The sequence below is a fragment of the Enterobacter sp. TCD1-1 genome (assembly GCF_020567405.1).
In the GTDB taxonomy this organism is placed as follows: Bacteria; Pseudomonadota; Gammaproteobacteria; order Enterobacterales; family Enterobacteriaceae; genus Enterobacter; species Enterobacter quasiroggenkampii.
Map to the genome: position 1 here is coordinate 57,537 of NZ_JAJCXF010000002.1, position 57,671 is coordinate 115,207.

Annotated in this window: 51 protein-coding genes and 1 tRNA gene (2 of these 52 cut by a window edge); 32 read left to right on the top strand and 20 right to left on the bottom strand. The window is 55.9% G+C overall.

What is annotated here, in order from left to right:
• From LJA86_RS13115 to LJA86_RS13140, 6 genes are all read left to right on the top strand, one after another.
• Positions 1-499, top strand: partial view of a fimbrial protein gene (locus LJA86_RS13115; protein WP_045909925.1) — the 3' portion only. Its footprint begins 62 nt before the window's first position; the window shows 499 of its 561 coding nt (coding positions 63-561); the start codon falls outside the window, past its left edge; its stop codon occupies positions 497-499.
• A gap of 63 nt (positions 500-562) precedes the next feature.
• Positions 563-1,297, top strand: coding sequence for a molecular chaperone (locus tag LJA86_RS13120; protein WP_229226284.1), 735 nt, complete (start codon positions 563-565; stop codon positions 1,295-1,297).
• Positions 1,298-1,329: 32 nt separating this feature from the next.
• Entirely contained in the window at positions 1,330-3,912 is a 2,583-nt protein-coding gene (locus LJA86_RS13125) for a fimbria/pilus outer membrane usher protein (RefSeq protein ID WP_229226285.1), read from the top strand.
• Positions 3,913-4,017: 105 nt separating this feature from the next.
• Positions 4,018-4,929, top strand: coding sequence for a fimbrial protein (locus LJA86_RS13130; RefSeq protein WP_229226286.1), 912 nt, complete (start codon positions 4,018-4,020; stop codon positions 4,927-4,929).
• A 17-nt stretch (positions 4,930-4,946) separates the two neighbouring features.
• Entirely contained in the window at positions 4,947-6,680 is a 1,734-nt protein-coding gene (locus LJA86_RS13135) for a ShlB/FhaC/HecB family hemolysin secretion/activation protein (protein ID WP_229226287.1), read from the top strand.
• A gap of 14 nt (positions 6,681-6,694) precedes the next feature.
• Positions 6,695-14,932 carry a hemagglutinin repeat-containing protein gene (locus LJA86_RS13140; RefSeq protein ID WP_229226288.1) on the top strand — a complete coding sequence of 2,746 codons (8,238 nt, stop codon included), beginning with the start codon at positions 6,695-6,697 and terminating at the stop codon, positions 14,930-14,932.
• A gap of 53 nt (positions 14,933-14,985) precedes the next feature.
• Here LJA86_RS13140 and speA read toward each other — a convergent pair whose 3' ends face one another.
• The 4 genes from speA to LJA86_RS13155 all read right to left on the bottom strand — a co-directional run bounded on the left by speA (position 14,986) and on the right by LJA86_RS13155 (position 17,627).
• Entirely contained in the window at positions 14,986-16,962 is a 1,977-nt protein-coding gene (speA, locus tag LJA86_RS13145) for a biosynthetic arginine decarboxylase (RefSeq protein WP_008499744.1), read from the bottom strand.
• Between the two features lie 8 nt (positions 16,963-16,970).
• Positions 16,971-17,102 (bottom strand): acid stress response protein YqgB, encoded by a 132-nt coding sequence (gene yqgB / locus LJA86_RS13150; RefSeq protein WP_145974608.1) that lies wholly within the window; start codon positions 17,100-17,102, stop codon positions 16,971-16,973.
• Between the two features lie 94 nt (positions 17,103-17,196).
• Complete coding sequence (locus LJA86_RS22290) at positions 17,197-17,340, bottom strand: hypothetical protein (protein ID WP_418250466.1); 144 nt, start codon at positions 17,338-17,340, stop codon at positions 17,197-17,199.
• Positions 17,341-17,456: 116 nt separating this feature from the next.
• A complete protein-coding gene (locus LJA86_RS13155; protein ID WP_045335271.1) occupies positions 17,457-17,627 on the bottom strand; it encodes a hypothetical protein in 171 nt (56 codons plus the stop codon).
• Between the two features lie 138 nt (positions 17,628-17,765).
• On the opposite strand from LJA86_RS13155, the gene metK reads away from it, so the two are divergent.
• The 8 genes from metK (at position 17,766) to ruvX (ending at position 24,918) form a co-directional block, all read left to right on the top strand.
• The gene (metK, locus tag LJA86_RS13160) at positions 17,766-18,920 is read left to right on the top strand and encodes a methionine adenosyltransferase (protein ID WP_014885184.1); all 1,155 of its coding nucleotides are present in this window, start codon (positions 17,766-17,768) and stop codon (positions 18,918-18,920) included.
• A gap of 427 nt (positions 18,921-19,347) precedes the next feature.
• On the top strand, positions 19,348-20,745 hold the full coding sequence (gene galP / locus LJA86_RS13165; RefSeq protein WP_008499747.1) for a galactose/proton symporter: 1,398 nt from the start codon (positions 19,348-19,350) through the stop codon (positions 20,743-20,745).
• A gap of 58 nt (positions 20,746-20,803) precedes the next feature.
• Positions 20,804-21,301, top strand: a complete 498-nt coding sequence (locus LJA86_RS13170; RefSeq protein WP_229226289.1) for a SprT family zinc-dependent metalloprotease — start codon at positions 20,804-20,806, stop codon at positions 21,299-21,301.
• Positions 21,302-21,395: 94 nt separating this feature from the next.
• Positions 21,396-22,103 carry a deoxyribonuclease I gene (gene endA, locus LJA86_RS13175; RefSeq protein ID WP_045909929.1) on the top strand — a complete coding sequence of 236 codons (708 nt, stop codon included), beginning with the start codon at positions 21,396-21,398 and terminating at the stop codon, positions 22,101-22,103.
• Between the two features lie 52 nt (positions 22,104-22,155).
• Entirely contained in the window at positions 22,156-22,887 is a 732-nt protein-coding gene (rsmE, locus tag LJA86_RS13180; RefSeq protein WP_021242075.1) for a 16S rRNA (uracil(1498)-N(3))-methyltransferase, read from the top strand.
• Between the two features lie 19 nt (positions 22,888-22,906).
• The gene (gene gshB, locus LJA86_RS13185) at positions 22,907-23,854 is read left to right on the top strand and encodes a glutathione synthase (RefSeq protein ID WP_032675473.1); all 948 of its coding nucleotides are present in this window, start codon (positions 22,907-22,909) and stop codon (positions 23,852-23,854) included.
• Between the two features lie 87 nt (positions 23,855-23,941).
• Positions 23,942-24,502 (top strand): YqgE/AlgH family protein, encoded by a 561-nt coding sequence (locus LJA86_RS13190; RefSeq protein WP_008499752.1) that lies wholly within the window; start codon positions 23,942-23,944, stop codon positions 24,500-24,502.
• Positions 24,502-24,918, top strand: a complete 417-nt coding sequence (gene ruvX, locus LJA86_RS13195) for a Holliday junction resolvase RuvX (protein ID WP_021242076.1) — start codon at positions 24,502-24,504, stop codon at positions 24,916-24,918. The genes LJA86_RS13190 and ruvX overlap by 1 nt, the downstream gene beginning before the upstream one ends.
• 10 nt (positions 24,919-24,928) lie before the next feature.
• Here ruvX and LJA86_RS13200 read toward each other — a convergent pair whose 3' ends face one another.
• Complete coding sequence (locus LJA86_RS13200) at positions 24,929-25,909, bottom strand: type IV pilus twitching motility protein PilT (protein ID WP_126534038.1); 981 nt, start codon at positions 25,907-25,909, stop codon at positions 24,929-24,931.
• A gap of 17 nt (positions 25,910-25,926) precedes the next feature.
• Here LJA86_RS13200 and LJA86_RS13205 point away from each other — a divergent pair, with 17 nt between their 5' ends.
• The 6 genes from LJA86_RS13205 to LJA86_RS13230 all read left to right on the top strand — a co-directional run bounded on the left by LJA86_RS13205 (position 25,927) and on the right by LJA86_RS13230 (position 29,667).
• Positions 25,927-26,628 carry a YggS family pyridoxal phosphate-dependent enzyme gene (locus LJA86_RS13205; protein ID WP_045909932.1) on the top strand — a complete coding sequence of 234 codons (702 nt, stop codon included), beginning with the start codon at positions 25,927-25,929 and terminating at the stop codon, positions 26,626-26,628.
• A 21-nt stretch (positions 26,629-26,649) separates the two neighbouring features.
• Positions 26,650-27,216, top strand: coding sequence for a YggT family protein (locus LJA86_RS13210; RefSeq protein ID WP_063622418.1), 567 nt, complete (start codon positions 26,650-26,652; stop codon positions 27,214-27,216).
• Positions 27,213-27,509: a DUF167 family protein YggU gene (gene yggU / locus LJA86_RS13215; protein ID WP_045909934.1), complete on the top strand. Its 297-nt coding sequence runs from the start codon at positions 27,213-27,215 to the stop codon at positions 27,507-27,509. The genes LJA86_RS13210 and yggU overlap by 4 nt, the downstream gene beginning before the upstream one ends.
• A 3-nt stretch (positions 27,510-27,512) precedes the next feature.
• Positions 27,513-28,106, top strand: coding sequence for an XTP/dITP diphosphatase (locus LJA86_RS13220; RefSeq protein ID WP_048224813.1), 594 nt, complete (start codon positions 27,513-27,515; stop codon positions 28,104-28,106).
• Positions 28,099-29,241: a radical SAM family heme chaperone HemW gene (gene hemW / locus LJA86_RS13225; protein ID WP_229226290.1), complete on the top strand. Its 1,143-nt coding sequence runs from the start codon at positions 28,099-28,101 to the stop codon at positions 29,239-29,241. Before LJA86_RS13220 ends, hemW begins: the two co-directional genes overlap by 8 nt.
• A 63-nt stretch (positions 29,242-29,304) precedes the next feature.
• Positions 29,305-29,667 (top strand): endonuclease domain-containing protein, encoded by a 363-nt coding sequence (locus LJA86_RS13230; protein ID WP_048029070.1) that lies wholly within the window; start codon positions 29,305-29,307, stop codon positions 29,665-29,667.
• 74 nt (positions 29,668-29,741) lie between these two features.
• Here LJA86_RS13230 and LJA86_RS13235 read toward each other — a convergent pair whose 3' ends face one another.
• The 3 genes from LJA86_RS13235 to trmB are packed head-to-tail and all read right to left on the bottom strand — an operon-like array spanning position 29,742 to position 31,560.
• Positions 29,742-30,458 (bottom strand): DUF2884 domain-containing protein, encoded by a 717-nt coding sequence (locus LJA86_RS13235; RefSeq protein ID WP_008499762.1) that lies wholly within the window; start codon positions 30,456-30,458, stop codon positions 29,742-29,744.
• 56 nt (positions 30,459-30,514) lie between these two features.
• The gene (locus tag LJA86_RS13240) at positions 30,515-30,841 is read right to left on the bottom strand and encodes a YggL family protein (RefSeq protein ID WP_003862421.1); all 327 of its coding nucleotides are present in this window, start codon (positions 30,839-30,841) and stop codon (positions 30,515-30,517) included.
• Positions 30,841-31,560, bottom strand: coding sequence for a tRNA (guanosine(46)-N7)-methyltransferase TrmB (trmB, locus tag LJA86_RS13245; RefSeq protein WP_048224819.1), 720 nt, complete (start codon positions 31,558-31,560; stop codon positions 30,841-30,843). The genes LJA86_RS13240 and trmB overlap by 1 nt, the downstream gene beginning before the upstream one ends.
• Before the next feature lie 144 nt (positions 31,561-31,704).
• On the opposite strand from trmB, the gene mutY reads away from it, so the two are divergent.
• From mutY to LJA86_RS13265, 4 genes are all read left to right on the top strand, one after another.
• The gene (gene mutY / locus LJA86_RS13250) at positions 31,705-32,757 is read left to right on the top strand and encodes an A/G-specific adenine glycosylase (protein WP_175430174.1); all 1,053 of its coding nucleotides are present in this window, start codon (positions 31,705-31,707) and stop codon (positions 32,755-32,757) included.
• Between the two features lie 25 nt (positions 32,758-32,782).
• Positions 32,783-33,055: an oxidative damage protection protein gene (locus LJA86_RS13255; protein WP_008499765.1), complete on the top strand. Its 273-nt coding sequence runs from the start codon at positions 32,783-32,785 to the stop codon at positions 33,053-33,055.
• 124 nt (positions 33,056-33,179) lie between these two features.
• Positions 33,180-34,256, top strand: coding sequence for a membrane-bound lytic murein transglycosylase MltC (gene mltC / locus LJA86_RS13260; protein WP_014885201.1), 1,077 nt, complete (start codon positions 33,180-33,182; stop codon positions 34,254-34,256).
• A gap of 218 nt (positions 34,257-34,474) precedes the next feature.
• Positions 34,475-35,731 (top strand): nucleoside permease, encoded by a 1,257-nt coding sequence (locus LJA86_RS13265; RefSeq protein WP_229226291.1) that lies wholly within the window; start codon positions 34,475-34,477, stop codon positions 35,729-35,731.
• Positions 35,732-35,811: 80 nt separating this feature from the next.
• On the opposite strand, the gene citG is transcribed toward LJA86_RS13265, so the two are convergent.
• From citG to LJA86_RS13305, 8 genes are read right to left on the bottom strand one after another with little or no spacing between them, the layout of a single operon-like run.
• A complete protein-coding gene (gene citG, locus LJA86_RS13270) occupies positions 35,812-36,615 on the bottom strand; it encodes a triphosphoribosyl-dephospho-CoA synthase CitG (protein WP_229226292.1) in 804 nt (267 codons plus the stop codon).
• Positions 36,593-37,132, bottom strand: a complete 540-nt coding sequence (gene citX / locus LJA86_RS13275; RefSeq protein ID WP_023618643.1) for a citrate lyase holo-[acyl-carrier protein] synthase — start codon at positions 37,130-37,132, stop codon at positions 36,593-36,595. Before citX ends, citG begins: the two co-directional genes overlap by 23 nt.
• Positions 37,129-38,652 (bottom strand): citrate lyase subunit alpha, encoded by a 1,524-nt coding sequence (gene citF, locus LJA86_RS13280; protein WP_048224831.1) that lies wholly within the window; start codon positions 38,650-38,652, stop codon positions 37,129-37,131. The genes citX and citF overlap by 4 nt, the downstream gene beginning before the upstream one ends.
• 10 nt (positions 38,653-38,662) lie before the next feature.
• Entirely contained in the window at positions 38,663-39,538 is an 876-nt protein-coding gene (citE, locus tag LJA86_RS13285) for a citrate (pro-3S)-lyase subunit beta (protein WP_023344877.1), read from the bottom strand.
• Entirely contained in the window at positions 39,535-39,828 is a 294-nt protein-coding gene (gene citD / locus LJA86_RS13290) for a citrate lyase acyl carrier protein (protein ID WP_021242087.1), read from the bottom strand. The genes citE and citD overlap by 4 nt, the downstream gene beginning before the upstream one ends.
• 16 nt (positions 39,829-39,844) lie before the next feature.
• Positions 39,845-40,867, bottom strand: coding sequence for a [citrate (pro-3S)-lyase] ligase (citC, locus tag LJA86_RS13295; RefSeq protein ID WP_069719976.1), 1,023 nt, complete (start codon positions 40,865-40,867; stop codon positions 39,845-39,847).
• Positions 40,868-40,880: 13 nt separating this feature from the next.
• The gene (locus LJA86_RS13300; protein ID WP_229226293.1) at positions 40,881-41,744 is read right to left on the bottom strand and encodes a fumarylacetoacetate hydrolase family protein; all 864 of its coding nucleotides are present in this window, start codon (positions 41,742-41,744) and stop codon (positions 40,881-40,883) included.
• A gap of 17 nt (positions 41,745-41,761) precedes the next feature.
• Positions 41,762-43,123: a 2-hydroxycarboxylate transporter family protein gene (locus tag LJA86_RS13305; RefSeq protein WP_021242090.1), complete on the bottom strand. Its 1,362-nt coding sequence runs from the start codon at positions 43,121-43,123 to the stop codon at positions 41,762-41,764.
• Positions 43,124-43,467: 344 nt separating this feature from the next.
• On the opposite strand from LJA86_RS13305, the gene LJA86_RS13310 reads away from it, so the two are divergent.
• Both LJA86_RS13310 and LJA86_RS13315 read left to right on the top strand, forming a co-directional pair.
• Positions 43,468-45,093, top strand: coding sequence for an ATP-binding protein (locus LJA86_RS13310; RefSeq protein WP_229226294.1), 1,626 nt, complete (start codon positions 43,468-43,470; stop codon positions 45,091-45,093).
• Positions 45,083-45,775 (top strand): response regulator, encoded by a 693-nt coding sequence (locus LJA86_RS13315; protein ID WP_048029052.1) that lies wholly within the window; start codon positions 45,083-45,085, stop codon positions 45,773-45,775. The genes LJA86_RS13310 and LJA86_RS13315 overlap by 11 nt, the downstream gene beginning before the upstream one ends.
• Before the next feature lie 99 nt (positions 45,776-45,874).
• Here the strand turns inward: LJA86_RS13315 and LJA86_RS13320 are convergent, their stop codons facing one another.
• Positions 45,875-48,010, bottom strand: a complete 2,136-nt coding sequence (locus tag LJA86_RS13320) for an ornithine decarboxylase (protein WP_063622427.1) — start codon at positions 48,008-48,010, stop codon at positions 45,875-45,877.
• Between the two features lie 181 nt (positions 48,011-48,191).
• Here LJA86_RS13320 and LJA86_RS13325 point away from each other — a divergent pair, with 181 nt between their 5' ends.
• Positions 48,192-48,905, top strand: a complete 714-nt coding sequence (locus LJA86_RS13325; protein WP_229226295.1) for a DUF554 domain-containing protein — start codon at positions 48,192-48,194, stop codon at positions 48,903-48,905.
• A gap of 95 nt (positions 48,906-49,000) precedes the next feature.
• Positions 49,001-49,076, top strand: a tRNA-Phe gene (locus tag LJA86_RS13330).
• Positions 49,077-49,216: 140 nt separating this feature from the next.
• On the opposite strand, the gene LJA86_RS13335 is transcribed toward LJA86_RS13330, so the two are convergent.
• Both LJA86_RS13335 and LJA86_RS13340 read right to left on the bottom strand, forming a co-directional pair.
• Positions 49,217-49,639 carry a hypothetical protein gene (locus tag LJA86_RS13335; protein WP_229226296.1) on the bottom strand — a complete coding sequence of 141 codons (423 nt, stop codon included), beginning with the start codon at positions 49,637-49,639 and terminating at the stop codon, positions 49,217-49,219.
• A 262-nt stretch (positions 49,640-49,901) separates the two neighbouring features.
• Entirely contained in the window at positions 49,902-50,429 is a 528-nt protein-coding gene (locus LJA86_RS13340; protein WP_045909946.1) for a LuxR C-terminal-related transcriptional regulator, read from the bottom strand.
• 672 nt (positions 50,430-51,101) lie between these two features.
• On the opposite strand from LJA86_RS13340, the gene pgaA reads away from it, so the two are divergent.
• From pgaA to pgaD, 4 genes are read left to right on the top strand one after another with little or no spacing between them, the layout of a single operon-like run.
• Positions 51,102-53,540 (top strand): poly-beta-1,6 N-acetyl-D-glucosamine export porin PgaA, encoded by a 2,439-nt coding sequence (pgaA, locus tag LJA86_RS13345; protein WP_229226297.1) that lies wholly within the window; start codon positions 51,102-51,104, stop codon positions 53,538-53,540.
• 8 nt (positions 53,541-53,548) lie between these two features.
• Positions 53,549-55,486, top strand: a complete 1,938-nt coding sequence (gene pgaB / locus LJA86_RS13350; protein WP_229226298.1) for a poly-beta-1,6-N-acetyl-D-glucosamine N-deacetylase PgaB — start codon at positions 53,549-53,551, stop codon at positions 55,484-55,486.
• Complete coding sequence (gene pgaC / locus LJA86_RS13355) at positions 55,479-56,807, top strand: poly-beta-1,6-N-acetyl-D-glucosamine synthase (RefSeq protein WP_048224868.1); 1,329 nt, start codon at positions 55,479-55,481, stop codon at positions 56,805-56,807. The genes pgaB and pgaC overlap by 8 nt, the downstream gene beginning before the upstream one ends.
• Positions 56,807-57,238, top strand: coding sequence for a poly-beta-1,6-N-acetyl-D-glucosamine biosynthesis protein PgaD (gene pgaD, locus LJA86_RS13360; RefSeq protein WP_048224871.1), 432 nt, complete (start codon positions 56,807-56,809; stop codon positions 57,236-57,238). Before pgaC ends, pgaD begins: the two co-directional genes overlap by 1 nt.
• A 52-nt stretch (positions 57,239-57,290) precedes the next feature.
• Here the strand turns inward: pgaD and gss are convergent, their stop codons facing one another.
• On the bottom strand, positions 57,291-57,671 hold the final stretch of the coding sequence (gss, locus tag LJA86_RS13365) for a bifunctional glutathionylspermidine amidase/synthase (protein ID WP_223539560.1). The gene runs 1,482 nt beyond the window's last position; 381 of the gene's 1,863 nt are visible here — the last part of the coding sequence; its start codon lies off the right edge, out of view; it ends in the stop codon at positions 57,291-57,293.

Here is a 57,671-nt window from a genome sequence, read left to right on the forward strand (position 1 = left end):
GGCAGAAGATGGCACGATTACCTTTGACGGTACTATCAGTGACGCAACCTGTGCTATTACAGGCGGTGATGCACAGGGTGAATCCACCTCTCCTGATTTCACCGTGCATCTGCCAAGCGTCAGCACCACCGCGCTGGCAACAGCTGGTCAACGCGCGGGTGACACGCCATTCTTCATTAAACTGAGCGGTGCAAATTGCACCAACAACAAAGTCGCCAGCGTCTTCTTCGAACTGGCACAGAGCACCAATATCAACGCCACCACCGGTAACCTGAGAAACACCGTCACGACGGGCGGTGCCGATAAAGTTGAAATCGGTCTGTTAGATTCCAGCAAAGCGGTTATGAACCTGAACACCGCAAACAACAGCCCGAAAACAGCGACCATTACAGGTAATACCGCTCGCTTCGACTACTGGGCGCAATACGTTGCCACCGGCGGTGCGGCGACGGCCGGTAAAGTCACCACTGACGTCGTTTATTCCATTAAGTACCAGTAATACCTCTAAGCAGTGGGATTTATCCCACTGCTTTCCCTGCCACATATAGGAACGTTGAGCCTGATGGTCAGTAATATTTTGAAAGTGATGTTAATGGTGACATTGACGTGGTTCCCCTGCGCCAACGCCACTATACAAATTTTAACGACTCGCGTGGCATTCAATGCAAACGAGAGTGAACAAACCGTTCGCGTGAATAACCTCAGCAAAAACCCGGAGCTGGTGCAGGTATGGCTTTCCAGCACCGATAAAACCGATGGAACAGAGAAGGAAAACCTTCCGTTCTTTATCAACCCTCCCGCTGCGCGCGTTAACGGTCAAAAAGGGAAAGTTTTCCGTATCTTCCAGACAGCGGAAGCCGCAGGAAAATATCCGAAAGATCGCGAAACGCTGCTCTGGCTAAACGTGCTGGATATTCCACCAGAACTGCCTGAAGAGGCGGATCAGAACCAGATAAAAATGGCGTTCCGCACAATGATCAAATTTTTCTATCGCCCAGCGGGCCTGAAGGGCAATCCCATGCAGGCGGGCGACGATCTGAAGTGGGAATTGCGTAAAGCGGCAAAAGGCTACGACGTGGTGGGAACCAATAACTCACCTTTCCACGTGAGCATGACCAGCGTCTGGCTGACGAATGCCGAAAATAAAGACATCGAGATCCCGGGTGACATGATTGTCCCTTATGGAACGCTGGTTTATCACTTTCCGCAGGTCAGCGCAGTGAGCGGACGCGGCATATTTAAATACAACTATATCACTGATTTAGGCGCATATATTAAGCGCACTTATAACTTTTAATATTTTATACGTTCTACCTTTGGGAAGGTTAAATGTCCGCACGCCATAATAAATACAGGCTTCTCAAAAAAGCGAAAAGTACCCTTGGCCAGATCATTATTCTGGCATTGTGCGTTTCAGGCCAGGCTAACGCCGAAGCAGAGAAAAAAGCGGTAAACTTTTCTCGCGGCTTTATGAATTTCTATAACAGTGGGTTAGACCTTAGCCAGTTCGACGGGGTAGATAAAATCCAGCCCGGAGATTACAAACTGGAAGTATTTAGTAACCTGCGGAAATTAGGCACCTGGCCCATTTCATTTATTCCGGCAAAAAATAAGCAGGGCGTAAATGCCTGCATGACGCCGGAAATGATTATCCGCTTTGACGTCGACACCCGCAAACTGCCGGAAAACTGGAAGACGGGCGGCTGCCTGATCCTTGAAACGCTTGTGCCCGGCGCAACCGTGACCTACAACCAGGATGATGAGCGTCTGGACGTCACCGTCCCGCAGGCGATGCTGCTTAATACGCCGGAGGGATACATCAGCCCTGAGCTATGGGACGACGGTGAACCTACCCTCATGGCCTCCTATGCGCTGAGTGGTTCAAGCACGCGCAACCGTGAGTTGGGCGAAACCAGCAACTATCTCTTTGGTAACCTGCAAACGGCGATGACCCTCGGGGCGTGGCGTTTTGTGACCTATGACACCCTGAACCTCGGCAACGATATTGACGATGAGGGGGTCGATCATCTGCAGGCATTTGCCAGCCGGGGGATTGCAGCATTGCAGTCTGAAGTGGTGCTGGGCGATCTCAACACCAGCGGGGAGATGTTTGATACAACGGCCATTCGCGGCGCAAGGCTTGCCACCGACGATCGCATGCTGCCGGACTCCGTGCGCTACTACGCGCCTGTTGTACGAGGTTTTGCCAACAGCAACGCCACGGTCACCATCAAGCAGTCCGGCAGCACCCTCTACGAAAAAGTGGTGCCGCCGGGTGAGTTTGCCATCAGCGATCTCTATGCAACAGGCTACAACGGCGATCTGGAGGTCACCGTCAAAGAGACGGATGGCACCATCAATACCTTTACGGTCCCCTACTCCAGCGTTCCGCAGCTGCTGCGCGAAGGTTACTTCCGCTATTCGCTCTCGTCGGGGGAAATGCGTAATACGTATCTTGCCGATGCGCCATGGATGACCGAGGGCACGCTTCAGTACGGTCTGCTGAATAATCTGACGGGGTACGTGGGTGCGCAAACCGCGTTTGATGGCGATTACAACGCCCTGCTGGGTGGTGTGGCCATCAATACCCCGCTCGGGGCATTAGGTCTGGACGTTACCCGCTCTTATACGAACTTTAACACAGGTATGGGGAGCGATGACTGCGGTTCACTGTGTGACATGTCCCTGCGAATCAGTCTTGCTAAAAACCTTTCAGAAACCGGTACAAACTTCAGCCTGGTAGGTTACCGCTACTCCAGTAAAGATTACTACTCGCTGGCGGATGCCGTCAGCGTGAAGCAGGCGCTGGAGCACGGTAACGACCGATATTTACCCGAGCGCTACCGTGAACGCCTGGAAGCAAACATCAACCAGATGCTGCCTGCGGGCTGGGGAAGTTTTTACGTCAGTGGTTTCATCGGCAACGTCTGGAACGATGAACTGGGCCGAACGGAAAAATCCAACTACGCGCTGGGATACAACAACCGGTTTGGCACGTCGACCTGGGGTATTTCACTTGGCCGAACCAATAATGAAGACGGTGGTCATGACGATACGATCTACCTGAGCGTATCCATGCCGCTTGGCCATCGTTATGAGAAACAGGCCCGCCTGGGGGCGAACTTTAGCTACAACAGCGATGAGGCCACCATCCGCACCTCGCTCAGCGGCTCGGCTGGCGAGCGCTCACAGTATGGCTTCAGCGGCTACTTCAGCGAGTCCAGCAGGCCGGAAACCAACTTCGGTACCAACCTTTCTTACGTGGGCGATAGCGCTTCCGGCGGCGTCGCGTTCAGCCAGTCCCTCCACAGCTTCATGGGCGGTCTGAATATGAACGGTGGCGTGGTTGTGCACCGTGGCGGCATCAATTTGACCCCAACGTTAGGCGACACCATTGGCGTAATCGAGGCCAAAGGCGCTGAAGGGGCAAGAGTTTACCCTGATTCAAATGCGGTCATTAAAGATAACGGCTATGGCATTGTCGGCTATCTGACACCTTACCGATACAACGATGTCTTCATTGATCCAAAAGGTACATCAATGAGCGTCGACGTCGAGGATACGCGCAAGAGCATTGTGCCCACCGCGGGTGCCGCCGTGCATATCAAAATGGAAACGCAGCAGAAGCAACAGACCTTTGTGCGCTTCACACATGCCTCCGGGCAGAAGATACCCTTCGGCGCATCCATTTCCGACGGTAGCGACGCCACGCTCGGTATGGTCGGCCAGGGTGGCCTGGCAATGTTGACCTTGCCTGAATCTGGCAAGCCGATCGTTATTAAATGGAAAAGCAATAAGGTAATGAACACGTGCTCAGCAGAGGTCAATCAACTTTCTGATAACAGAAAAAACCGCAATATGAGTAAAGCCATCTCCTTTGATGCAATAGATATTATCTGCAAAGGCCTTTAAGAGAAAATGAATAAATACATTACGACTCTGCTTTATCTCCTTATATTATCACTGTTATGGATATTTAGCCTTGAAGTAAAAGCCTCAGCGTGCAGAATCGACGGTGTGGAAAAGGTGTTAAATATCACAGACAACATTACGCTGAACCCTGCGGATAAAGGCTCCGCAGGAACGGTATTATGGTCTAAAACCTATACCGCACCTAACATCAAATATAGCTGTGATGAATCAACGCAAACGCAGTGGCACACTGCATACAGCCGAAATTATCTCTCTTCCTCGATAGATAAAGTCTATGCAACCGAAATTCCAGGCATTGGTATTCGGATGAAATGGCCAGCCAATACCGGAAACGCCTGGGTACCGGGTAACTCCGGCTCTCCTGTGACCTGTAGTCCGAGCTGTTCAATCGATAACAGCACGGTGCTACTGGAGTTTGTTCAGACCGGCACCATTAATCAGGGTGAAACCGAGATCCCTGCCGGTGAAATGGTTAACGTAAAAGTCAAACCTTTGCTCACGCCAGAGGATGAGCTTCGTATTCTTACTATCAATTTATCAGTACCGATTAAAGTGAATACGCGTTCATGCTCCATTTATCCCTCGTCGACAAACGTCAATTTAGGGACCTACAGTATTGCCTCATTCCAGAACACGCAAAATTACCAGGGCGATAAAAAAGACTTTTCTATTACCATCACTTGCCCGAAACAGGAACAGGTTGGCTTAACTATCTCTTCTATGATCGGGACAAAATTCGCAGAATCGAGCGGTATTCTGGGGGTGGAGACCGGCGAAGGCTACGCCCAAAACTTCGCGATTATGGTTTACGAAAAATCGAGCACATATGTTTCAACGCCCCTTATTCTTGAGAAACTCATTGTTTTCCCGGTTTCATCCCGAGTAACGAAAAACTATCAGGCTCAGATTTACGTTCCTACAGAAGTTAATCGCGCAAATTCATTAAGTGCTGGCAGGGTGGTCGGCGCAATTCAATACACCATGGCTATACAATAATTTTCAAGGAGAGATTCGTGCTTCAGCGTTTTTCAAAATATGCGCTTTTATTAGTGCCGCTCATTCCTGCGGCTCACGCTACGGCGGCACTTCCCGGCCAGCAAAATAAACAGGAACTGGATCGTCTCGAAAGACAAACCAGCCAGGCATTAATAGAAGAAGCCAAGCGGAACGAACGGTTAATCCAGCAACAAAAAAAATTGCATGAAGCCGGAGAAGAAACCCTGACCAGCAGCGACTCGAGCTGGCGATTTCAGATCAATCATATCGTTATTCTTGATGATGTCCTGTTTGACGGTTCGCCACTGCGTCAGGCGATTATCGATCGCTATGAGGGCAAAATGCTCGGCAGAACAGAAATATTTGAACTGGTTAAAGAGCTGACCGATTTTTATATTTCCCGCGGTTATGCCACAACGCTTATTGGTATTGAGCCAGGCAATATAAAAACGGGTACGCTCTCTCTACGGGTGCTGTGGGGGAAAATAAACAATCTTAAGGTTAACGGGCATGAACCGTCTCTCCGTGAACGCACGCGCCTGTTCACTGCCTACCCCTTTGCGAAAGACAAGATTCTGAACATGCAGGATATCGATCAGATGGTCGAAAACCTGCTGCGCGTTTATCCCAAAGACAATATTGATATTCAGCCGTCGATTGTAAACAGCTATTCCGATCTTAATCTGCTGCACAAGCCTGAGTTCCCCCTTTCCGTTGCCGCGGGCCTTAACAACTCTGGCATTAAGGCTGACGGCTGGCAGCAGTATTATGGCAGCGTAACCGCTAAAAACATTGCCGGTATCAATGATATTTTCAACGTATATTATTCATGGAATAACCTGAAAAATAACCAGGATAATCAGGATTCGTGGTCAACGAGTTACAGCATCCCGCTGGGTTACTGGTCATTCGACGCGCTTTATTACAAATCCAGCTACGATAAAACCCTTGCCGGCAATAACGCCAGCTACGCGTCTGACGGAGATTCAGACCGCGCTTCACTGCGTATCAGCCGCATGCTGGGCCGTAACGCCACGGGTAAAACCAGCTGGTGGGCAAAAGTCGAAAGACGTAACAGCGACAACAGCATTGAAAACCACCGTATAGACGTGAGCTCTAAAACCTATACCGCGATTTCGTCAGGCGCAACGTGGGTCGGCGCCCTGATGAACGGCTGGTTCTATGGCGATGTGGGCGTGACGGCGGCGGTTCCCTGGTTCGGTTCTGCCTGGAAAAACGATGCCGACCTCAAAGGATTTGACCTTGATTACGTCAAGTACAACGGCATTGCCAGCTGGACGCGTCCGCTTTTTCAGGCTGGCCGTCTGGGTGGCGTCTATGAACTCAACGCCGGGTTCCAGTACACCCCGCACGTCCTGGTCAGCGATGCAAAATTAACGCTGGGTGATGAATTCACTGTGCGCGGATTTAAGGACGATAGCCTGCTGGTTGATAGCGGCGGCTGGATCGCCAATACGCTGCAGTTTCCTTTTGATATTGGCATCGGCGGTATTTATCAGCTTATTCCCTATTTAGGTTATGACCTGGGCTTTGCCAAAGATAATTGCCCTAAAGGCGTCAACGTATGTGACAGCCAATTCATGATGGGTGGCTCGGTCGGAATTAAAGCTACCGGTAGCCATTTCTCAACATATGTCCTCGCGGGCTGGCCTATAAAAAAACCAGATTCACTGGAAGAGAATACCGTCGATAACACGGTCGTTTATTACAAGATGGAAGTAACTTTCTAATTTAAGGAATTTTTATGAGCAATAATAAAACTTCAAAAACGAAGCTAACCGCTGGGAATTTGCATAAACACCTTTGTCCCCTTTTTATTTCGATAGCGGGTATCCTCGCCGCTAATGCCGAAGCCGCGACGGTGCCGGATGCCAGCCAGAGCAAAGGGCCAACCATGGGCCAGGCGGCTAACGGCACGCCAGTCGTGAATATCACCGATCCGAATGCGAAAGGTGTTTCACTGAATAAATTTGACCAGTTTAACGTTGATAAAAATGGTCTGATCTTTAACAACAGCATGCAGGATGGCGTGTCTAAGATCGGGGGCTATACGGTTAAAAACGCCCAGCTTGAGCATGAAGCAAAAGCCATTATCAGTGAAGTGACGGGCGCCCAGGCCTCCTATATTAACGGCACGATGGAAGTCTTTGGCAGAAAAGCGGACGTGATCGTTGCCAACGAAAACGGCATTAGCGTTAACGGCGCCACCACCATTAATGCCAACAGCCTGACGCTGAGTACCGGTAAGGTACAGATGAAAGAGGACGGCAATTATAAGCTTGCGGTTGAGAAAGGTAACGTTTCTGTTACGGGACAAGGTATTTCTACCGAAGGGCTGACTTACTTCGACATCGTCAGCCGCAGCGCTCAACTGGAAGGTGAAATTGCGGGTCAGGCCGATATCAAGGTTGTTGCGGGCCAGAACGATTACGACCTCTCCAGCCGCGTGCATAGCGTTCGCAATGCGGGTGACGGACACGCACCGGATGTCGCGATTGATGGTCGGGCAATGGGGTCGATGTACGGCGGTAAAATTCAGCTTATCAGTACCGAGTCCGGCGCGGGCGTCCGTCACCAGGGCAGTATCATAGCCACGGATGATATTGAGATCAGCGCTAACGGCGACGTGACGCTGACGGGCATACGCAGCGACAAAAACGTCACCGTCAGCGGCAACAATATTGCCCTCAATAAAAACAGCAGCGGCGCCGGGAGCACCGAAGCGCAGAATAATATTATCCTGCATGCCCTCTCCGGCCTGACGGTGAATAACGACCTGATCTCCCGTACCGGTACCATCCGCATTGATGCGTCTACCCTGCTGCAAAACACGGCGGCGATCCTCACGCAAAACAGTGCGTCGACAGCGGTTCCCGCGATTCAGATTAATGTTGCCGGGCAGTACACCCTTTCCGGCAAACTCAAGGCGCTGGATGCTAACGGAGCCGTCATTTCCGGTGGCGTCGTTACGTTAAAAAATGGCGATTTTGTCGTCATTCAGAATGGCCAGCAGGTGCCATTCAGCACTCTCGTCTCCGACGCGGAGGTCGTCAGCAACAGTGGTGATATCAACATCACTGCGGGCAGCATGACCAACAATGAAGGCGTTATTCTCGCGAAGAGAGGAACACTTCAGTTCAACCTGACCGGCGCGTTTGAAAACAAGGGTTCCGTCAGCGCCACAGGGGATATCCGGATTGCATCAGGTTCGATGAAGAACAATGGCATTCTCTATGCCAGCAACGCCCAGACGCTGTCTGTCGGTCATCTTGACAATGCAGGCCGCCTCTACGCGGATAACAATCTGGTCATGACCGCCAGCGCCCTTAACAACAGTGGTCATATCGGTGCGGATAGCGGTGAGGTGCGCATTAACGTCAACGGTGATCTGTCAAACAGCGGTACCCTGAGCGGTAACGATGCGCTGATCTTTATTGATGCCGACGGTAATATCGTCAACGACGGCACCATTGCCAGCAACAAGCATGACGTGACGCTGACATCCGGCGGTGACACCCTCAGCAATACCGGACGTATTGCAGGGCGTAATGTCTCCGCCAGTACCCGTAAGGCCGGTGCAACCGTCAGTAACCGCGGCAGCGTCAGCGCGAGCGAGAAGTTGACCATCGCCACCGAGAATCTGAAAAACCAGGGCGGCACGCTGAGTGCGGGCACAGACATGCAGCTTGATGTCAAAAAAGCGCTGCTGAACAGTCAAAAAGGCAGCATTGTTGCCGGAAAGAATCTGACCCTAAATGGCGACGGCGCGCTGGCTGTAAACAATAACGATGGGCTGATCCAGGGCGAAAATGTCCATGCCAGCGGAATTTCCACCCTCGCAAACACGCATGACGCACTGATCGCGGCAAGAGAAAACCTCTCCGTTTCAGCAACATCGTTGCTTAACGACGCGTCAACGATTCAGGCCGGTAGCCTGACGCTCGATCGCGTTAGCGCCGTCGATAACCTGAACGCCGCCACGCTGTATGCCAGCAAGACGCTGCAACTGACCCATCTTAACACGCTCAATAACACCGGCAGCTTTGTGATTTCTGACGGCACGCTGTCATTGTCCGATGTGAACACCCTCAATAACACTGAAGGTGCAACCCTGTTCGGCGCAGAAAACACCACGCTGAGAAACGTAGGTACCCTGAATAACAGCGGCGCCTCGATGATTAAATCGGATGCCGCTCTCTCCATCGCGGGAGCAACCACGCTTAACAACAGCAGCGATGCGGTGATTGCCTCTGCTGGCGATCTGACTATCAGCGGCGTGAAGACGTTAAACAACCGCGCCGTTATGATCGGCAACGGGACCATTGCGATCGACGACGTTGACGACCTGAAAAACGAAGGAGTTGTTCAGGCGGGCCTGGATCTGATCATTCGCAACGTTAAAAACCTGACCAACAAAGGCGAAGACCATGTGTTGGTTGCGCTGCGTAATCTGACGATTGAAGACGTTGAGTCCCTCGTCAACAGCGACAGCGCGGTGATCTCCGCCAATATGAAAACGGTCCTGAACGCCATTGGCGTTGTGACAAACCGCACGGCGGGCATCATCCAGGCCGTTAATGGACCGCTGGAGATAGTTGCCGACACGCTGAGCAATCTCGGCAGCATCACCGCTGATGATGGACAGCAGTCAGTGTCCACTATCGTGGCGGGCGGCGACATCACGATTAACGCGCAAAACCTGGCCAACACCGAACAGGCGGTGATTGTGTCGACGCAAAGCGACTTGTCTCTTAACGTCGCTCACAATGTGATCAACTCTGACGCGGCAGTGATCTCTGGGGCAAATAACACCACCCTTAATGTGGCCGGAGGAACGATCACCAACGAAAGAAATGGTCTGATCGCCGGTAATAACGTCACGATCAACGCGTCGAAACTGAATAATCATGAATCTGGCGTAACAGTCGCCAGAAACGACATGAATCTCAACCTTGACACGCTAAATAACACCAGCGGCATCCTCGAAGCGGGTCATGATTTAATGCTCAGGGTGAAAGATTCCCTCACCCTGGATGACATGACCCGCAATATCCGCGCGGGTCATGATATGACGCTGAGCACCGAAGGCTCCCTGTTCAATAACACCATGATGGAAGTGATTGGCAACCTGACGCTGCAGGCAGACGGTAAATTTGTCAACAGCAAGTCTGTCGTGACGGGCGGGGATATGCACATCCATGCCGGTGGGATGACGAACAACAGTAACAGCCTGCTTTGGTCGCTGGGGCAGATGGATATTGATGTCCGCAATGGCACCTTTGTGAATGACTTTACGGGCAACATTCTGAGCATGGGCGACATGTCGCTCATCGCGAAAAGCCTGATTAACTACGCCGGGATCATTCGTTCCGAGCAAAATATTAATATTGATGCAGCCTATCTGGAAAACCAAAGTACCTATACGGGCGGCACGATTTCGCAAACCCAAACGCAGGACGCAGTGGGCCAGTGGTCCGGTGTAGATAACGTGATGACGCAGGTCAGCATCACCACGGTGCTGCACATTCCGGTATTGAGCTCCGATATCGCCATGGACAAACTTGGCGAAATCAGCGCGGGCAAAGATATCAATATCAACCAGCGCGATATCTTCGCGGACAAAGAGATCAAAAATACCGGCGGCCTGATCCAGGCGGGACGTGATATCACCATTACCGGTAATCTTCTGAACTCGCCAAAATATACGTCGGAATCGATGTATGATTATCTGCACCTCACGCTCAATGAACCGATCGTGCTGACCGACTTCTGGAAGGTGGCATCGGAGCACTACACGACGCTGACCTTCAGCTCGCTGTATCAATACCTCGATTTCGTCTTTGGCGACGGCGAGCCCGAGACCAAAAGCGGCAGCGAGGATCCGAACAGAGATCGTAGCTATAAATCCCTGATCGACGCCGCAAATACCTCAACCCAGCTCAGCTATGTCATGAGCAAAGTGTTTGGCGAAACGTGGAACGCGCAGGAGTACGGTACCCTGAGCGCAGCATGGCACAGTCTCAACGACGGTGATGCCAGCACTAACTCACTGAAGAAAAATATGATCTACTTTGTGCCGTCTGAAAAAGGCGAAATCACGGCGGGTCGTAACTTCACGCATAATGGCGGCACCCTGGATAACGGCCTGGCGAACGCGGGTACGATCAGAGAGAACGCCACTGTTCAGAATATCGACGTGGGTGACTACAGCGTAGATACGGTCATTGCGGGCTATGATGTTGCCGTCAATACCAAAACGCTGGAAGAGCTGGCCATGGGGATTAGCCCGCTGCCGACCATAAAGGATTTGGTCTCCCTGCCGGGGATGTTTGAAGTCACAGACGAATTCAAAAAAGCCTCCGCGGCGGCGAAAAACGGTACCGAATACAGCGGCCCGGCCAACCACATCATTCCAATTTTCGAAACGCGCCCGGAAATGATCGACCAGAGCAAGTACAGCGGCTCTGACTACTATTTCGACAAGGTGGATTACACCACCACCGAAACCGTTAACGTCATTGGGGATAACTACTTCATCTCCGAATTGATTCGTCGAGAGATCAGCCGCTCCGTGGGCAGCCTGTTTGCGATACGAGACGGTCTCGAAGGCGATGCGCTGGTGCAGAATCTGATGGATAACGCCGGAATTGCGGCGAAAAACAGCGATCTGAATCTGGTGGTGGGCCAGCCTCTGAGCGAAGAGCAGCGCAATGGACTGACCCAGGATATCGTCTGGTTCGTGAGCCAAAACATCAAAGGGACGGAAGTGCTGGTACCGGTAGTCTACCTTTGCCCTGAAACCCTTCGCCAGCTGGCTTCCGGTGATATCAGCAATGGCACAGCGTCCATCGCTGCCGGGAATAGCCTGTCTGTTGATGCCACCGCCATCAACAATGTGAACGGTACCCTCTCCTCCCGGGGTGACGTTACGCTGGTGGCCGAGGGTGATATCAAAAACATCAGTAACGCGACGAATGCCGGCATCTCTGCGGGTAATAACGTCTCAATGACGTCGGAAAAGGGCAGCATTGCCTCTAACGGTGCAGCAGTGAACGCCGGTGGCGACATTGACATGAAGGCTGAACAAGGCGACATCACTCTGACCGCGTCTGTCGGCCACGGCGAAGACGGCAAGCAGATGATTCATGCGCACGATGACGGCGTCACCGCTGGCGGCAGTATCAATATGCAGGCGAAAACTATCACCTCCAACGCGGCGGATATTACGGCAGGTCAGGACGTGACCATGAAGGCAAGCGAAGGTGACGTCACCTTCAACGACCTGCATCAGATTGATTCTACCCGTACCATCAATACCGAGATCACCGGTCTGTCCAGCTATACCACCACCGACACCAAAACGGTCAGCGGGGAAGCTATCGGCTCAACCGTTAAGGCTGGCGGTAACGTTCAGATTGATGCCAGCAAGAATGTGGTCATGGAAGGCGGCAGCATTAACGCCAACGGCGGCGCCATCAATGCGGCAGAAAACGTTGAGATTAAAACCTCTGAAAACGTGTCCGTTCAGGAACAAACCACGCAGTCTCGCCAGTTTATTGCTGATGCCTCTATCAGCGGCGGCGGTAAATCCGCCTCGGTGTCCTACGGCAAAAACGAGGGCACCACAAAAAATACCACTTCTGGCGACTACTCCAGCGCGGGCGGTAGCTCTGAAACCTCCGCGGTTGGCGACAAACCGGGCCGCGCGCCGATCACCGATACGGCAGGCTTCAGGGTGGGTATGGAAGACACGACCGATACCGTGTCGACCCAGAGCAAGCAGAACACCAACGCGTCCATTAATTTTGCCGATTCCGGTTCCGTGAATGCAGGAAAAACGGCGGATATTGGCGGCGCTGACCTTTCAGCCGGCGATAAGCTCAGCATTAACGCGCAGGATGTCGCCAGCACCAAATACGAGGATGAAACCAAAACCACCACCACCCACAAAGACCGCTTTGTCGGTATTTCAGGTGAGGCCCACAGTGCCGTAGCTGACGCGATCGACAAAACCGGTAATCTGATTGATAAATCGCAGAAAGGTCAGTCAATTAACGGCGGAACCACGACGGCGGAAGTGCTGGGCGATGTGTCCAACATCCTGTTGAACGATCTTGCTGGCGCCTCCGTCACTTTCGGCGGTAATACGACGAAAACGAAAGAAACGAGCACCGCAACGGCGGAGAACATCACCAATATCAATGCTAAAAACGTCAGCATTAATTCGACCAACGATACCACGCTCAACGGCGTGAACGTGAACTCGCAGAATACGGAGATCAATGCGGGTGGCGATGTGGACATCAACGCGGCGAAATCAACGACCTCTTACACCAGTGAAACCGACAAACACAAAGGCGGTATTACCGCAGGCGTAGGCGTGGATATTACCGGCATAAGCGGCGGCGTTTCGGTCGATTACAACGGCAGTACGGAGCACGGTTCCGGCGGCTCGACGTCGTACCAGAACAGTACCCTCACCGGCGAAAATGTGACGGTGAACGCGGGCGGTGATATGCACATGAAGGGCGCTAACATTGATGCTGCGAAGGCCGATGTGAATGTCGCGGGCGACATGACTGTCACCTCCGTGCAGGATACCGAGCACACCGAAAGCAGCCGCGGTAACTGGGGCGCCTCGGTGGGCATATCGGGCACGTCGACAGGCGTTATCCCTAACGTATCCGTAAACGGGGGCGGAGGCTCCGAGAGTTACGATTCGGCTAAAACAGCGAAGCAATCCGGTATCAATACCACGGGCGAACTGAATGTCAAAACCGGCGGCGACCTGAACATGACCGGGGCCAACCTGGTGTCTCAGGACGGCACGGGCTCGGTGAACGTTGCAGGCGATATCAATGCGAAAACGCTGGAAGACCACGTTGAGCAGGATGGTTTGTACGGCGGTGGCGGTATCGGCCTGAGCGTGAAGGACAAAAAGGCCGTCGTGCCGTCTGCGAACATCTACGTCGATACCGTGGATGAAATTCACTACAACGAAACGCAGAAATCCACCATCGCAGTGGGTGACACGACCAGCGCGGCGGTAAACGGTGAGCTCAACGCCGATAAAGAGGCAATGTCGACCGTGACGCGTGATGAGAAAGAAGCAGGAAATAACATCTCCTACACGCTCGCCGATCCGGGCATCCGCAAGAAGAAGAAAAACGGCGCTGACGCAGACAGCGATACGCCAGCGGTGCCGGATGACGGCCATACGGGCGGTGGCGGTTGTCCACACAAGTGTACGCCGACTAAGCCGGGCTCAGCGCAGCAGACCACGACAACGACGACGCGCACCACGTCCGATTCTCAGCACATGACGGTTGAGAAAACGACGGCGTCAACGACCTCCACGTCCGCCTCTTCGGTGGTGCATAAAGAGGCCGTCGCGTCTGAAACAGCACACAGTGAAGCCGTGCCGAAAGTCGTGCCGTCAGCGTCTCAGCCGTTGACGCCAAAAGCAAAACCAGAGGCCGCAACGGTTACGCCAGTGAAGAAATGGGCCGTACCGGAAACTCACTATCCGGTGCTTTCTCCGGGCTCCGCGACGGCTAAAACCGGTAAAGACATGCCGAAAACACCGGACCACAGGAAGTGGAATGGCGACATGACCAACGGCGTTGCGCCGTCCAGCAACACCAAAGGCGATGACGTCAAGCTCTCTCCGGGGTCGTCCACCGGTCAAACCGGGATGGATATGCCGAAAACGCCGGAGCACAAGCAGTGGAATGGCGACATGACCAATGGCGTTGCGCCGTCCAGCAACACCAAAGGCGATGACGTTAAGCTCTCTCCGGGATCGTCCACCGGTCAAACCGGGATGGATATGCCGAAAACGCCGGAACACAAGCAGTGGAACGGTGACATGAGCAAAGGTGCGATGAACGTGCGTCCCCAGTGGAAGGCGTTGCAAATCGATCGACCGATTAATATCTATGCCCCGGTGACCATCACCTTCACCGACCAGCAGTACAGCTAAAACAAAAGGGTCTGACTTTCGTCAGACCCTTTTTTTAACGCCCCATTCGTGCGTTATTCGTCTTCCAGGTACGTATAACCGTACAGACCCGCTTCAAACTCTTCCAGGAACTGCTGCTGCAGCGCATCGTCCAGCCCGGTGTTTTTCACCTGGTCGCGGAACTGCGTCAGCAGGGTTTTCGGATCGAGCTGAACGTATTCCAGCATGTCCGCCACGGTATCCCCTTCGTCAGACAGCTCAACTTCCACGCTGCCGTCAGGGAAGACAAACACGTCAACCGCCTCGGTATCACCGAACAGGTTGTGCATGTTGCCGAGGATCTCCTGATACGCGCCGACCATAAAGAAGCCCAGCATCGGCGGGTTCTCCGGATCGTACTCCGGCATTGGCATCGTCGTTGCGATACCGTCGCCATCAACGTAGTGGTCGATTGCGCCGTCAGAGTCACAGGTGATGTCCAGCAGCACCGCGCGACGTTCCGGGGCGTGGTTCAACCCTTCCAGCGGCAGAACCGGGAACAGCTGATCGATACCCCAGGCATCCGGCATCGACTGGAACAACGAAAAGTTGACGTAGATCTTATCCGCCATTCGCTCCTGCAGCTCGTCGATAATCGGACGATGCGCACGGTTGCTCGGGTCGAGCTGTTTCTGCACTTCATGGCACATGTTCAGATAGAGCTGCTCCGCCCACGCGCGCTCCTGCAGGCTGAAGGTGCCTGAGGAATACCCCACGTGGATGTCGTGCAGGTCCATCTGGCTGTCGTGCAGCCATTCGCGCAGGGAACGACGCGTGCCCGGCTCGTGCATCTCCTGCCAGGTTTCCCACATGCTCTGCAGGGAACGCGGCGCATCGTCTGCCGGCGGCGTCGCTTCGGTGGTTTCGCTGCGCTCAACGCCGATGATGTTTGAGACCAGCACCGTATGGTGCGCGGTGACCGCGCGACCGGATTCGGTGATCACCGTCGGGTGCGGCAGGCCGTTCTCTTCACAGGCATCGCCGATCGCCCAGATAATGTTGTTCGCGTATTCGTTCAGGCCGTAGTTCACGGAGCAGTCAGACTGCGAGCGGGTCCCTTCGTAGTCCACGCCCAGGCCGCCGCCCACGTCGAAGCACTGAATATTCACGCCAAGCTTGTGCAGCTCAACGTAGAAACGCGCTGACTCACGCACGCCGGTCGCGATATCGCGAATGTTGGCCATCTGCGAGCCGAGGTGGAAGTGCAGCAGCTGAATGCTGTCCAGACGCCCGCGCTCGCGCAGAATTTCTACCAGCTGCAGCACCTGGTTCGCCGCCAGGCCGAACTTGGATTTTTCGCCGCCGGAGGACTGCCATTTGCCGGAACCCTGTGACGCCAGACGCGCACGCACGCCAAGGCGTGGCACCACGTTCAGACGCTCGGCCTCTTCCAGCACGATGGCGATTTCAGTCATCTTCTCGATAACCAGATAGACCTTGTGGCCCATCTTCTCGCCAATCAGCGCCAGACGAATGTATTCACGGTCTTTATAGCCGTTACAGACGATCACTGAACGGGTCATGCCCGCATGGGCCAGAACCGCCATCAGCTCCGCTTTGGAGCCGGCTTCCAGACCCAGCGGCTCGCCGGAGTGGATCAGAGATTCGATCACGCGGCGGTGCTGGTTAACCTTGATGGGGTAAACCAGGAAGTAGTCGCCTTTATAGCCGTAGGATTCACGCGCGCGCTTGAACGCGGCGTTAATCGAACGCAGGCGATGTTGCAGGATCTGCGGGAAGCAGAACAGTGCAGGCAAACGCTGGCCCTGAGCTTCACGGGCTTTCACCAGTTTGGCGAGATCCACGCGCGCTTCAGGGACGTCCGGATCCGGGCAAACGCTGATGTGGCCCAGTTCGTTGACGTCGTAGTAGTTATTGCCCCACCAGGCAATATTGTAAGTGCGCAGCATCTTGCTGGCTTCCTCGGAGCTCATCGCAACCTCCTGCATAGAACGTAGTACACCCTGTTCGCCCGCTGACGAAGGCGAAAAAGAAGACATGTCGTCAGACATAGCGAACCTCAACTCTTTGTATTAAGTGTAAAACAGTTGACTACTATCGCAGCGTTATACGGCGATAACAACCCATAAACGGCTCCGTTTTCCAGCAGAGTATGCTGAAATCCAGACCGTGCGACCGGTTTCTTATTCATATCATTGTAAAACACGTATCCGAACTCTGTATGACAAGGTTCGGCGAAACCACGAGAAAACTCTTGTATTAACAAGAGCGCCCTTGTTCAGTTTTCACAAAGCGTGACCGGCCCTGGAATCCTGAGAAGCGCCGAGATGGGTATAACATCGGCAGGTTTGCAGACTAGAAATGCGGGTTGCGGGAATCAAATGCGCGCCAGAACGGCTGCGCTGAATTAGCGGAAAACGATGGTTCATTATCTCGTATCACCTCCACGGCCGCCTCTGCTGAAACGGACCCCAAGCCAAAGCTAAAAGTTCACTGCTTTACCCGGCTGGAAGTGGCGACACGATGAGTTCATCGAGCGCTTATTTTATATGAGCCGCGCGCCGCGTTTTATACCGAGAAGGGGGCTAAAAAGCAAAACAAAAATGCGCGTGTTGCCAGCACCGTCAGGAATTTTTGCCAGCAGCAATTTCAACTGAGTGAGAGATGAGTCAAAAAAAACTGGAAATCGGGTGAAGAAGTGACCTAAAATAGCCATCCAGATGTTAATCCATCTATACTGATTAACACTCATACTGCCAGTGTCAAAAACCTGCAGGCCTTGGTAGAATTATCTCCTTTGGCTATTCCACACAGCAGCTTGAGCTAACCAAATTCCTCTTAGGTGAAATAAAACATGGCAAAACACCTGTTTACGTCCGAGTCCGTATCAGAAGGACATCCTGATAAAATTGCTGACCAAATTTCCGATGCGGTGCTGGATGCGATCCTCGCGCAGGATCCAAAAGCGCGCGTCGCGTGTGAAACCTATGTCAAAACCGGCATGGTTCTGGTTGGCGGTGAGATCACCACCAGCGCATGGGTTGATATCGAAGAGATCACCCGTAACACGGTGCGTGAGATCGGTTATGTGCATTCTGATATGGGCTTTGATGCCAACTCCTGCGCGGTACTGAGCGCGATTGGCAAACAGTCTCCGGACATCAACCAGGGCGTTGACCGTGCCGATCCGCTGGAACAGGGCGCGGGCGACCAGGGCCTGATGTTCGGCTATGCAACCAACGAAACCGACGTGCTGATGCCAGCACCGGTCACCTACGCACACCGTCTGGTGCAGCGTCAGGCTGAAGTGCGTAAGAACGGCACCCTGCCGTGGTTGCGTCCGGATGCAAAAAGCCAGGTCACCTTCCAGTACGACGACGGTAAAATTGTCGGTATTGATGCGGTCGTTCTGTCCACCCAACATTCCGAAGAGATCGATCAGAAATCCCTGCAGGAAGCAGTGATGGAAGAGATCATCAAGCCGGTTCTGCCAACCGAATGGCTGAGCAGCGCCACCAAATTCTTCATCAACCCAACCGGACGCTTTGTTATCGGTGGCCCAATGGGTGACTGCGGCCTGACCGGTCGTAAAATCATCGTTGATACCTACGGCGGCATGGCGCGTCACGGTGGCGGTGCATTCTCCGGTAAAGATCCATCAAAAGTGGACCGTTCTGCAGCGTACGCGGCACGTTATGTGGCGAAAAACATCGTGGCTGCCGGCCTGGCTGACCGCTGTGAGATTCAGGTTTCCTATGCTATCGGCGTGGCTGAACCCACCTCCATCATGGTGGAAACCTTCGGTACTGAGAAAGTGCCTTCAGAACAGCTGACCCTGCTGGTGCGCGAGTTCTTCGACCTGCGTCCATACGGCCTGATTCAGATGCTGGATCTGCTGCACCCAATCTACAAAGAAACCGCTGCATACGGTCACTTTGGTCGCGAACATTTCCCATGGGAAAAAACCGACAAAGCCGCGCTGCTGCGTGAAGCTGCCGGTCTGAAGTAATCGACTGACATCGCTTTTAAAAGGCCAGCCTTCGGGCTGGCCTTTTTTTTGTCGGGTGGCGGCTACGCCTTACCCGACCTACGGGGTACGGAGTTTTTATAGACCGGGTAAGGCGCAGCCGCCACCCGGCTGAAAGGCGCACCGTTTGGAACCGATTACACCGCAGCGGATGTCTTCCGCTTTCAGAATATTCTCTTTGCGTGATCGCCTTTCTTCTGCTGTTACATTCCCTTTCAGTTAAGTCTGAAATGTGTCCTTTCGCGATGCGCATCACCTCATTTACCTCTATATTTTCAAAGCCTTAATTTTATTTACGGTTACACACGAGTGTAACCGATTACACCAATGTGATTAATCTCACATATTTTTACGGGTCGCTCACCTACCCTTAACATCAATAAAACTGATAACCCAACTGGAGGGCATAATGCCTGACAATAAAAAACAGGGGCGTACGTCCAACAAGGCGATGACATTCTTCGTCTGTTTCCTCGCCGCCCTGGCAGGATTACTTTTTGGCCTGGATATCGGCGTGATTGCCGGTGCATTACCTTTCATCACTGACGAGTTCCAGATCAGCGCTCACACCCAGGAGTGGGTGGTGAGCTCCATGATGTTTGGCGCGGCCGTCGGGGCCGTCGGCAGCGGCTGGCTCTCCTTCAAGCTCGGACGTAAAAAGAGCCTGATGATCGGCGCGATCCTGTTCGTTGCCGGCTCACTCTTCTCTGCCGCAGCGCCTAACGTTGAGGTCCTGCTGGTTTCCCGCGTGCTGCTCGGTCTGGCCGTGGGCGTGGCGTCCTATACCGCCCCGCTTTACCTGTCTGAAATCGCGCCGGAGAAAATCCGCGGCAGTATGATTTCGATGTACCAGCTGATGATCACCATCGGTATCCTGGGCGCGTACCTTTCCGATACGGCGTTTAGCTACAGCGGCGCATGGCGCTGGATGCTCGGCGTGATCATCATCCCTGCAGTTCTGCTGCTGATTGGCGTTTTCTTCCTGCCGGACAGCCCGCGCTGGTTTGCTGCAAAACGTCGCTTCCACGATGCCGAACGCGTGCTGATGCGCCTGCGCGATACCAGCGCAGAAGCGAAAAACGAGCTGGAAGAGATCCGCGAAAGCCTGAAGGTCAAACAGTCCGGCTGGGCGCTGTTTAAAGAGAACAGCAACTTCCGTCGCGCCGTTTTCCTCGGCGTACTGCTGCAGGTGATGCAGCAGTTCACGGGGATGAACGTCATCATGTACTACGCGCCAAAAATCTTTGAGCTGGCGGGTTATACCAACACCACCGAGCAGATGTGGGGGACCGTCATCGTGGGTCTGACCAATGTGCTGGCGACCTTTATCGCCATCGGTCTGGTGGACCGCTGGGGACGTAAGCCAACCCTGACGCTGGGCTTCCTGGTGATGGCGGCCGGTATGGGCGTCCTCGGTACCATGATGCATGTGGGCATTCACTCCCCAACCGCCCAGTACTTTGCGGTAGGCATGCTGCTGATGTTTATCGTCGGGTTTGCGATGAGCGCCGGTCCGCTGATCTGGGTGCTGTGCTCTGAGATCCAGCCGCTGAAAGGGCGTGATTTTGGTATCACCTGCTCTACCGCAACCAACTGGATTGCGAACATGATCGTCGGCGCAACGTTCCTGACCATGCTCAATACCCTGGGCAATGCCAACACCTTCTGGGTCTACGCCGGTCTGAACATCTTCTTTATTGTGCTGACCATCTGGCTGGTTCCAGAAACCAAACACGTGTCTCTGGAACATATTGAACGTAACCTGATGAAAGGTCGTCCTCTGCGCGAAATCGGCGCCCACGACTGATCCTCTTACGGGAGGCGCCTCTTGCGCCTCCCCGCTTCGCGCTTTATGCTCTGCCCCTATGAAAGCACCCCGTCTCCCCATCGCCATTCAGCAGGCCGTTATGCGCAGCCTGCGGGAAAAACTCGCCCAGGCGAACCTGAAGCTCGGTCGCAACTACCCTGAACCCAAACTCGTCTACCAGCAGCGTGGTACCTCGGCGGGCACCGCCTGGCTTGAGTCGTATGAGATCCGCCTTAACCCGGTGCTGATGATAGAAAACCAGCAGGCGTTTATCGATGAGGTGGTACCGCACGAGCTGGCGCATCTGCTGGTGTGGAAACATTTTGGCCGCGTCGCGCCGCATGGAAAAGAGTGGAAGTGGATGATGGAGGAGGTGCTCGGCGTTCCGGCCCGCCGCACGCATCAGTTCGAGCTGGAATCGGTACGCCGCAATACCTTCCCCTACCGCTGTCAGTGCCAGCAGCACCAGCTTACCGTCCGTCGCCATAATCGCGTGGTGCGCGGCGAGGCGACCTACCGCTGCGTCAAATGCGGCGAGCCGCTGGTGGCGGAATAATTATCTGAACTTTTAGGAACTTTCCTGATCTGACTGATTGCATACAGGAACAACATTCGTTACGTTGCGGGCTCGTTTTGACACGGAGTGTAAGATGTCCCGTAATTTTTCTCTTGCGGTCGCCTTTTTGACGACAGCGCTCTCAGGCCACGCCCTGGCCGACGGTATCAACAGTTTCTCTCAGGCCAAAGCGGCCGGTGTTAAGGTCAACGCCGACGTGCCGGGCGATTTCTACTGCGGCTGTAAAATTAACTGGCAGGGTAAAAAAGGGGTCGTTGACCTTGAATCCTGCGGCTACAAGGTGCGTAAAAACGAAAACCGCGCCAGCCGTATTGAATGGGAACATGTCGTTCCGGCATGGCAGTTTGGCCACCAGCGCCAGTGCTGGCAGGAAGGCGGACGTAAAAACTGCGCCAAAGATCCGGTTTACCGCCAGATGGAAAGCGACATGCATAACCTACAGCCCGCGGTGGGCGAAGTGAACGGCGATCGCGGCAACTTCATGTACAGCCAGTGGAACGGTGGCGAAGGCCAGTACGGCCAGTGCGGTATGAAGATTGATTTTAAAGAGAAAGTCGCCGAGCCCCCTGCCCGCGCGCGCGGCAGCATTGCCCGCACCTATTTCTATATGCGTGACCGTTACGATCTCAACCTGTCCCGCCAGCAGACGCAGCTGTTCAACGCCTGGGACAAGCAGTACCCGGTGACGGAGTGGGAATGCCAGCGCGACGAACGTATCGCCAGAGTCCAGGGGAATCACAACCCTTACGTCCAGCGGGCTTGCCAGGCGCAAAAGAGCTAACCTACACTAGCGGCAATTCGCTTACATCGTATGAGACACGGAATTTCTGACTATGCGCATTCCCCGCATTTACCATCCTGAACTGATTACCGCAGGCCGCGAAATCGCCCTGTCTGATGACGCCGCCAACCACGTTGGCCGCGTGCTGCGCATGGGCGCCGGTCAGGCAATACAGTTGTTCGACGGCTCGAACCAGGTTTTCGACGCCGAAATTACGCGGGCAGATAAAAAAAGCGTACACGTGAACGTCCTGCGCGGTGAAGTGGATGACCGGGAATCACCGCTGCACATCCATCTGGGCCAGGTGATGTCGCGCGGCGAGAAAATGGAGTTCACGATCCAGAAATCCATTGAACTGGGTGTAAGCCTCATTACGCCACTTTTTTCTGAGCGCTGTGGCGTTAAACTGGATGCGGAACGTCTGAACAAAAAGATCCAGCAGTGGCAGAAAATTGCCATCGCGGCTTGCGAACAGAGTGGCCGCAACCGGATTCCGGAGATCCGCCCGGCGATGGACCTGGAGGAGTGGTGTGCTGAAGAGGACAGTGGGCTGAAGCTCAATCTTCATCCGCGCGCCAGCGCCAGCATCAATACGCTGCCGCTGCCCGTTGAGCGCGTTCGCTTGCTGATTGGCCCCGAAGGCGGCCTGTCGGCGGACGAAATTGCGATGACGGCACGTTACCAGTTTACTGATATTCTGTTGGGACCACGCGTTCTGCGCACTGAGACAACGGCACTCACGGCCATTACCGCGCTACAGGTACGGTTTGGCGATCTGGGTTGACGCATTATTGGAGAGAAAGATGATCAAGCTCGGCATCGTGATGGACCCCATCGCAAACATCAACATCAAGAAAGATTCCAGCTTCGCCATGCTGCTGGAAGCGCAGCGTCGCGGCTATGAACTCCACTATATGGAGATGAACGATCTTTACCTGATCAACGGCGAAGCCCGCGCCCGCACCCGCATCGTTAACGTCGAGCAGAACTACGACAAATGGTATGAGTTCGGCACCGAGCAGGACATTGCGCTGGCCGATCTCAACGTCATTCTGATGCGTAAAGATCCGCCGTTCGACACCGAGTACATCTACTGCACCTATATTCTCGAACGTGCCGAAGAGAAGGGAACGCTGATCGTCAACAAGCCGCAGAGCCTGCGCGACTGTAACGAGAAGCTCTATACCGCCTGGTTCTCTGACCTGACGCCGGAAACCCTGGTGACCCGCAGCAAAACGCAGCTGAAGGAATTCTGGCAGAAGCACGGCGACATCATCATGAAGCCGCTGGACGGCATGGGCGGCGCGTCGATTTTCCGCGTGAAGGAAAGCGATCCGAACATTGGCGTGATTGCCGAAACGCTGACCGAACTGGGGACGCGTTACTGCATGGCGCAGAACTATATTCCGGCGATCAAAGACGGCGACAAACGCGTTCTGGTGGTGGATGGCGAACCGGTCCCTTACTGCCTGGCGCGTATCCCGCAGGGTGGCGAAACCCGTGGTAACCTGGCGGCCGGTGGCCGTGGTGAGCCGCGTCCGTTGACCGAAAGCGACTGGGAAATTGCCCGCCGCGTTGGCCCTACGCTGAAAGCCAAAGGCCTGATCTTCGTCGGTCTGGATATCATCGGCGATCGTCTGACCGAAGTGAACGTCACCAGCCCGACCTGCATTCGTGAAATTGAGGCGGAATTCCCTGTCTCAATCACCGGCATGCTGATGGACGCTATCGAAAAACGTTTACAAAAATAACCTAACAATACTATTAGTGACAGCGCCTGAGTTTGTCCCCATACTGGGCGCTGTCGCTTTTTAAACCAGGAAACAGTACCTCTGACAATGAATTTACAGCATCACTTTCTTATTGCCATGCCTGCTCTCCAGGACCCGATTTTTCGCCGCGCCGTGGTTTATATTTGTGAATACAATGAAGACGGCGCGATGGGTATTATCATTAATAAACCGCTGGAAAATCTTCAGGTTGAAGGGATTCTGGACAAGCTGAAAATCCCGGCTGAAGCGCGACTGCCGGAAATCCGGCTTGATAAGCCCGTGATGCTGGGTGGACCTCTCGCAGAAGATCGCGGTTTTATCCTGCATACGCCGCCGGTATTCTCTTCCAGCATTCGCATCTCCGACAACACCGTTATCACGACCTCGCGTGACGTGCTCGAAACGCTGGGCACCGCAGAGCAGCCTTCTGAAGTGCTGGTGGCGCTGGGCTATTCGTCGTGGGAGAAAGGCCAGCTTGAGCAGGAGATCCTCGATAACGCCTGGCTCACCGCGCCTGCGGACATGAATATCCTGTTTAAAACGCCGATAGCCGATCGCTGGCGCGACGCGGCGAAACTGATTGGAATTGATATTCTGACCATGCCTGGCGTAGCGGGGCACGCCTGATGAGCGGAACGCTTCTGGCCTTCGATTTTGGTACCAAAAGCATCGGCGTCGCCGTGGGGCAGCGCATCACCGGTACCGCGCGCCCGCTTACGGCCCTGAAGGCCAACGACGGTACGCCGGACTGGAACCTCATTGAGCGCCTGCTCAAGGAGTGGCAGCCGGATGACGTGATTGTAGGGCTGCCGCTGAACATGGACGGTACCGAACAGCCGCTGACCGCCCGGGCGCGTAAGTTTGCCAATAAAATCCATGGCCGCTTTGGCGTCTCCGTGAAGCTGCACGACGAGCGTCTGAGCACCGTCGAAGCGCGCGCGGGTCTGTTTGAGCACGGTGGCTTCCGGGCGCTGAACAAAGGCAGCGTCGACTCCGCTTCTGCCGTCATCATCCTCGAAAGCTATTTCGAGCAGGGCTTTTAAGCACAGGGGCCTACAGCCGCCCCTGCGCCCGTCTCTCCGCCAGGCTCTGGTCAAAGTTCTGCATGCCTGCCTGCTGACCAGTTTGAATGATGCCGGGCAGCTGCCACGTTTTTCCTTCACGTATCAGATTCGCCGCCGCCGCGGTATTCACCAGCAGCTCATACAGCGCGACGCGCCCGCCCTGAAGATCGGGAAGCAGTTTCTGCGCCAGCACCGCACGCAGGCTGCCGGCCAGCTGGTTACGCACCGGATCTTTCTCCTGCGCCGGGAACGTATCGACCAGCCGCTCAATCGCCTGCGATGCCCCGCGCGTATGCAGGGTCGCCAGCACCAGATGCCCGGTCTCTGCTGCCGTTAGCGCCAGACGGATCGTTTCGCTGTCGCGCAGCTCCCCGAGCAAAATCACGTCAGGATCCTGGCGTAAGGCGCTGCGCAGCGCGTCGGCAAATGACGGGCTGTGCTGACCGATCTCCCGCTGCTGGATCAGGCAACGCTCGCTCTGGTAGATAAATTCCACCGGATCTTCGAGCGTGAGGATATGGCCGTCAGTATGGTGGTTGAGAAAATCGACCATCGCCGCCAGCGTCGTGGATTTACCGCTGCCGGTCGCCCCCGTCACCAGAATCAACCCGGATTCATTGGTTAACAGTTCCGGGATGGCCCTCGGCGCACCCAGTGAAGCGAGCTGCGGACAGGTACGCGGCAACAGCCGCAGCGTCACAGAGACACCGCGCATCTGCTTAAAGGCACTGCCGCGCAGGCGCTGGCCTCCCGCCACCGTCGCGGCAAAATCCACCTGCCCGCTGGCCCACCATATCCCCTGCTGCTCATCGTTGAGCCACGCTTTTAACAACGCCCCGACGTCGGGAGGAGGAAACGGTGCCGGTTCAAGGCGGCCCGTTCTGCGCCAGCGGGGTGGCGAATCACTGCACAGGTGTAGATCGGAGACGTTATGCTTTACACTAAGGGCCACAATTTCTTCCACATCCATAGACTACTCCTCGGAAAATGAACGACATTGCGCATAACCTGGCACAGGTCCGGGACAAAATCTCAGCCGCCGCAGCGCGTTGCGGCCGGGCTTCAGAAGAAATTACGCTGCTTGCAGTCAGTAAAACCAAGCCTGCGAGCGCCATCGCAGAAGCCATTGACGCAGGCCAACGGGCGTTTGGTGAAAACTACGTGCAGGAAGGCGTGGATAAAATTCGCTACTTCCAGGAACAGGGGAAGACGGATCTGCAGTGGCACTTTATTGGCCCACTGCAGTCGAACAAAAGCCGTCTGGTGGCAGAGCACTTCGACTGGTGTCACACCATTGATCGCCTGCGTATTGCGACGCGTCTGAACGACCAGCGTCCGGCAGAGATGCCAGCGCTTAACGTGCTGATTCAGGTCAACATCAGTGACGAAAACAGCAAGTCCGGCATTGCACTGAGCGAGCTGGATGCGCTGGCAGCCGAAGTGGCCGAACTGCCGCGCTTAACCCTGCGTGGTTTGATGGCAATCCCGGCGCCTGAGTCAAGTTATGAAAGGCAGTTTGCCGTGGCACAGCAAATGGCTGTAGCATTTGAGGCGCTTAAAGCGCGCTATCACACGGTAGACACGCTTTCTCTGGGCATGTCGGATGATATGGAAGCCGCCATTGCGGCAGGCAGCACGATGGTGCGCATCGGCACGGCAATTTTCGGTGCGCGCGATTACTCAAAATAATAAGGAAACCTGAGGAACGCCATGAAGACGTTGACTTTCCTGCTCTCAACGGTCATTGAGCTGTACACGATGGCGCTTTTGCTGCGCGTCTGGATGCAGTGGGCCCGCTGTGATTTTTACAATCCGTTCTCGCAGTTTGTCGTGAAAATCACGCAACCTGTTGTCGGACCGCTGCGCCGTATTATCCCGGCCATGGGTCCCATCGACAGCTCGTCTCTGCTGGTGGCGTTTATTCTGAGCGTTATCAAAGCGATCGTGCTGTTTATGGTCATCACCTTCCAGCCGATTATCTGGATTGCCGCCGTTCTGATTCTGATCAAAACCGTCGGCCTGCTGATTTTCTGGGTGCTGCTGGTTATGGCGATCATGAGCTGGGTCAGCCAGGGCCGTAGCCCGGTAGAGTATGCCTTGATTCAGTTGGCCGAGCCGCTGCTGCGTCCAATCCGTAACCTGCTTCCGTCTATGGGCGGCATCGATTTTTCGCCGATGATCCTGGTTCTGCTGCTCTATGTGATCAACATGGGGATCGCTGAACTGCTGCAGTCCACGGGCGATATGCTGCTGCCGGGGCTGTGGATGGCGCTATGAGTGCAGTAAGCACCTGCGCTGACGGGCTGGTTTTACGGCTATATATTCAGCCGAAAGCCAGCCGTGACAATATTGTTGGACTGCATGGCGACGAGTTAAAAGTCGCCATCACTGCCCCGCCGGTTGACGGCCAGGCGAACGCGCATCTGACCAAATATCTGGCAAAACAGTTTCGCGTCGCCAAAAGCCAGGTCATCATTGAAAAAGGCGAACTGGGGCGACATAAACAGGTAAAAATCCTTAATCCGCAATCTATCCCGACGGAAGTCGCGGCTCTGACAGAACAGGACTAAACCATGCAGAAAGTTGTTCTCGCGACCGGCAACGCCGGTAAAGTGCGCGAGCTGGCCTCGCTATTAAATGATTTTGGTTTGGACGTGGTCGCCCAGACCGATCTTGGCGTGGATTCCGCCGAAGAGACGGGGCTGACGTTTATCGAAAACGCGATCCTCAAAGCCCGCCATGCCGCGCAGATTACGGGCCTGCCCGCGATTGCCGACGACTCCGGCCTGGCCGTAGACGCCCTTGACGGCGCGCCGGGGATCTACTCCGCGCGCTATTCCGGCGTTGACGCTACCGACCAGCAGAATCTGGAAAAGCTGCTTGTCGCCCTGAAAGACGTCCCGGACGAGCAGCGCACCGCGCAGTTCCACTGCGTGCTGGTCTATCTGCGTCACGCGGAGGACCCGACGCCGATCGTCTGCCACGGCAGCTGGCCAGGCGTGATTACCCGTGAAGCGGCTGGCAACGGCGGCTTTGGTTACGACCCGATTTTCTTTGTCCCTTCCGAGGGCAAAACCGCTGCGGAACTGACCCGCGAAGAGAAAAGCGCGATTTCCCACCGTGGACGCGCGCTGAAACTGTTACTGGAAGCACTGCGTAATGGCTAATTTGCCACCTCTGAGTCTTTATATTCACATCCCGTGGTGCGTGCAGAAATGCCCGTACTGCGATTTCAACTCGCACGCGCTGAAGGGCGAAGTGCCGCACGATGACTACGTTGCGCATCTGCTGGCCGACCTGGACGCCGATGTACCTTACGCACAGGGACGTGAAGTTAAGACCATTTTCATTGGTGGCGGTACGCCGAGCCTGCTGTCAGGCCCGGCGATGCAAACGCTGCTGGACGGCGTGCGTGCGCGCCTGAACCTGGCAGCGGATGCTGAAATTACGATGGAAGCCAACCCCGGCACCGTTGAGGCCGACCGTTTTGTCGACTATCAGCGCGCGGGCGTGAACCGCATCTCCATCGGCGTGCAGAGCTTTAGCGAGCCGAAACTGAAGCGCCTGGGGCGTATTCACGGCCCGGAAGAGGCGAAGCGCGCGGCAAACCTGGCGACCGGTCTTAATCTTCGCAGCTTTAACCTCGATTTGATGCACGGTCTGCCGGATCAGTCTCTGGACGAGGCGCTGGACGACCTGCGTCAGGCAATCGAACTGAACCCGCCGCACCTGTCGTGGTACCAGCTCACCATCGAGCCCAACACCCTGTTTGGCTCGCGTCCGCCGGTGCTGCCGGATGACGACGCGCTATGGGATATCTTCGAGCAGGGTCACAGGCTTTTAACCGCTGCGGGCTATCAGCAGTACGAAACGTCGGCGTATGCGAAGCCGGGCTACCAGTGTCAGCACAACCTGAACTACTGGCGTTTTGGCGACTATCTCGGGATTGGCTGCGGCGCGCACGGTAAGGTGACTTTCCCGGACGGGCGCATTCTGCGCACCGCCAAAACCCGTCACCCGCGCGGGTATATGGAAGGCCGCTACCTGGAGCGTCAGCACGACGTCGAGGCGGCGGATAAACCGTTTGAGTTCTTTATGAACCGCTTCCGCCTGCTGGAAGCCGCGCCGCGCGCGGAGTTTGCGCTGTTTACCGGGCTGCCGGAATCGGTGATTCGCCCGCAGATCGACGAGGCGCTGGCCCAGGGATATCTCACGGAATGTGATGATTACTGGCAGATCACCGAGCACGGCAAACTGTTCCTCAATTCCCTTCTTGAGCTGTTCCTCGCCGAAGATTCCTGAAGGCTGATTCAGGATTTTGCATCCCGTTCTGCCGGCTGAGGGAAAGGCTGGCAGAGTGTGGGGATGGAAATTACGCGTTCATATGCAAAACAGCTCAGACGCGAGCTGACAACGGAAGAAAGGCGGCTTTGGTATCTACTGCGCAGCCGCCGTTTCGAAAATTATAAATTTCGCCGACAGCATCCGGTAGGAAACTACATACTGGATTTCGCCTGCTGCGAAGCACGTCTGGCAGTTGAGCTGGATGGCGGACAGCATGATGAAAATCAGGAATACGATCGTCAAAGGACGTTGTGGTTAAACCAAAAGGGCTGGCACGTTATTCGATTCTGGAACAACGAACTTTGGAATAATGAAGAGGCTGTGTTGGAAAAGATCCTTGAGACACTGCAAATGCTGCAACCCTCACCCCGGCCCTCTCCCTGAAAGGGAGAGGGAGCAAATCATCCCCTCGCCCCTTTGGGGAGAGGGTTAGGGTGAGGGCCCAGCGCGCAGAGCTCTTACTTCAGCGTCCCCACCAGCGCCTTCCGGCTGTCTTCCAGCGACACCACGCGTTTACACACGTCTTTGCCGAACTGCTGGAAATCATCTTCCTGGTTTTTCCACTCGTTCTGAATGGAGGTTTGCAGGCCGCCCAGACTGCCCAGCACGCCCTGCAGCGGGTTACCGCCGCCTTTCAGCACCGCTTTGGCGCCCATCTCGTTAATGCTGTCCTGCAGGATGCCGCCCATCGCCTGGTTCACCAGCTGCTGCCCGTCGGCACGGACCTGATCAATCGCCTTGTAGTGGAACGTCAGGCCGTCGGAGCGCGTCTCGATAATCCGGTTCATCTGTTCTTTAAGCTGCTTGTCCAGCTTCGTCAGGCGGGTGCGCATGTTGCTGCTCTCCCCCACCTCTTTGGTGATGATCTTATCCAGCGCCACGCGGCTCTTTTCGACGCGCGTCAGGGCACCTTCATTAATCCACGGCAGCGCGGTACGCAATTCGGACTGGTAGTCTTTCGCCTGCTCGCGCTGTGCGGCAGTCAGGTTGTACTGCTTGCCGTTATAGGTGACGTTCCCTTCTGGCGTAATCACCAGATTGCCGTTCTCGCCTTTGACCTGCACGGTTTGCGGGCTTAACACCACGTCATCACGCGGGGTGACGCTACATTGATAATCCGCATGGGCGGTGAATCCGGTTGCCATTAAAGCAACAGCCAGCAACGTTTTGCGCATCTTAAACACTCCCTCAGACAAAACAGGCCAGCTAATGCTGGCCCCTTACTGCTTAATTAGTCCCACCAAACGTCGAAAAGTTCGCTGACGCGGACATCTTCGAGCTTGTGGTCTTCAAGCCATTTACGGACCAGAGCCTGATGTTCTTCGGTGCATTTACCCACTTCCTGGGTGCAGATCAGACCTTCCCAGGCCAGATAGCCGCTACCGTCGAAGGCCAGTTTGTTTGGCTCGATCACCTCGTTGATGAACGCATCCACGTCCTGATCGATCTGCTCAACGCTGGTGCCTTCCGGGAAACGCCACGCAACGGAGAAGCCCACTTCCTGGAATTCTTCGATGTGCATCTTTTTACGCAGACGACGGCTACGATTCTTTGCCATTATTTCACCCTCTCGAACATTAAGTCCCATACACCGTGACCAAGACGATGGCCACGCTGTTCAAATTTCGTTACCGGACGCGATTCCGGACGCGGTACATAGTCGTTGCTCGCAGACTGGTTTTTGTAACCGTCCAGCGACGACATCACTTCCAGCATATGTTCCGCATACGGTTCCCAGTCGGTCGCCATATGGAAGACACCGCCCAGCTTCAGCTTGCTTTTAACCAGCTCGGCAAACGGCGCCTGAACGATACGGCGTTTATTATGACGCGCTTTGTGCCACGGGTCAGGGAAAAAGAGCTGAACCATGGTTAAAGAATTGTCAGGAATCATTTTGTGCAGCACTTCCACCGCGTCGTGACACATCACGCGCAGGTTCTCAACGCCCTCTTCATGGGCCGTTGCCAGACACGCACCAACGCCCGGGGAGTGGACTTCGATACCGAGGAAGTTCTGCTCCGGGCGCGCTTTCGCCATGGTCACCAGCGAGGCGCCCATACCAAAGCCAATTTCCAGCGTGATCGGCGCGTCGCGACCAAACAGCTCGGCAAAATCCAGAGGCTGCTCGCTGAACTCAACGCCCATCACCGGCCAGTAGTTGTCCAGCGCGTGTTGCTGACCTTTTGTCAGGCGGCCCTGACGACGGACAAAGCTGCGAATACGGCGCAGCGGGCGACCGTTTTCATCAAATTCCGGTGAAATGACGTCGTTTTTCATAAAAGAGTTGTCTGCTTGTGAGAATGTTCGGGAAACGGGCATTATCCAAAGTTAAGGCTTCTATGCAAGCATGGGAAAGATCCGGTTTACAGCAGATTGACGCTGTGCTGCAATCTGCGTCCCTGATTATGCGAATCGATGACCATGCAAGCCTCTCAATTTTCAGCCCAGGTGCTGGACTGGTACGACAAATACGGGCGCAAAACCCTGCCCTGGCAAATTGAAAAAACGCCTTACAAAGTATGGCTCTCCGAGGTGATGTTGCAACAAACGCAGGTCGCCACGGTAATCCCTTACTTCGAGCGTTTTATGGCGCGCTTCCCGACGGTGACCGATCTGGCCAACGCCCCGCTGGACGAGGTGCTGCACCTGTGGACCGGTCTTGGCTATTACGCCCGCGCGCGTAACCTTCACAAGGCCGCACAGCAGGTCGCCACGCGCCACAACGGGAAATTCCCGGAAACCTTCGACGAGGTGGCCGATCTCCCCGGCGTGGGACGCTCAACCGCAGGCGCTATTCTCTCCCTGTCTTTAGGCAAGCATTTCCCGATCCTCGACGGCAACGTGAAGCGCGTGCTGGCACGCTGCTATGCCGTTGACGGCTGGCCGGGGAAGAAGGACGTTGAAAAACGCCTGTGGGAAATCAGTGAAGCGGTCACCCCGGCCAACGGCGTCGAGCGCTTCAACCAGGCGATGATGGATCTTGGCGCCATGGTCTGCACGCGCTCAAAACCCAAATGCGAACTCTGCCCGGTGAGTAACCTCTGCGTGGCGTATGCCAACCATTCCTGGGCGCAGTATCCGGGCAAGAAACCCAAACAGACGCTGCCGGAGCGCACCGGCTACATGCTGCTGATGCAGCACGGTGACGAGGTCTTCCTGGCCCAGCGTCCGCCGAGCGGTCTGTGGGGTGGTCTATACTGCTTCCCACAGTTTGAAGATGAAGACTTGCTGCGTGAATGGCTTAAACAGCGTGGAATTGCTGCCGATAACCTGACGCAGCTGACCGCGTTTCGCCACACCTTCAGCCATTTCCATCTGGATATTGTGCCGATGTGGCTTCCCGTGTCCTCCTTCGCCTCGTGCATGGATGAAGGCACCGCTCTCTGGTATAACTTAGCGCAACCGCCATCAGTCGGGCTGGCGGCTCCCGTGGAGCGCCTGTTACAGCAATTACGTGCCGGTGCAATGGTTTAGCATCGGTCAAAAAAGAGGAATGAGTATGGCCAGAACGATTTTTTGTACTTTCCTGCAGCGTGACGCTGAAGGCCAGGATTTCCAGCTTTATCCGGGCGAGCTGGGTAAACGCATCTACAATGAAATCTCCAAAGAAGCCTGGGGACAGTGGCAGAAAAAGCAGACCATGCTGATCAACGAGAAGAAACTCAGCATGATGAACCCGGAACACCGCAAGCTGCTGGAGCAGGAGATGGTGAGCTTCCTGTTCGAAGGTAAAGACGTGCACATCGAAGGCTATACGCCACCGGAAAAATAATATCGAGCGGCTGTTGCCGGGTGACGCTACGCTTACCCGGCCTACAAAACCGTAGGCCCGTGCAAGCATAGCGCCGCCGGGCAACAGCAACGACCAGGCAAACACAACACGCACTCCCGGAATGATGAAAAAACTTTTAGCGCTAGCCCTTGTTGCGCCGTTGCTGGTCTCGTGTTCGTCAAAAAAAGGCGATGATTACAACGAGGCCTGGATCAAGGACACCAACGGTTTTGACATTTTGATGGGGCAGTTTGCCCATAACATCGAGAATATATGGGGATTTAACGAAGTTCTTATTGCCGGACCTAAGGACTACGTTAAGTACACCGACGCCTATCTGACCCGTAGCCACATCAACTTTGATGAGGGGACGATCACGATTGAGACCATCGCAGGCACGGACCCTGCGGCACGACTCCGTCAGGCGATTATCAAAACCCTGCTGATGGGTGACGATCCGGGCTCTATCGATCTCTACTCCGATGCCGACGATATCACCATCTCGAAAGAGCCGTTCCTGTACGGTCAGGTTGTCGATCAGACCGGTCAGCCGATCCGCTGGGAAGGTCGCGCCACGAAATTTGCCGACTACCTGCTGCAGACGCGCCTGAAGAGCCGCTCTAACGGTCTGAAGATCATCTATAGCGTCACCATCAACCTCGTCCCGAACCACCTCGACAAGCGTGCGCATAAGTATCTGGGCATGGTGCGTCAGGCCTCGCGTAAGTACGGCGTGGATGAGTCGCTGATCCTGGCGATTATGCAGACCGAATCCTCGTTTAACCCGTATGCGGTAAGCCGTTCCGACGCCCTGGGGCTGATGCAGGTGGTACAGCACAGCGCCGGGAAAGACGTCTTCCGCGCGCAGGGGAAATCCGGCACGCCGAGCCGCAGCTATCTGTTCGACCCGCAGAGCAACATTGATACCGGTACCGCCTATCTGGCGATGCTGAACAATGTGTACCTCGGCGGTATCGATAACCCAACGTCGCGTCGCTATGCGGTGATCACCGCCTATAACGGCGGCGCGGGCAGCGTGCTGCGCGTCTTCTCGAATGACAAAGTGCAGGCCGCGAACATCATCAACAGCATGGCACCGGGGGATGTTTATTCCACCCTCACCACCCGCCACCCGTCTGCGGAATCCCGCCGGTACCTGTATAAGGTGAATACGGCGCAGAAAAACTATCGTCGTCGATAATCAACACACCTTCTCCTGCAAGGAGAAGGTGTTCTGCTTCCCCCCACCCATACGAAAATGTTATTTGCATCACAATCCAAACTGCAAATTAATGTGGATTGCATTTTTTTGCGGGAGGTAACAAAACATATCGTTGCCAACTGATAGAATTGCATCAAATAACAACCCTGAATGTTCCTATAACAACATATCTCCCGCTCACTTGTGAGGAAAGTAACATGAACCTTAAGCTGCAGCTTAAAATATTGTCGTTTCTGCAGTTCTGCCTGTGGGGTAGCTGGCTGACTACACTCGGCTCCTATATGTTTGTGACGCTCAAGTTCGATGGTGCGTCAATCGGTGCCGTATACAGCTCGCTCGGTATTGCGGCGGTCTTCATGCCGACGCTGCTGGGGATCGTGGCGGATAAATGGCTAAGCGCCAAATGGCTGTACATGCTTTGCCATCTGGTGGGCGCGGGGACGCTGTTTATGGCAGCCCAGGTGACCACGCCGGGGGCAATGTTCATGGTGATCCTGCTTAACTCGCTGGCCTATATGCCAACGCTTGGGCTGATCAACACCATCTCCTACTACCGCCTGAAATCCGCGGATATGGATATCGTGACCGATTTCCCGCCAATCCGTATCTGGGGCACCATCGGCTTTATCATGGCGATGTGGGGCGTGAGCTTCGCGGGCTTCGAACTGAGCCATATGCAGCTCTATATCGGTGCGGCGCTCTCCGTGCTGCTGGCGATCTTCACCCTGACGCTGCCAACCATTCCGGTGTCTAACCAGCAGAAAAACCAGAGCTGGAGCACCATGCTCGGCCTGGATGCCTTCGCGCTGTTCAAAAACAAACGCATGGCGATCTTCTTTATCTTCTCCATGCTGCTGGGCGCGGAGCTGCAGATCACCAACATGTTCGGCAACACCTTCCTGCACAGCTTCGATAACAATCCGCTGTTCTCCGGCAGCTTTATCGTTGAACATGCGTCGGTGATGATGTCCATCTCTCAGATCTCTGAGACGCTGTTCATCCTGACCATCCCGTTCTTCCTGAGCCGCTACGGCATCAAGAACGTCATGCTGATCAGTATCGCGGCGTGGATGTTGCGCTTCGGTCTGTTCGCCTACGGCGACCCAAGCCCGTTCGGCACCGTGCTGCTGGTGCTGTCGATGATTGTTTACGGTTGCGCCTTCGACTTCTTCAACATCTCCGGTTCGGTGTTTGTGGAAAAAGAAGTGAAGCCTGAAATCCGCGCCAGCGCGCAGGGTATGTTCCTGATGATGACCAACGGCTTCGGCTGTATTCTGGGCGGCGTGGTGAGCGGTAAAGTGGTTGAGATGTACACCACCAACGGCATCACCAACTGGCAGCCGGTGTGGCTGATCTTCGCGGCGTACTCGCTGGTGCTGTTATTCGCGTTCATCGCGCTGTTCAAGTACAAGCACGTACGTGAACCGCACGGTGCCCAGCCGATCGCGCATTGATTGTTGTGCCCGGTGGCGCTAACGCTTACCGGGCCTACAAAACCAGACCGTAGGCCGGGTAAGGCGAAGCCGCCACCCGGCTATTTTATTCCAGACAGCACCCACCCTACCGACAATAAATCCGCGCTGCCGCCCGGGCTCAGGTTCCGTTCAATCAGTGCGTTATCCATTCTGATCAACGCCTCGCGGTCCCAGCCGTTAGCCAGCAGTTCCCGCGCGTAGCCCTGAACGTAGCGCAGCCCTTCCATGCCGCCGCGAGATACCAGATTGCTGTCCTGATTGACGGCCATCAGGCGTAACAGCAGGCCGTGAAGTGAATGTCCATTCCACTGCGCCAGCGCCTTACGCACCGTCGCAAAGCCGCTCTCCGCCTCACCGCGCGCGCCGGTTAAGCCGTACTGCTGGAACTGTCGCTCGCCCGCCGTCGCCTGTCCGCTGCGAGCGGCCAGCTCCCGCGATACCAGCCCGCTGCAAATGTTACTCACCTCACAACAGAGGCTCTCTGCGGAGATATTTTTCACACGACCGGCGGCGAAGCACAGTAAACCCAGGGCAAAAATCCCGCCTTTGTGCGTGTTCACTCCGTTCGTCGCGGCATACATGGCCTGCTCGCAGGCCAGCCCCATAGGGCGGAGAAGGCGTAGCTGTTCGCCAGCGGGTTTATCCGCATGCACGCTGCCCAGCTCGGCAAAGCGCGAAAACCACGGCGTAATTGCCACGATGCTGCGGACAAACAGCGCGTGGTCCATATCGCGATGGGAACCGTTGTTGAGCGTGTCCACCAGCCCTGGCTTGGGCGTCAGCTCCAGCTCCTGCCACAGCGCCGCTTCGGCAAGCGCGGGCACGTCAGCCGGGCGTGGTTTAGTCGCGAGCAAACCAGTCATCGATCGTCTTCTCCACGCGGGAAACCACCTGCTCAACGGGGTGGTTGCGCGAACGGGAACAGGCGTGGGCGGGCGCGTCGCAGATCAGGCAGCGCCTGAGATTCGCCCCCAGCGACTGACGCCCGACGTGGCCGTGCTGAGGACAGATCACGTCCAGATCCCACAGCCTGCCGAGCGGGTGCGTCTGCTCCAGATCCGCACAGTGCGCTTTGATTTCCACCGCCGGATGGGCCACGCACCAGAGGGCTTCAGGTCCGGTCGGGAGCCACAGCACCTGACGGTCCAGCACCTGCCAGCGGTTTTCCCACAGCAGCTGGTCGCACATCTGCAGCGCTACGCCCATGGTATTGCGGTAGCGCAGGCTGTCCTTGATTTCCCCTGGCGTGACCAGCGTGAGGGAAATCACCGGTTGTTGATAGTGCTCGAGCATGTCAGCCTGGCGCGCTGCGCGGCGCTCTTTCGCCGCCAGCAGTTCGTCAAGGCTGACACCCGCCCGCACGGGTGTCGCTAAAGTCATACTTCCTCCTTCACCTGTCGGACGGTGTCGATCACGCTGCCGTCGCGGTAGCGGATCACCCCGACGATTTTGTCGGTAAACTCAATCGGTTTCGGGACGCCGGTCAGGGAGATCGCCCGCTCGTACAGCGCGTTGATATCCACCACCTTCAGCCCGGCTTCCAGCAGCCGCTCGCGGATTTCCGGGCGCGCCGGGTTGACCGCGATGCCGTGATCGGTCACCAGCACGTCGATGCTTTCGCCCGGCGTGAGGCGCGTGGTAACCCGCTTCACGACAGTCGGAATGCGGCTGCGCAGCAGAGGGGCAACGACGATGGTCAGGTTCGCCGCGGCGGCCACGTCGCAGTGCCCGCCGGACGCGCCGCGCATCACGCCGTCGGATCCGGTGATGACGTTGACGTTGAACTCGACGTCGATTTCCAGCGCGCTGAGGATCACCACGTCGAGCTGGTCGCAGCTTGCCGCCTTGCTGCCGGGGTTGGCGTAAACGTTGGTGGAAATCTCCACGTGATTCGGGTTGCGCGCCAGCGAGGCCGCAGCCTGACCGTCAAAGCACTGAGTATCGAGCAGCTTTTCGATGAGCCCCTTCTCGTGCAGATCCACCAGGCTGCCGGTGATGCCGCCGAGCGCAAAGCGCGCCTTCACGCCGCTGCGCTCCATCTTCTCTTCCATAAAGCGAGTGCAGGCCGTGGCCGCCGCGCCGGAGCCGGTCTGCATCGAGAAGCCCGGTTTGAAGTAGCCGGAATGCTCGATCACGTCCGCCGCATAGCGGGCGATCATCAGCTCGCGCGGGTTGCTGGTGACGCGCGCCGCGCCGACGCTGATTTTCGCTGGGTCGCCCACGCTCTCGACCTGCACGATGTAATCCACCTGGTCCTGCACCAGGCTGGCGGGCATATTCGGGAACGGCACCAGTTCTTCAGTCAGCAGCACCACCTTGCGGGCAAAGTGCGCGTCCACCATGGCGTAGCCCAGCGAGCCGCAGCACGATTTGCCGTGCGTGCCGTTGGCGTTGCCAAACTCATCGCTGCACGGCACGCCGAGAAATGCCACGTCGATATTCAGCTCGCCGTCCTGGAGCAGCTTCACGCGACCGCCGTGGGAGTGGATTTGCACCGGCTCGTCCATCAGCCCGTGGGAGATGGCGTCCGCCAGCCTGCCGCGCATGCCGGAGGTGTAAATCCGGGTGATGACGCCGCTTTCGATATGCTCGATCAGCGCGTCGTTGCAGGTCATCAGCGAGCTGGAGGCCAGCGTCAGGTTTTTAAAGCCCATCCGCGCCAGCAGCGCCACAACGGTGTTGATCACCCGGTCGCCTTCGCGAAACGCATGGTGGAAGGAGATGGTCATCCCGTCCTGCAGGCCGCAGCGCTTAACCGCCTCTTCAATGGAGGCGCAGAGCTTGCGGCTGTGCTTCGCATCGCTGTCCGCCAGCCACGGCGTGGTGCTGTGGGCGGTATCAAAGGGTTTTAAGTCCCGCAGATGGGGAAAATTCACATGAAGAAGTTCTGTCTGATTCATTGTCTTATCCTTACCGACGCACGCCGGAGGCCGCCGCGCGCTCCAGCACCACCTGCGCGTGGTTAATAATCGGTGCATCCACCATTTTGCCGTTAAGCGACACCACGCCCAGGCCGTTACGCTCGCCCTCTTCTGCTGCCTCAATCACCCTTCTGGCGTGATCCACCTCTTCCTGCGTCGGGGCGTAGGCGTTGTGCAGCAGGTCAATCTGGCGCGGGTTAATCAGCGATTTGCCGTTGAAGCCCATCTTGCGGATCAGATCGACCTCGCGCAGGAACCCGGCCTCGTCGTTAACGTCTGACCACACCACGTCGAAGGCGTCGATACCCGCCGCGCGGGCGGCGTGCAGCACGGCGCAGCGAGCGTAGAACAGCTCGGTGCCGTCGCCGCGCTCGGTCTGCATGTCCATCACATAGTCAAAGGCGGCCAGTGCAATGCCGATGAGGCGCGGAGAGCTGCGGGCAATCGCCACGGCGTTGATGACGCCAATGGCCGACTCAATCGCCGCCATCACGCGGGTGGAACCGATCTCGCGGCCGCACGCCTGCTCGATGCGCTCGAGGTGACCCTCCAGCTCATAGATGTCGTCCGGGGTATCGGTTTTCGGCAGACGAATCACATCCACGCCTGCCCGCACGGCGGCTTCCAGATCCAGCAGGCCAAACGGCGTGCTCAGCGGGTTAATGCGCACCACGGTTTCGATATCCTGATACATCGGATGCTGCAGCGCGTGGAACACCAGCATGCGCGCCGTATCCTTCTCGCGCAGGGCAACGGCGTCCTCCAGGTCAAACATGATGGAGTCGGGACGGTAGATAAAGGCGGTGGAGAGCATAGCGGCGTTAGCGCCCGGCAGGAACAGCATGCTGCGGCGGAGTTTGCTCATTTCAGCGCCCCCCAGTTGATGGCCTGTTCATCGGCGGCACGCATCAGCGCGCTTTGCAGACGGGCGCGGATCACACAGTCCAGCGCCCCTTTGTCTTCAATAATGATTAATCCCTGGTGCACGTTCATGGCGCGCAATGTGTCGTTGACCACCTGGCGAATGTGCTCGCCAAACTGCTTAATCACTTCGCTGTGGATGACGATCTCCAGCTCGCCGTGAGCAGGAGCGATTTTCACCATCAGGTCGCTGGACTCCTGCGTTCCGGCCAGCGCCTCCCTTACAATTTTCATGATAAATTCCTGGTAGTTAAGCGACTTCCGCACTCGCACGGTAATGCGTTTCGAGATGCGCGAAGGTGGAGTCCGGGACAATCTCCCGGATCCGGGAAAACTGCTGTGTCTTCAGTAATCGGCGCACTTCGGACGCCGATATGGCGTTGCCGGTGGCCTTGATGCGCGGCATTTCCACCACCTCGATATGCGAGGCCAGCAGGTCGTGCAGCGTCTGGTTGTACTGGCGGGTGATATCGCAGAACGGCTCCGAACCGATGAAGCGGTGCGTAATGCCGAGCGCCGGGGCGATAAAGTCCCGGAAGATCAGCACGTCAATCTCGCTCCACGCCTGCTGCACTTTGCCGGTCTCCTTCAGGAAGTAGGCCGGAAACGTGGCGCGAGAGATGATGTACTGCGAGCCTTCATGCACCACCACGTTCGGCAGATGCGCCACGCCCGCGCGCACCATCTCGAGCCGCGCGCTGAACGGGAAGAACGAGGCGTCTTCACGCACCACGAACAGGTGCAGGGCGTCGCACTGCGCCGCCGCCTGCTCCACCAGATGGCGGTGGCCGAGGGTGAACGGATTGGCGTTCATCACGATGGCGCCAATCTTCTCCCCGCACTTGCGGTTCGCGCGCAGAGAACGGCAGTAGCGCGCGATCCCCTGCGGGGTGTTCTCCATCAGCACTGCGTTGTTCCCGCTCTGGGCAATCGGCCAGAAGCCGCTGCGGGCAAAACGCTCCCGGTTGCACGGACGAGTGCAGAGGAAGAGGTGAAAATGGCCGCGCTCCAGCGCCGCATGTTCCACCTCTGCCAGCAGCCGCGCGCTGAGGTTCTCGCCGCGAAGCTGCTCGTTAACCGCCACGCACTTGATGACGTTGGCGGCAAGCCCTGCGCAACCCACCAGCTGCGAGCCGGACCAGGCTTCGACGAACAGCGTGATGTCGTTGTCCAGGCCAAGGCCGCTGTCTGCCAGCAGATACCGGATCTGACTTAAGCGTTCCGGATGTTTCGCCACCAGCGTGTGGCGAAAATCGATGAGTTGCGAGTGCATGCTGCCGCCTTACTTAGTGTGCTGCCGCAAGCCCGACGGCTGGCGCTTCCACGATCACGTTGCTCAGATGACCGATATGCTCGATCTCCACCTCAATGCGATCGCCCTCTTTCATAAACAGCGGCGGGTTACGCTTTTTACCCACCCCGCCCGGGGATCCGGTGATGATCACATCGCCAGGACTTAAGCGGGTGAAGGTGCTGATGTACTCGATCAGCTCCGCAACCTTGTGGATCATGCTGCTGGTGTTGTCTTCCTGCACCATGCGGCCGTTCAGCCAGGTGCGAATCGCCAGTTGGTGCGGATCGGGGATCTCATCCGCCGTCGCCATCCACGGGCCAAACGCGCCGGTCTGACGCCAGTTTTTACCGGCGGTGAACCAGGTGTGCTGCCAGTCGCGGGCGGAGCCGTCCATGTAGCAGCTGTAGCCCGCCACGTGGCACAGGGCGTCGTCGCGGCTGATGTTCTCCCCGCCTTTACCGATGATCACCGCCAGTTCGCCTTCGTAGTCGAATTCGCTGGAGTGGCGCGGCTTCAGCACCGGCTCGTTGTGGCCGGTCTGTGAATCCGGGAAGCGGACAAACAGCGTCGGGGCCGGGTTGTGCTGGTCAAACTCCTTGCGCTTGTCGGCGTAGTTCATGCCCACGCAGAGGATTTTTTCCGGCTGCTCAATCACCGGTAAGAAGGTGATGGCGCTCATCGGCACGTCCACGGCATCGTTCAGGTAGCGGGTGGCCTGCGCCAGCCCGTTGCCCTGCAGCAGCGCCTTGAGGTCGCTGAAGCGGTCGCCCAGACGGCGGCCTAAATCAATCACGCCGTCGGCCTGCACGATGCCGTAGCTGCGTTTTCCCTGGTATAAAAAGCTTGCGAGTTTCATTGTTCTTTCCTGAAAACTTAAACGAGGAAGTTGCCCAGAATCAGCAGTGAGATGGAGACGTTAATCGCCCCGCCGATACGGGTAGCAATCTGGGCGAACGGCATCAGGCTCATGCGGTTGCCTGCGGTCAGGATCGCCACGTCGCCGGTACCGCCCTGGCCGCTCTGGCAGCAGGAGACGATGGCGACATCAATCGGGTGCATGCCAATCTTTTTGCCGACGAAGAACCCGGTCGCCACCAGCGCGGAGACGGTGCTGATAATCACCAGCAGGTTGGTCAGCGTGAAGGCGGCCACCAGTTCATGCCATGGGGTGATGGCTACGCCAACGGCAAAGAGAATCGGGTAGGTCACAGAGGTCTGGAAGAATTTGTACACCACCTGAGAGCCTTCCAGCAGGCGCGGAGAGGCGCCGTTGCAGAGCTTCACCAGTACCGCCATAAACAGCATGCCGACCGGCGCAGGCAGGCCAATCAGCTTGTGGCCGAGCATGCCCAGCATGTAGAGCAGCACCGCCAGCAGCGCGCCGGAGGCGATCGTGGTCACGTCCGCTTTGCCGGAGAATGCAGGCTGAGAGACGGTGGCATCGGCATTGGCGCGGTTAGGCATCAGCTGGCCTTCACCGGTCAGATGCGGGTAGCGTTTACCGAGCTGGTTCAGGCAGCCGGAGATGATGATCGCCGTCAGACCGCCGAGCATAACCATCGGCAGCACGCGACCGAGCGCCACGCCCTGGTCCATATGCAGCAGGGTGGCATAGCCGATGGAAAGTGGGATCGCCCCTTCCCCAACGCCGCCCGCCATGATTGGCAGGATGATAAAGAAGAAGATCTGGAATGGCTCAAGACCCAGCGCCAGGCCGACGCCCATCCCCACCAGCATGCCGACGATTTCGCCACACAGCATCGGAAAGAAGATGCGCAGGAAGCCCTGAATCAGCACCGTGCGGTTCATGCTCATGATGCTGCCGACAATAATGCAGCAGATGTAGAGGTAGAGAATGTTGGTGGATTTGTAGAACTTAGTGGTGGACTCGACCACCACGTCCGGCAGCAGGCCGTAATAGACCAGCGCGGAAGGGATAAAGGTGGCGCAAATCGCCGCCGCGCCGAGCTTGCCGACAATCGGCAGGCGTTTACCAAACTCACCGCAGGCAAAGCCGAAGAAGGCCAGCGTCGCCACCATCACCACGATATCGCTCGGCAGTTTTCCGCCCAGGCAATCAATGGCGATCAGCGCGCCCGCCAGAACGAACAGCGGCAGAGGAATAATCCCGATTTTCCAGGTATCCATAATATGCCACCAGCGCTCTTTAAGCGAAGGCCGCTGAATTTCAATCGGGTCGTGGGTAACAGAGAAAGAATCGTCAGTTGTGCTCATAATAAGCCCCTTGGTTATTTTGTGCGTTCAGCTTAGAGTCACAAAGGCTTACTTTATGTGAGGAATGACATATTAAAAGCGAAGTTTTAATGGCAGCTATGGTTTTAATGGTTTCTTTTATTTAATGTGATTTATGCCTTATTTATTGTCGTGGTTTTTATGGTTTCTTTTCTGAATTGAACAAACAAATAACATTTATTCGTGCAGCCAGAGGCCACCCGTCTTTGGGATGATGCTTTTACAACGCCCGCTGTGCAAGGGATCACAAGTTTTCGGCAAAGCGGACGTCCGCGCGAAAAAAGATGATATATTGGCGTTCTTTGTCGCTACCTTGCGTGAGAGTTATGAAAGTCTCTTTCCAGATAAAGCTGTTTATTTCGCTGGTTGCCTTTTTCTCAGTGCTTTTTGCGTTACTGGGCGGATATTATTATGCCGATGTCGGGAAACAGCTTTATCAGGAAATGAGCACGCGCGCCAAAATACAGGCTGAAGAGATTGCGCTTATTCCAACATTGCGACATGAAGTTGAACAAAAGAATATCATCGCCATCCATGATTTTATGCAGAAGATTTCTGCGCACAGTGACGCCAGCTTTATTGTGATTGGCGATAATAAGGGCCAGCATCTTTTTCACTCCGTCTTCGCCGACAGAGTGGGCACCACGCTGGTAGGCGGTGACAACGACGCCGTATTGCAGGGTAAAAGCACCACCACCATCCGCAAAGGCGGGTTGGGTATTTCGCTGCGCAGTAAGGCCCCCATCTTCAACGCTGCCGGACAGGTGGTCGGCATTGTTTCGGTCGGCTATCTCACCAGCTACCTGGACACCATTACCGTCAGTAAAGTGGTCAATATCCTGATTGCCGCGGTGCTGCTGCTGATTGCTCTCTTTATCTTCTCCTGGTTCTTTACCCGCAGTATTAAGAAGCAGATCTTCTCCCTCGAGCCGCGCGAGATCGGCCTGCTGGTGCGCCAGCAGAAGGCGTTGATGGAGTCTATTTATGAAGGCGTAATTGCCATTGACGATCAAAGGCGGATTGAAGTCATCAACCAGGCGGCGCGCAAGCTGCTGGGGCTGAGCCAGCCGGCCCGTGAGCTGCGCGGGCAGCTGATAAGCCAGGTGATCGATCCGGTCCCGTTCTTCGACACGCAGACGATGCTGGCGAAAGATACCCATGATGAGATTTGCCGTTTTAACGATCTCACGGTGATTGCCAGCCGGGTCCACATCATGCTTGAGGGATCGCTGCAGGGCTGGGTGATCACCTTCCGCGATCGCAACGAGATCGACTCGCTGAGCGCCCAGCTCAGCCAGGTCAAACGCTACGTCGATAACCTTCGCATCATGCGTCATGAGCAGTTAAACCGGATGACCACCCTCTCCGGCCTGCTGCACATGGGCCGCTATGAAGAGGCGATTGGCTACATTCAGGCGCAGTCTGAACACGCCCAGGAGCTGCTGGACTTTATCTCTTCGCGCTTTAGCTCCCCGACCCTGTGCGGTCTGCTGCTGGGCAAAGCCGCCCGTGCGCGGGAGAAAGGGGTCGAACTGAGTTTCGACCCGGCATGTCGGCTGGACAGGCCGTTCCTGCCGCTGGGGGAGCAAGAGTTGATTTCGATTATTGGCAACCTGCTGGATAACGCCATCGAAGCGACACAGCGGTCGCCGCTTCCCCACGCGCCGGTGGAGGTGCTGATAAAGCTCAGCGAACAGGAGCTGATCATTGAAGTGGCCGACCAGGGCGTGGGCATCAAGCCGGAGATCCGTGACCGGATCTTTGAGCGCGGCATCACCACCAAAACACGCGGCGATCATGGGATTGGTCTGTATCTGATCGAAAGCTATGTCACACAGGCTGGCGGCGCGATAGAAGTTGCCGATAATACGCCGCGCGGCACCATTTTCTCCCTGTTTATCCCGGCCACGGGAACCGCCCGGCAACTGGAAGACACCGACTATGCAACATGAACTTATCGACGTACTGATTGTTGAAGACGAGAACGAACTGGCGCAACTGCACGCGGAGCTGATAGGCAAACATCCGCGTCTGAGGCTGGTGGGCATTGCCTCGTCGCTGGCTGCGGCCCAGGCAGAGCTTGCAAACAAACAGCCGCAGCTGGTGCTGCTGGATAACTATCTGCCGGACGGCAAAGGGATCTCACTGATCAATAACCCCATGCTGGCCCGCGCCAACTGCTCGGTGATTTTTATCACTGCCGCCAGCGATATGGACACCTGCAGCCAGGCGATCCGCAACGGCGCGTTCGACTACATCCTCAAGCCCGTCTCCTGGAAGCGGCTCAGCCAGTCGCTGGAGCGGTTCGTGCAATTTGCCGAACAGCAGCGGGTCTGGAAGATTGTCGACCAGCAGAACGTGGATTCGCTGTATCAGCTTCAGGCAAAAAATTACCGCCAGGACAACGGCAGCAAGGGCATTGAGGAAAATACGCTGGCGCGGGTGCAGTCGCTGTTTAACGACAAGGCAACGCACTGCTTTACCGTGGATGAGGTGGTGAGCGAGACGGGATTGAGTAAAACCACCACCCGTCGCTATCTGGAGCACTGCGTGGAGACGGGGTTTCTCAGCGTGGAGATGCTGTACGGGAAGATCGGGCATCCGAGGAGGATGTACAAGCGTAGTGCGGTTTAACTCCCCTCACCCCGGCCCTCTCCCCAAAGGGGCGAGGGTGAAAAGACGGCTCCGTGCAATCCCCTCTCCCCTTTGGGGAGAGGGTTAGGGTGAGGGGGTCTACTTCAACACATACCCATACAGCCGCTTAATCCCGTCGGCATCCTTCTCGCTGTAAACGCCCTGCAGCTCCGGCGAGAAGCCCGGCAGCAGGTTGATGCCCTCCTCCAGCGCCAGGAAGTAACGCTGTACCGCCCCGCCCCAGACTTCACCCGGGACCACGCACAGTACGCCCGGCGGATAGGGCAGCGCCCCTTCGGCCGCAATTCGCCCTTCGGCATCCCGTATGCGAACCAGCTCCACGTCTCCGCGAATATACGCCTGATTGGCATCCTGCGGGTTCATCACCACCTCAGGCAGGCTCTCCTTGCGGAACATCGCCTTCTGCAAATCCTTCACGTCAAAGCTGACGTAGAGATCGTGCATCTCCTGGCACAGCTGGCGAAGGGTGTAATCCCGGTAGCGCACCGGGTATTTCTGGAAGATCGTCGGCAGCACGTCTGCCAGCGGCGTATCGTCTTCAATATGCTGTTCAAACTGCCCCAGCATCGCCACCAGCTGCGCCAGCTTCTCGCTGCTTTCGGCAGGCGTCAGCAGGAACAGAATCGAGTTAAGGTCGCATTTTTCCGGCACGATGCCGTTTTCACGCAGGTAGTGCGCCAGAATCGTTGCCGGGATCCCGAAATCGGTGTACTCCCCCGTCTCGGCATCGATGCCCGGCGTGGTCAGCAGCAGCTTGCACGGGTCGACAAAGTACTGCTCGCTTGCATAGCCCTCAAACCCGTGCCATTTGGCCCCCGGCTCGAAGCTGAAGAAGCGCAGCTCGCTGGCAATGGCATGCGTCGGATGATCCTGCCACGGCCGCCCCGCCACCACCGGTGGGATAAACGGTTTGATCATATGGCAGTTGGCAATGATCGCCTTGCGCGCCTCAATGCCCAGCTCGACGCACTCCGCCCACAGCCTGCGTCCGCTCTCCCCTTCATGTATTTTCGCGTTGACATCCAGTGCCGCAAATAGCGGGTAAAACGGGCTGGTGGAGGCATGCAGCATAAAGGCATTGTTCAGCCGCTTGTGCGGGCAGAAACGCGCCTGACCACGAATGTGATTATCCTTTTTATGGATCTGCGAGGTTTGCGAGAATCCGGCCTGCTGTTTGTGCACCGACTGGGTCACGAAAATCCCCGGATCGTTCTCGTTCAGCTCCAGCAACAGCGGGGATGTTTCCGCCATCATCGGAATAAACTGCTCGTAGCCCACCCAGGCGGAGTCAAAGAGGATGTAGTCGCACAGATGGCCGATCTTGTCGATCACCTGACGGGCGTTGTAGATCGTCCCGTCGTAGGTGCCTAGCTGAATGATCGCCAGGCGGAACGGACGCGCCTCGTCGGCTTTCTCCGGCGCCGCCTCGCGGATCAGATCCCGCAGATACGCGTCATCAAAGCAGTGGTCGTCAATCCCGCCAATAAAGCCAAACGGGTTACGCGCGGCCTCAAGGTAAACCGGCGTGGCACCCGCCTGGATCAGCGCCCCGTGGTGGTTAGATTTATGGTTGTTGCGGTCAAACAGCACCAGATCGCCGCGGGTGAGCAGCGCGTTGGTCACCACCTTGTTGGCCGCCGACGTCCCGTTCAGCACGAAGTAGGTTTTATCCGCGTTGAACACTTTCGCCGCGAATTTTTGCGCATGCTTGGCGGACCCTTCGTGGATCAGCAGATCCCCCAGCTTCACGTCGGCATTGCACATGTCGGCGCGAAATACGTTCTCACCGAAGAAATCATAGAACTGCCGCCCTGCCGGATGTTTTTTGAAAAAGGCGCCGTGCTGGTGTCCTGGACAGGCGAAAGTGCTGTTGCCCATCTCCACATACTGACTCAGGGTGTCGAAAAACGGCGGCAGCAGGTTCTCTTCGTAGCGGCTGGCAGCAGTTTCCAGTTCCAGAAACTCCTGAGCTTTACCCGAGATGACCGCGGTGGCGCCATCGGGCACCTCCGTTGGCTCCTGCGAGAAAATAAACACCGGTAAATGAAAGCCCGTTCGTTTCAGCAATGCAAGGATGCCGCTGCGACTCTCTGTCGTCGTCATGACGACGGCTGCCACATCGGTGAAATCCGTGCTGTCCAGCGTCACCTTTTCGCGGTGCGTAGACACAGTTGAGAGCAGCTCGCGGCTGACGGCGATTTTCATGGTTTTCATAAGCGCAATTACCCTCACCGAACGGTGAGACAGGGAGGAGAAAATTCGCGCAATAATGTCACCTTTTATTTTGAGGTGCAAGAAGGAATCAGTATGCACGAAACCACCCAAAGCTAAGGCCCGCGCAGCGCTGACGTGCCATAATAATGCAATATCAATGATTAAATAACAGGAGTTAACTTTGGTTATCGGGCCATTTATCAACGCAGGAGCCGTATTGCTGGGCGGCGTACTCGGCGCAGTGCTAAGCCAGCGGCTGCCGGAGCGTATTCGCACCTCCATGCCCTCAATATTCGGCCTGGCATCGTTAGGGATCGGTATTCTGTTGGTGGTCAAATGCGCCAACCTGCCGGTGATGGTGTTGACCACCCTGCTCGGCGCGCTGATTGGCGAATTTTGCTATCTGGAAAAAGGCATTAACAGCGCGGTGAGCAAAGCCAAAAACCTGATAGCCCGACCGGGCAAGGCGAAACACGGCACGCACGAGACGTTTATTCAGAACTATGTCGCCATCATTATTCTGTTTTGCGCCAGCGGCACCGGGATTTTCGGTTCGATGCAGGAAGGAATGACGGGCGACCCGAGCATTTTGATTGCAAAAGCGTTTCTTGATTTCTTCACCGCCACTATTTTTGCCACCACGCTCGGCATTGCCGTGGCGGCGATTTGCGTCCCGATGCTGCTTATCCAGCTGGCACTGGCTACCTGCGCCACGTTAATTCTCCCGCTCACTACGCCGGCGATGATGGCAGACTTTACCGCCGTCGGCGGCCTGCTGCTGCTGGCTACCGGGCTGCGCATCTGTGGGATCAAGATGTTTGCCGTGGTGAACATGCTGCCCGCACTGCTGCTCGCCATGCCGCTCTCCGCGCTCTGGACGCACTTTTTCGCTTAAGGATGCGGCGAAATGGTGAGAGATTGCGCAGTCCGTAACGAAAACAACATTTTTCGTTGACGCCACCGGGCAGATCGGGTTTAATGCGCCCCGTTGCCCGGATAGCTCAGTCGGTAGAGCAGGGGATTGAAAATCCCCGTGTCCTTGGTTCGATTCCGAGTCCGGGCACCACTATTTAGAAAACCCAGCCTATGGCTGGGTTTTTGCTATATGGCTACGGCCGATTTCTGGGCGCTGATAAGCGTGGCTTTCATGCAGGCACGCTTACGCTAATAGCCCGGTAAGTTAATACAGGTGGTGGTTCTTTTTTATCACTTAATTTTGCCGGATAAATTGCTGACCTGATTTGAAAGGTTGTCGTTGCTCCGCTTCATGTCATCAAGGCTTCTTTGCAATCGCTCGATCTTACTCTCCTGCTCAGAATTCTTTCTCTCAAGCTGTGAAACCTTCTGAGTTAGCTCATCGACTTTGCGGTTGTTGGACTTCATCTTCCTCAGGCTATCCTGCATCTCCTGTAGATCCGACTCCCTGAAATCAGAAGGCTCGATTTCATCTGCATCAGAAATTACCGGGATATATCCTATATTACCGCTGCTGGGTTTGATACTAACCTGAACTTTATTTAGACCCGCAGAGTGCGCGTAACCTATTGAAGAAAAATAAAAAAAAGAAACAACACACAGACCAGACAGATATTTATTCATTTCTAACGTCCTTTTAAATTTTTCAATCACTTCCAGGAGTCTCCTTCTGGTATCACCCGCTCAGGATAAAACACTTGGCTTAGCCTCAGGCAGTTCATAAACGGAGTTAAAGAGCAGAAGATACTATTCGTTTTTCATTATAATACGCGTTTCCTCTCCCCCAAAATCCAACCGCCACCCGCTCATTTTTTGCCACCTTACATCCGCCGGTATCGAGATAAGCGCGTTAACACGCACCTTATTAACGAACCCGCCCTCGTGGCGGTTTTTTGCTTTTGAATTCCTGACAACTTTAGGGATCGTTCCCACCTGTGCCAAGCAGTTTGTTTTTGAAGATAAACAAACACGCCTCATTAAAGTTCTCCGCCCCCAGCCGTTCTGAGAGCGCCGTCCGTTTGCGATAGAGACTTTTCACCGACGTATTCAGCTCGCCTGCAATCTCCTCCATTGACATCCCTGCTCTCAGCAACCGCAACATGATCGTTTCATGCGTGCTCAGCCGTAAATTCAGCAGCCACTTCGTGGTCAGGCGACGGCCCTTCATATTGAGCACCAGGTTAAACAGCGAGGCCATATCCGGCGCCGTCAGCGACGTGTTCATAAACAGCTTCATACTGAGCAGATTCTCCTCGCGGTGGCGCATATCAAGCATAACGCAGCAGATCGTTTTTCTCGTTCTGGCCGGATGGCGTATCAGGTAATCATATAAACGGAGCGGACAACGACTATCAATCAATACAGAATATTCATCTGCACCGTTATCAAATATGTTTCTGTCAATCGAATCAAGCAGGATAATATCCGGAAAAAATATCCGCATGCCCCTGACAAGGTAGCGATCCTGAGTCACTAACACTATTGAAGTTGCCACTAACCATCCCTTTTAGATTAAAGCAAGAACGATCCTGCGAAAAGAAGACCGCCTTCGTTTTATAGCGCTGTTAGATTAACGATAAATGTATTCTGGCTTTGGACATCCCTCAATACACACATTGATGAGTAAGACTTCCTGTAGACTATCATTCAATGGCTGCCATTAATTATAAATAAAAAAAAATCGCAGAAAAGTCACTTCTCTAAACATTAAGAATTTTTGTCATGAAACTTCCCAAACATGCACCAGAAAGTACTTTAATTGAGGCATATAAGCGTCATTAAAAATATATACAAAACTGTCATAATAAAAATAAAACCATTATATTTCAATGCATTACAATTAATGACTCAATTCAAAATAAACACAAAAAACGGCTCATTACAGAATTATCTCAAAACTACGCAGCCGCTTTTCAGCATATTTATCCGGCAACATATCAGGTGTACATTACCTCCCATCCAGTCTACTGAGATGAGGATCCATAATTACCTTTAAGTAAGTACCCCGTAACATCACTGCATTCAGATTTAATGTTCTCATTTATGGCCTTTTACGCTGAGCTTAAAGGCGGCCGTGTTATGCAATGGATTCATGAAAAACAAATGGCAAATAGATATGGAAAGATCACTTAGCTTCAGTACATTATTCTTTTATCGCACCCCAACATTATTGTTTCTGTTATTACTCTTTCCTGTTCTGGTTCAGGCTACGGAATCCGTTTATGAGCAACAGATTCAACAGGCGCGTTACGGTAATTACACGTCGTTTCTCGATTATCTTCAGCGTTATCAGCAGCAGCATGCCCTGACGCCTGAACACGTTGCGGACTGGTTACAGGTGGCAGCCTGGGCAGGCCATGATGACGAGGTTATTCAGGTCTGGCAGCGCTACAGCATTTATATGCCGCTTCCCGCCCGCGGCGTTGCGGCTGTCGCACAGGCCAGGCGAAATCAGAAAGCGTGGCAGCCCGCTCTGGCGCTCTGGAAAGAAGCGCGCAGCCTTGCGCCGGATAACGACGATTATCGTATCGGCTATATCAAAACCCTGGCCGATGCCCGTAAAGATACGATTGCCCTGCAGGAGGCCAGACAACTGGTGGCGGAGGATCCCTCGCAAGCACATCTTCAGACGCTGGCGTATGTCTGGCTACGCCAGGGAAAAAGCTGGGATCGGCTTTTAGCCGACACGCGCGCGCTGAATATCGCGCCAGAAAATCACGCGCTTCTTCGCGAGCTGATCGACGCGCTAACGGATAACCGGGTCAATACTCCCGCGCTCCTGCTTTCACAAAAGGTGGCGCTGTCTCCCGCGGAGCGTCGTCGTCTTGAGCTGAATGCCGCCGCCGAAAGCGTGCGCCTTGCAGATGTGCCAGGCAGAACAGAAAAAGAGCGCCTGCAGCTTGCGCAATCTGCGCTGAATCGTTACGTCGCGCTGCTTTCTCGCTGGCGAAGCGAGCCACAGGCGGCGGAAGACATCGTCCTTGCGCGTATCGACCGGCTCGGCGCGCTCTACGCTCATGCCGATTACCCACAGGTCATCAGCGAATATCAGGATCTGACGGCAGCCCGGCATCCGGTGCCGGGCTGGGCAATCGGCTGGGTGATCTCCTCATATCTGCAGGAGAAAAACGCTGCCGCCGCCTTCGCGCTTCTGCAACGCTATCCGCAATACGCATCTGACCCGCAGGACGAAGAGCACGCGCTTTTCTACGCCTGGCTGGATACGGGAGAGTATCCGTCCGCCCGCCGGTATGCAGAGCGCCAGACCCGCAACGTTCCCTGGACCCGTTACGATTTCGGCTCCCCTACTCCTCAGCCGAACGATCGATGGCTTACCGGTCAGTCGCTCCGTTTTAACTATTTGCTGGCGACGAATGCCCTGCCGGAAGCCGAAAAGCTGGCGCACCGTCTGGCGACAACCGCGCCGGGCAATCAGGGATTGCAGATTGACTACGCTACGCTGCTTCAGGCGCGGGGTCTGCCGCGCGCGGCGGAGCAAACGCTGAAAATGGCGGAGGCGCTGGAGCCCTCGAATCTGGAGCTTGAGCAGCAGCAGGCTTACGTCGCCATGGATCTGCAGGAGTGGCGGCAGATGGATTTACTGACTGACGACGTCGTTGCCCGCGCGCCGCGCGATCGCAGCGCCAGGCGTCTGGACAGGCTCCGCACCGTCCACCATATGTCCGAGCTGCGCCTCAACGCAAGCAAGGGTTTGCACTCCGATAGCCCCGTCAGCGGGACACACGACCTCAACTGGGACGCCACGCTCTATGGCCCGCCCGTAGCGGATAACTGGCGGCTGTTTGCCGGCACCCGCTATGCAGAGGGTAATTTCGATGAAGGCAAAGGCACCAGCCGCCACCTGTTGGGCGGTATCGAATGGCGGCCACGCGATCTCCAGCTCGAAGCCGAGCTCTCCAGCAACCGCTATCACGGGGCGAACAAGCCGGGCGCTCGCCTCTCAACAACGTACTTTGTCACCGATAACTGGCAGGTCAGCGGCAGCCTTGAGCGCCTGTCGCGCACCTCGCCCCTGCGGGCATTACGCAACGGGATCAGCGCCAACCGGGGGGAAGGCGGGGTGCGCTGGTATCAAAACGAGCGTCGTGAGTACCAGTTCAACGCCGCCCTCAGCCGCTTTTCGGACCATAACCGCCGACAGGAATACACCCTCACGGGCAAGGAGCGTCTCTGGCAGACACCGTCCCTGACGCTGGATCTCGAACCGGGGATCGCTGCCAGCAAAAACAGCCTGCGGGACACCCTCTATTACAACCCGGCGCGGGATCTTTCCGTGACGGCCGCCCTGGCCGTTGACCATGAGATGCTCCGCCATTACGACACCCTCTGGAGCCAGCAGTTCGTGGCGGGAGGCGGCCGCTACTGGCAGAAAAATCAGTCCGCTGGCGCCATCGCTCTGCTGGGTTACGGACAACGCGTTCAGTGGAACAACGTCATGGATACCGGCGTGATGCTGAACTGGGACAAGCGCCCTTACGACGGCAAACGCGAGAGCAACCTCTCCGTCACGTTTGATGCGACTTTACGCTTTTAAGGATGATGATGATGAACACACGTTTTTCCGCGAGCCTGATACTCCTCGGCTGGCTCTGCCTCAGCGCGAGCGTCTGCGCGCAGGCATTTTCGTTTATTGCGCCCAAAGATCGGCCGCAGCTGGAGGCGAGCAAACCCTGGCCGCAGAACCAGTTTCTGGTGCTGGCCTACCACGACGTCGAAGACGATGCCGCCGATCAGCGCTACCTCTCCGTACGAACCAGCGCGCTAAACGAGCAGATAAGCTGGCTGCTGCACAACGGGTATCACGTCATCAGCGTGCAGGACATTCTCGATGCCCATGACGGAAAAAAAACGCTGCCGCCCAAAGCCGTTCTGCTCAGCTTTGACGACGGCTACAGCAGCTTTTACACCCGCGTCTGGCCACTGCTTCAGGCGTGGAACGTTCCTGCGCTGTGGGCGCCGGTGGGCAGCTGGGTGGATACGCCGGAAAATCAAAAAGTTAACTTCGGCGGTCTGATGACGCCCCGCGATCGCTTCGCGACGTGGGACATGGTGCGCGAGCTCAGCCGGTCTCCGCTGATTGAGATCGGATCGCACACCTGGGCCTCGCATTACGGCATCCCGGCTAACCCGCAGGGCAGCCGCGAACCGGCCATCGCCAACCGCTTTTATGATAAAGCGACGGGCCGCTATGAAACCGATCGGCAGTTCAACCAGCGGATCGGCGATGACGTTCGCAAAGTGACAGACAAAATCACGCAGGTAACGGGCAAGGCGCCGCGCGCCTGGGTCTGGCCCTATGGTGCGGCCAACGGTACGTCGCTTGCCATCGCCAGACAGCAGGGTTATCAGCTGGCCTTTACCCTTGAGGACGGGCTGGGGAACGTGCAGGAGCTGGGCAATATTCCTCGTCTGCTGATCGCCGGCAATCCCTCGCTCAAGGCGTTTGCCAGTACGGTCAGCCAGGTTCAGGAGCGCGAACCCGTGCGCGTCATGCACGTCGATCTCGACTACGTTTACGATCCCGATCCGGCCCAGCAGACCCAAAATATCAACAGGCTGATCCAGCGGGTCTACGACATGAAAATCAGCCATGTTTTCCTGCAGGCATTTGCCGACCCGCAGGGCGACGGCAGGATCAAGGCGCTCTATTTTCCCAACCGCCAGCTGCCGGTCCGGGCCGACCTGTTTAATTTTGTCTCCTGGCAGCTGCAGACCCGCGCGGGTGTGAAAGTCTTCGCGTGGATGCCGGTGCTCTCGTTCGATCTCGATCCTGCCCTGCCGCGCGTGCAGCGTCGGGATCGTCAGACCAGCCGGTTAAGCGATGCCACCGAGCCCTATATCCGGCTTTCTCCGTGGAACCCGCAGGTGCGCCAGCAGGTGACGGACATCTATGAAGATCTGGCCCGCTATGCCAGCTTCAACGGGATCTTATTCCATGACGATGCGGTGCTGACGGACGTGGACGATGGCCCTCAGAGCACAACACGTCAGAAAAGCCAGACGCTTATCGGGTTTACCCACGCCCTGAGCCTGGCGGTGAAGCACATTCGCGGCCCGCAGATAAAAACCGCCCGCAATATGTTTGCCTTACCCATTCTGCAGCCCGAAAGCGAAGCGTGGTTCGCGCAGAATCTTGACGATTTTCTGGCGGAGTATGACTGGACGGTGCCGATGGCCATGCCGCTGATGGAGTCCGTCCCGGCAGACGAAAGTGATGCCTGGCTGGCGCGTCTGGTGAAAGCGGTCGCCATGCGTCCCGGCGCGCTCGATAAAACCATTTTTGAACTGCAGGCCAGGGACTGGGAGCGGAAACCGCAGCGCGCCGTTTCCGACAGCCAGCTGGCACAGTGGATGCGCGTGCTCCAGCTGAACGGCGTCAAAAATTACGGTTACTACCCCGATGATTTCATCAACAACCAACCTGATATCTCACACATCAGGCCTGTATTTTCTTCGTACTGGTACCCTGACAATGACTGATCGCATTATCGCCTTTTCCATTTTATGTCTGGTATTCGGGTTGCCGTTAGGCGTGGCCGCCCTCTTTACCGGCGAGCTGATTCTGGATTTTGTGTTCTTCTGGCCGCTGTTCATGTCCGTGCTCTGGATAACCGGCGGGCTCTATTTCTGGTTTCAGCTTGAACGCCACTGGTCGTGGGATAAAGAGACGCCCGCCCCGACGCTCGCCGGTGAGCCGCTCATCTCCATTCTGATCCCCTGCTTCAACGAGGAACGAAATGCCCGGGAGACGATTAGCGCCGCGCTGGATCAGCGGTATGAAAATATCGAGGTTATCGCCATCAACGACGGTTCGTCTGACAACACCGCGCAGGTGCTGCAGGCGCTGGCGCAGGAGCAGCCGCGCCTGCGGGTGATTAATCTCGCGGAAAACCAGGGGAAAGCGCTGGCGCTCAAAGCCGGGGCAGCGGCGGCCCGGGGCGATCTGCTGGTCTGCATTGACGGCGACGCCCTGCTCGATCGCGATACGGCAGCGTATCTGGTGGCACCGCTGATTCAGTATCCCCACGTCGGGGCGGTCACCGGGAATCCGCGTATTCGCACGCGCTCCACGCTGATCGGCCGCATTCAGGTGGGTGAGTTCTCATCGATTATCGGGCTCATCAAGCGGACGCAGCGGATCTATGGCCGGGTATTTACCGTCTCGGGCGTCATCGCCGCCTTTCGCCGACAGGCGCTGGCAGATGTCGGGTACTGGAGCCCGGACATGATCACCGAAGACATCGACATCAGTTGGAAGCTGCAGCTGCGCCACTGGGATATTTTTTTCGAGCCGCGGGCGCTGTGCTGGATCCTGATGCCGGAGACGCTCAAGGGCCTGTGGAAACAGCGTCTGCGCTGGGCCCAGGGCGGCGCGGAGGTGTTTCTGGTCAACCTTCGCAGGATTGTGCGCTGGGAGCATCACCGCATGTGGCCCCTGTTTCTTGAGTATGCCCTGTCAACGCTGTGGGCCTTCGCCTACGCGATGACGGTGCTGTTATTTATTCTCAGCCATATCGCTCCTGTTCCTGCCAGGCTGACCGTGGAGAGCCTTTTTCCACCGGAGTTTACCGGGCTACTGCTGGGCGTGATGTGCCTCCTGCAGTTCCTCGTCAGTTTGTACATCGAACGGCGCTATGAACGGAAGGTGGCCAGCTCGCTTTTCTGGGTGATCTGGTTCCCGATGGTGTACTGGATGATCGGCCTGTTCACCACCCTTGTCGCATTTCCAAAAGTCATGCTTAAACGCCAGCGCGCCCGCGCGCGCTGGATCAGTCCGGACCGGGGAAAAGGACGCATTTAATGAACGAAAATACCTTAATTCTGACCGAACATCGGCTGCTGCCACGTCTTTTCGATGCCGCGTTAACGCTGGTGGCGTGGGGAGGCTTTCTGTTTTTCCTGTATGCCCGGCTCTGGATGCAGCTCACCGAGGAGAGCGACTACCACTGGGGCGTCATTATTGCGTCTTTTAATACGGTGTTGCTCTACCTGCTGTTTGCTGCGCTCAACGGCTGGCTGCTGATTTTGTGGTATCAGTACAATCGCCGTCGGGCCCACGTGAGGCGGCGTCAGCCGGGCTATTTTCATCAGGAGGAGCTGGCCCGCAGCTTTAATGTTTCACCGCAGATCATCTCCGAGATGAGCCAGTACAACCTGCTGACGGTCTATCATGACCAGATTGGCCGCATCATCGATCTGAAGATCAACGGGCAGGAAGAGGAAGAACAGTAACAAAAAGCCCCCGCAGGATGCCCTGCGGGGGCTTTTTTATTGCGGGTAAGAGCTACTTATCTTTAACCACGATCAGCGGCTCAATATCGCTCTCTTTCTTCACCACCAGCGAGTCATCTCCGCGCAGGCAGGTCCCACCGTAGTTCCCGCCCACGGTAAAAGTACAGACCTGAATGTACTTACCGTCGACGTTTGGCAGGCACCACAGCTGCTGGTAGATGTTTTTACGGTCGACAAACTTGCCGCTGGATTTATCCAGCAGTTCGTCCTGGGCGCTAATCAGGTCGATATTACTGCCGCAGCGTCCGGCAATCGGCTTGACGGCGTATCCGGTCTGCTTCAGCAGATCGTTGACCTCAAAATCGGTGTCGAGCAGGTAACGATGATTCGGGAACAGCTGCCACAGCACCGGAAGAATCGCTTTGTTGCCGGG

Bases quoted from the DNA above. Each gene is read 5' to 3' on its own strand.
- LJA86_RS13120 (WP_229226284.1), top strand. From the start codon at position 563: ATGGTCAGTAATATTTTGAAAGTGATGTTAATGGTGACATTGACGTGG.
- LJA86_RS13125 (WP_229226285.1), top strand. From the start codon at position 1,330: ATGTCCGCACGCCATAATAAATACAGGCTTCTCAAAAAAGCGAAAAGT.
- LJA86_RS13140 (WP_229226288.1), top strand. From the start codon at position 6,695: ATGAGCAATAATAAAACTTCAAAAACGAAGCTAACCGCTGGGAATTTG.
- speA (WP_008499744.1), bottom strand. From the start codon at position 16,962: ATGTCTGACGACATGTCTTCTTTTTCGCCTTCGTCAGCGGGCGAACAG.
- yqgB (WP_145974608.1), bottom strand. From the start codon at position 17,102: ATGAATAAGAAACCGGTCGCACGGTCTGGATTTCAGCATACTCTGCTG.
- LJA86_RS22290 (WP_418250466.1), bottom strand. From the start codon at position 17,340: ATGAACCATCGTTTTCCGCTAATTCAGCGCAGCCGTTCTGGCGCGCAT.
- LJA86_RS13155 (WP_045335271.1), bottom strand. From the start codon at position 17,627: ATGGCTATTTTAGGTCACTTCTTCACCCGATTTCCAGTTTTTTTTGAC.
- metK (WP_014885184.1), top strand. From the start codon at position 17,766: ATGGCAAAACACCTGTTTACGTCCGAGTCCGTATCAGAAGGACATCCT.
- galP (WP_008499747.1), top strand. From the start codon at position 19,348: ATGCCTGACAATAAAAAACAGGGGCGTACGTCCAACAAGGCGATGACA.
- LJA86_RS13170 (WP_229226289.1), top strand. From the start codon at position 20,804: ATGAAAGCACCCCGTCTCCCCATCGCCATTCAGCAGGCCGTTATGCGC.
- endA (WP_045909929.1), top strand. From the start codon at position 21,396: ATGTCCCGTAATTTTTCTCTTGCGGTCGCCTTTTTGACGACAGCGCTC.
- rsmE (WP_021242075.1), top strand. From the start codon at position 22,156: ATGCGCATTCCCCGCATTTACCATCCTGAACTGATTACCGCAGGCCGC.
- gshB (WP_032675473.1), top strand. From the start codon at position 22,907: ATGATCAAGCTCGGCATCGTGATGGACCCCATCGCAAACATCAACATC.
- LJA86_RS13190 (WP_008499752.1), top strand. From the start codon at position 23,942: ATGAATTTACAGCATCACTTTCTTATTGCCATGCCTGCTCTCCAGGAC.
- ruvX (WP_021242076.1), top strand. From the start codon at position 24,502: ATGAGCGGAACGCTTCTGGCCTTCGATTTTGGTACCAAAAGCATCGGC.
- LJA86_RS13200 (WP_126534038.1), bottom strand. From the start codon at position 25,909: ATGGATGTGGAAGAAATTGTGGCCCTTAGTGTAAAGCATAACGTCTCC.
- LJA86_RS13205 (WP_045909932.1), top strand. From the start codon at position 25,927: ATGAACGACATTGCGCATAACCTGGCACAGGTCCGGGACAAAATCTCA.
- LJA86_RS13210 (WP_063622418.1), top strand. From the start codon at position 26,650: ATGAAGACGTTGACTTTCCTGCTCTCAACGGTCATTGAGCTGTACACG.
- yggU (WP_045909934.1), top strand. From the start codon at position 27,213: ATGAGTGCAGTAAGCACCTGCGCTGACGGGCTGGTTTTACGGCTATAT.
- LJA86_RS13220 (WP_048224813.1), top strand. From the start codon at position 27,513: ATGCAGAAAGTTGTTCTCGCGACCGGCAACGCCGGTAAAGTGCGCGAG.
- hemW (WP_229226290.1), top strand. From the start codon at position 28,099: ATGGCTAATTTGCCACCTCTGAGTCTTTATATTCACATCCCGTGGTGC.
- LJA86_RS13230 (WP_048029070.1), top strand. From the start codon at position 29,305: ATGGAAATTACGCGTTCATATGCAAAACAGCTCAGACGCGAGCTGACA.
- LJA86_RS13235 (WP_008499762.1), bottom strand. From the start codon at position 30,458: ATGCGCAAAACGTTGCTGGCTGTTGCTTTAATGGCAACCGGATTCACC.
- LJA86_RS13240 (WP_003862421.1), bottom strand. From the start codon at position 30,841: ATGGCAAAGAATCGTAGCCGTCGTCTGCGTAAAAAGATGCACATCGAA.
- trmB (WP_048224819.1), bottom strand. From the start codon at position 31,560: ATGAAAAACGACGTCATTTCACCGGAATTTGATGAAAACGGTCGCCCG.
- mutY (WP_175430174.1), top strand. From the start codon at position 31,705: ATGCAAGCCTCTCAATTTTCAGCCCAGGTGCTGGACTGGTACGACAAA.
- LJA86_RS13255 (WP_008499765.1), top strand. From the start codon at position 32,783: ATGGCCAGAACGATTTTTTGTACTTTCCTGCAGCGTGACGCTGAAGGC.
- mltC (WP_014885201.1), top strand. From the start codon at position 33,180: ATGAAAAAACTTTTAGCGCTAGCCCTTGTTGCGCCGTTGCTGGTCTCG.
- LJA86_RS13265 (WP_229226291.1), top strand. From the start codon at position 34,475: ATGAACCTTAAGCTGCAGCTTAAAATATTGTCGTTTCTGCAGTTCTGC.
- citG (WP_229226292.1), bottom strand. From the start codon at position 36,615: ATGACTGGTTTGCTCGCGACTAAACCACGCCCGGCTGACGTGCCCGCG.
- citX (WP_023618643.1), bottom strand. From the start codon at position 37,132: ATGACTTTAGCGACACCCGTGCGGGCGGGTGTCAGCCTTGACGAACTG.
- citF (WP_048224831.1), bottom strand. From the start codon at position 38,652: ATGAATCAGACAGAACTTCTTCATGTGAATTTTCCCCATCTGCGGGAC.
- citE (WP_023344877.1), bottom strand. From the start codon at position 39,538: ATGAGCAAACTCCGCCGCAGCATGCTGTTCCTGCCGGGCGCTAACGCC.
- citD (WP_021242087.1), bottom strand. From the start codon at position 39,828: ATGAAAATTGTAAGGGAGGCGCTGGCCGGAACGCAGGAGTCCAGCGAC.
- citC (WP_069719976.1), bottom strand. From the start codon at position 40,867: ATGCACTCGCAACTCATCGATTTTCGCCACACGCTGGTGGCGAAACAT.
- LJA86_RS13300 (WP_229226293.1), bottom strand. From the start codon at position 41,744: ATGAAACTCGCAAGCTTTTTATACCAGGGAAAACGCAGCTACGGCATC.
- LJA86_RS13305 (WP_021242090.1), bottom strand. From the start codon at position 43,123: ATGAGCACAACTGACGATTCTTTCTCTGTTACCCACGACCCGATTGAA.
- LJA86_RS13310 (WP_229226294.1), top strand. From the start codon at position 43,468: ATGAAAGTCTCTTTCCAGATAAAGCTGTTTATTTCGCTGGTTGCCTTT.
- LJA86_RS13315 (WP_048029052.1), top strand. From the start codon at position 45,083: ATGCAACATGAACTTATCGACGTACTGATTGTTGAAGACGAGAACGAA.
- LJA86_RS13320 (WP_063622427.1), bottom strand. From the start codon at position 48,010: ATGAAAACCATGAAAATCGCCGTCAGCCGCGAGCTGCTCTCAACTGTG.
- LJA86_RS13340 (WP_045909946.1), bottom strand. From the start codon at position 50,429: ATGCGGATATTTTTTCCGGATATTATCCTGCTTGATTCGATTGACAGA.
- pgaA (WP_229226297.1), top strand. From the start codon at position 51,102: ATGGAAAGATCACTTAGCTTCAGTACATTATTCTTTTATCGCACCCCA.
- pgaB (WP_229226298.1), top strand. From the start codon at position 53,549: ATGATGAACACACGTTTTTCCGCGAGCCTGATACTCCTCGGCTGGCTC.
- pgaC (WP_048224868.1), top strand. From the start codon at position 55,479: ATGACTGATCGCATTATCGCCTTTTCCATTTTATGTCTGGTATTCGGG.
- pgaD (WP_048224871.1), top strand. From the start codon at position 56,807: ATGAACGAAAATACCTTAATTCTGACCGAACATCGGCTGCTGCCACGT.